Genomic DNA, 54978 nt, shown 5'->3' on the forward strand with positions numbered 1-54978 from the left:
CCGCCGGGGCGCGTACGGGAAGGCCGGGGCCCGCGCCGCCGGAGTCCGCCGTGCCGCCGGGCAGATGCAGGGGCACGTCAGCGGGCGTCGCCGCCCGGCGCGAGGGTTCGGGGTCTTCGGCGCGGGTGCCATCGGTCCCTTCGCGCACCGGGTCCCGGGTGTCGTCGGACCTCGGCGCGACGGCGGCCGACGGGACGGCGCCCGGCTCGCCCGGCCGGGAGGCGCGCGGTAACCACTGGGCGAGCCAGACGGCGTCGGCCACTTCCTCGGCGGTGGGGTCGAGGCCGCCGTCCCTGAGCCTGCCGATGAGCTCTCCCAGATGCGTCCGCGGCATCCGGCCATCACCTCGAACGGTCGAGGGGCCGCATGAGCAATGAGGCGATCCGCTCCCGGGTGAGGCGCTCGGCGTGCGGGGTGTGCTGGGTGAGGTAGAGGGCGTTGAGGAGCTGGTCGGCGGCGATGACCTCGCCGGGCTCGCGCTCCAGGAACCGGTCGATCAGATCACGGCCCTCGGTGGCACCCGCACCACCGAGGTGGGCCTCGACCATGGACTTGAGCTGTTCCTCGCCCGGCGGCTCGAGTTCGAGCTGGATGCAGCGCCTGAGCAGGGGGGCGGGGAAATCCCGCTCGCCGTTGGAGGTGAGCACGATGAACGGGAACGTGGTGCAGGCGATCCGGCCACCGGTGACGGTCACCTTGCGGCCGTCGTCGGTGAGCACCTGGACGGCGGGTTCGCGGTCCGCGATGCGTTCGAGCTCCGGAATGGCGAACTCGCCCTCCTCCAGGGCGTTAAGCAGGTCGTTGGGGAGGTCGAGATCGCTCTTGTCGAGCTCGTCGATGAGCAGCACGCGTGGCACGTCGGAGGGGAGCAGCGCGGTGCCGAGCGGCCCGAGACGGATGTACGAGCCGATGCCCGGCGCGGGTGTGCGGCTCTCCGACTCGCCCTGGGCGCGCTCCAGTTGGACGTCCTGGAGGCGGCCGATGGCGTCGTAGCGGTAGAGCCCGTCCCGGAGGGTGGAGCGGCTCACGATGGGCCAGCGCAGCACCCGGCCGAGGCCCAGCTCGTGGGCGACGGCGTAGGCGAGGGTGGACTTTCCGGTGCCGGGGTTGCCGGTGGCCAGGAGCGGGCGACGCAGGTACAGCGCGGCGTTGACGGCGTCGGTCTCGGCGGGCCTCGGTGCGTAGTTCTCGACGAGGGTGCGCTGGAAGCCGAGCCTGCGGGCCGTGCTCGGGTCGGTGTCCGGGGCCGCGTCCCGTTCCGAGGCCGCGAAGTCGCGCCAGGGGGGTGGGGAGGGTAACCGCTGCACTCCGTCGTGCGGCTCACCGACACCTCGGTAGATCCGCCAGTCATTCACCTTGGGCTCCTCCCGGCTCTGGTGAGGCCGCGCAGCGGGTACAGGCGACGAAGAGACTACCGCGCTTCAGCCCGCTCCGCCGACCCCGATTCCGGGCCAGTTCCGGAGTTTGACGGTTCATCAGGTCTCCATGGGCGGCGGGGAGACGGCTTCGGTGCCGTAGGGCGGGCGGTCGGGCGGGTCGAACAGGAAGGCGACTCCGTCGGCCCACCCGGAGTCGACGGCCAGCTCCGGCGCGCTGGCGTGGACGCGCAGTTCCTGGATGCGGTCGCGGAGTCCGGCGGCGCTGCCCGCCTTGGCCAGGAAGCCACCGGCCCGGCGGTGGAACTCCTGGCAGTCGCTGTGGTTCTGGCCGTTGCGACGCCACAGGACCAGCGGGTGTCCGGCGGCGAGCGCGGTGGCCATGGCGGCGAAGCCGTCGCCATGGCCGACGTGCCCGCAGTAGACGGGAACGGAACCGCGCTCGGCCCCCATGAGTCTGCCGAACGCCGCGGGCTTGCTCTCGCGGCGTACGGACGGGGCATGGCCCGACATCGCGGCCTCGTCGCGCAACGGCACGGCGGCCAGCGGGCCGTCGGCGGCGGCGCTCCACATCCGCCGCCACTCGGGAATGGCGTCTCTCACGTTGCGTCTGCGGTCGCGGATGACGACGACCCTGCGCCGGCCGAGGGGCATGTAGGGCGGGTCCCACTCGTCGTACACGTCCTCGTCGGCCCCGTCGGGTATCAGGCGCCAGGCGTCGAGCGGTTCGTCGAACAACTGCCGGGGCAGCAGGGCCTCCACGGCGGCGAGGTTCTCCCCGTTGTCGCCCTTGCGCAGCGCGTCGGCGAGAGGTTCGCGCAGGGTCTCGCGCAGCCGGGAGCGCGGCACGCCGCGGTCGTCGCCGTCCAGCGGGCTCACGTCGCGGCCGTCGAAAAGCAGCTTTACGCTCCACGGGTAGCGGTCGCCGTAGTCGGGGTCGCCGATCTCGACGAGGACGTCCGCACGGGCCTGGGGGCGGATCTCCCGCACGGAGGCGACAGGCGGGGCGTGGGTGGTGCCGGTGGTGCCGTTGATGTCGGTGGTGTCGGTGCCGTTCAGGACCGGGGCGAGGGCGAGGGCGATCTCCTCGGCGATCGGGCCGCGGGCCATCCCGGACCGGTACGCCAGCCAGTCGGCGAGGCCGCGCAGCGCGTCCGCGGGAGCCGTGTCACCGCGGGTGAGCGCGGTGTGCCGGGCGACCTTCGCCGCGTACAACAGCACGGCATCGAGGTCGAGTTCGCGTGATCTCGCCGCGCCCCGGATGTCGGGCAGGTCGTGCAGGAGCCCGGCACCCTCACGCCAGGTGCGCGGGTCGTACTCGATGGGTGAGCGGTAATCGTCCGCGAGCACACGGCACTTGACCTCATGGACGAGGTCCATGACCTCGCCGGGGCCACTGGGCGGCGGGAGTTCGGCGAGGAGGCCGTAGAGGTGCACGCGCAGGTCCGGGGTGAGTCCGGGTGCGCCGCGGGTGCGCAGCCTGAGCTGGGCGCGCGTCCAGTCGTCGGGGCCGCCCGCGCGGTAGCGCCGCAGGTGATGGCGGTCGTGTTCACGCAGGACCGTGTGCAGTACGTCGCCGCCCGGGAGGTCGTACAGCTCGTGCAGGGCGGTGACCGGGACGGCGGCGCCCTCGCTGCGGCCGACGCCTTTGACCAGAGCTACGACGGCTCCGGACTCCCGGTCGACGACGGGCCCGCCGGAGACTCCCGCGACGGGCAGGATGCCGGTCAGGAGCAGCGCCCTGGTGTCGAGCGCCTGGGCCGTGCCGAGCCCGTCGCGCACTCCGAGGTCACCGGTCTCCCTCGACCAGCCGTGCAGGCTGATCTCGGCGGGGATGGAGGGGGGCCGCTCGCTCAGCCAGACGCACGGGGCGTCGCGCGCGCCCGGGACGTGGACCAGGGCGATGTCGGGGAGCTCCCAGCGCGGCCGGTTCTCCTCGGGGACCGAGGGCCGGGGCTTGGCGAGGACGACTCTGCCCGTGGCGGTGCCGCCTTGCCAGACGACGCCGACGGCGTCTTCGTTCCGCCACACTGCCGCTCCCCCCTTCCCCACGACGTGGGCGCAGGTCAGCAACCAGCCCGGGGCGATGAAGAAGCCCGACCCCCAGTAGTGGTCACCGTGCTGCTCATACCCCCCGCCAGGCTCGACGATGCGCGCCAGCGAGGGGCGCACTATCCCCTGAAAGGCGCTCATTGCGCGCCAGTCGCCGTGGCCGCGGGTTCCGTCCAGGTCAGCGACACGGACACGGATGCCTTGCCGCTTCCGTCGGCGAGGACGCTGATGACCTTGCCGGCCTGTGCGGACAGTTCGATGCCGAAGTTCACGGCGACCTCGACGGAGCCGGTGGGTCCGAGCCCGGAACGCAGGGAGCCCACCACCCCGCTCACGATGTCGCCGAGTCCGCTCGCCATGTCGATGACGCGGTCACCGACCCCGGTGTCCCGAAAGCCGCCGCCGCTGTCGATTTCCTGTGCCTCGCTGATGCGTGCCCAGACGGTGGTGCCGTCGTCGAGCCGAATCTGTGCGATCCCGTCCGTCACAAAAGACCCCCGTTCCCCTCATGACAAGGAGAAGCAGGCTAACTCCATGCACGGGGCAAGGGACAGGGAATGCCCCGTATCCTGCTGGAGACAGAGCCTTTTCGAGTCCAGCGGAGCCCCCTTTGTACTTCACCGACCGTGGCATCGAGGAGCTGGCGAAGCGGCGCGGCGAGGAGGAAGTCACCTTCGAGTGGCTCGCCGAGCAACTCCGCACCTTCGTGGACCTCAACCCGGACTTCGAGGTCCCGGTCGAGCGCCTGGCGACCTGGCTGGCCCGTCTGGACGACGAGGACGAGGACGAGTAGGACGGCACGTCACTCGGTGAGCCCCGTACCGAGCACTTGTACGCGGACATGGTCGGCGCCCGCTGCGAAGTACCCGCCGCACGCGCGCGTGGAGGGCGTCGGTGTCTCCGTAGGCGACGCGGGAATCGCCCTCGTCCTGGATGCGATCCATGGGCGTGACGGGAGTACGTCCGGTAGTCGAGGGCCGGTCGAGGGCCTGGGGTCGAGAAGGACGCCCCCGCCTCAGCCCCGCCCAGGCCCGGCGCCAGCCGCCCGCACCCTGTCGTAGGCGAACCCCAGAGAGCCGTGCACCAGCAGCAGCGCGCCCGCCACGGCCCATCCCCCGCTGCGCCGCCGCACGGCCCACGCCGCCAGCGGCAGCCCGGCAGCCATCTGCGCCACGGCGACGGCGCGAGCCCGGGGGCCCCGCAGCCACGGCCCGAGGCGCCCCCGCTCGACCACGTCGAGCTCGGCCCGAACCGCGTCCCGCCATCCCGACCACTCGATCTCCCGCACCCCCTGCACCGTCCGCGCCACCGCACGAAGGCGGTCCGCGGGCTCCCCGGGCCCCAGGCCGGTCGGCAGCGCCACTCCCGCCCGCGCGAGGACGGCGAGCAGGGCCAGGAGCCGGGCGCGGGCGTCGGCCTCCGTGTCGGGGCGCCCCAGTGGCTCCAGGGACTGCAGGTCGAGTACGGGATCGAGGCCGAGCCGCGCGGCAAAGGTGCGCAGCGCCTCGTCCTCGCCGACGGGCGTTCCGTTCGCCAGCCATACGTATTCGACGGTGCGCCGGAAGCCCGCCGCGAGAGTGCAGCCGGAACGGTCGGAGTCCCACCACAGCGCGAGCACCGGCCACGTCGACCCGACGGCGAGCGCGGTGGCCCACCCGGCCAGCACCCGGTCCACCGGCTCGTCACCGTGCACCCAGGGCTTGCCCTCGGGCACGAGCACGCTCCACCCGCGCCCCGCGGGAACGAGCAGCATCCGTTCGCGCAACAGGCGGGCGGCGGGCTCGACCACATCGGGTGCGGCCCGGCAGAGCAGCAGCGCACCGGCGGCGGCGCGCTCGGAGGCGTAAGCACGCTCGGAAGCATCGGACGACATGACCCCACGCTAGATCAAATCACCATATTCAGCGCAGAGAGGTGACGGTGTCTTGACTTTCCATTTCCGCGATATATCGTGTATCTCAGAGACGCGATATGGCGCGTTGATCAGCTCACCCGAGGAGGTCGGCCCGATGTCAGAGTGGTCAGTCGCCGAGCCCACGAAGCTCACGTTCGACGCCCCCGTGACGACACTCCACGTGCGCGTCGTCAACGGAACAGTGAACGTCGTGGGCACGGACGAAGTTTCCGCCAGGCTCGAGGTCTCCGAGATCGAAGGGCCGCCACTGACGGTCACGCACACGGACGGCACCTTGTCGGTGGCGTACGACGACCTGCCCTGGCGCGGCTTCCTCAAGTGGCTCGACCGCAAGGGCTGGCGCCGCAGCGTGGTGGTCTCCCTGGCCGTCCCCGCGGGCACCCGCGTCGAGGTGGGCGTGGTCGGGGCGAACGCCGTGGTCTCGGGGATCGAGGGGCACACGGAGGTCAAGGGCGTCACCGGCGACACGACCCTCGTCGGCCTCGCGGGCCCGGTCCGCGCCGACACGGTCTCGGGCAGCCTGGAGGCCCAGGGCATCACGGGCGACCTGCGCTTCCACTCGGTCTCCGGTGACCTGACCGTCTTCGAGGGCGCGGGCTCCTCCGTTCGGGCCGAATCGGTGAGCGGCTCGATGATCGTGGACCTCGACCCGGCGGGCGCCCCGACCGATATCGGCCTGACGAACGTCTCGGGCGAGATCGCGATCCGGCTGCCCCATCCGACGGACGCGGACGTGGAGGCGAACACCGCCAGCGGCAACGTCTCCAACGCGTTCGAGGATCTGCGGGTCAGCGGCCAGTGGGGAGCGAAGAGGATCACCGGCCGCCTCGGCACGGGCAGCGGAAAGCTCAAGGCGACGACGGTCTCGGGGTCCATCGCGCTGCTGCGCAGGCCACCGACGGAGGAAGATCCGTTCGACGAGGCCCCACCGGCGTCGTCCCCCGAGGACACTGCCCCGGCCGACGACGCCGCCCCGACCGACAAGAAGGTGCTCTGACATGGCCCCCGTCTTCGCCCACGGCCGACTGCGCCTGTATCTGCTGAAGCTCCTCGACGAGGCCCCGCGCCACGGCTATGAGGTGATCCGTCTCCTGGAGGAGCGTTTCCAGGGGCTCTACGCCCCCTCGGCGGGCACGGTCTACCCGCGCCTGGCGAAGCTGGAGGCCGAGGGCCTGGTCACGCACACCACGGAGGGCGGCCGCAAGGTGTACGCCATCACGGACGCGGGCCGCGCCGAACTGGCCGACCGCAGCGGTGAGCTGGCCGACCTCGAGCTGGAGATCCGCGACTCCGTCGCCGAGCTCGCCGCCGAGATCCGGGACGGCGTGCGGGGCGCGGCCGGTGAGCTCCGCCGCGAGATGCGGGAGGCGGCCAAGGAGGCGCGCGCGTCCGGCGGTGCGTCCGGCACCTCCGAGGGCAGGAGCGGTGCCGGCTCCGGCAAGCCCTTCCCCGACCCCGCCGACTTCTTCGACGGCTCCTGGGGCGACAAGGAGGGCTGGCGCCAGGCCAAGGAGGAGTTCAAGCGCGCCAAGCAGGAGTGGAAGGAGCAGGCCCGACGCGCGAAGGACGAGACCCGCAGGGCCCGTGAGGAGACCCAGCGCGCCCGCCGCCAGGCCCAGGACGCGCAGGAGACCGCACGCGCCCAGGCGCAAGAAGAAGTGCAGCGCATCGCACGGCGCGTCCAGGACCAGGTGCAGGACCACTTCGCGCGGGGCGACTGGCCGACGGGGGTCCGCGAGGGGCTGACGGAACTGGCCAAGGAGTTCGGCGAGTTCGGCAAGGAGGCGGGCAAGGACTGGGGCCGCAAGGGGGCGCGATCCACCGCCGAGGAGCCCAAGTTCACGGGCGCCCGCGAGGACGAGGTTCCCACGGAGTACGTCCCGGACTGGGCCCAGGAGGACACCACCGGCAACCCGGCACGTGACCTGGACCGCCTCCTGGACCGCTTCCGGGACGACATCCGCGACGCGGCCCGCGACCACGGCGTGACGGAGGACCAACTCCGCGACACCCGCAGCCACTTGTCGGCGGCGGCGGCCCACATCGCCGCGACACTGCGCACACCGAAGGCGTGACCCGGGCGGCCGTCGGACCGCCCGGCCCCCTCGGGCTACGCGGCGCCCGCGCCGCCCATGCCGTCCGCCCCGTCCGCGCCGTCCGCCCCATCCACGCCGTAGAGCACCCTCTCCACCGACTCATGGGTCACCCCGTGGTCCGCGAGCACCTCACTGACGGACCCGGGGCGGACGGTCAGGGCGAACAGGATGTGTTCGTCGCCGATGTGCCGGTCACGGCGAGCGGTGGCGATGCGCAGGGACTTCTCCAGGGTGTCCTTGGCCTCACGGGTGAAAGGCCGGTGCCCGGTCCAGCCGCGACCGGGCCGCCCGGCCTTGCGCCCGCCGCCCGCCAACGCGCCCACGCCGTGCGCCTCCTCGACCCGGGAGACGATCTCGGACACGTCGATGCCGAGCCCGGCCAGCGCCTCTGTGTCGGCCTGCGAAAGGCCCCCGCGGCGCCGCGCCTCGCCCAGCGCCTCCTCGATCGAGTCCCGGCGGCGCGTGGCCCCGAGCGAGGCCAGGGCGAAGGACGCCCGGCTCGCCTCGCGGTCGAGCAGCGCGAGCAGCATGTGCCCGTCGTCGACGGAGCCCGCACCTTCACCCTCGGCGTGCTCGACCGCACCCTTGACCACGGCGCGGGCGTCCTTCGTGAACCGCTCGAACATCACTGCCTCCCGTACTTCTTGTGCACGGCCTGCCTGCTCACTCCGAGCTCCGCGGCGATCCCCTGCCACGACCAGCCCTGCTGACGCGCACTGCGCACCTGCACGGCCTCCAACTGCTCCACCAGCCTCCGCAGCGCGGAGACGGCCCGCAGCCCGACTCGTGGATCGCGATCACCCGCGCGCTCGGCGAGATCCGTAGCTTCGGTCATGCATGTCAACTTACATTGACAGCCGGGAGTGCGTCAACCACAGTTGACATCGCGTACTGGCTTCAGATCCGCAGACCTCAGACCTCAGGCCTCAGGCCTCAGACCTCAGACCTCAAGCACGATCTTTCCGAACTGCTCGCCGGACTCCATGCGTGCAAAGCCCTCTCGCGCCCGGTCCAGCGGGAGGACCTCGTCGATGACGGGACGTACGCCCGTGGCGGCGCAGAAGGACAGCAGGTCCTCCAGTTCGTCCTTGGACCCCATCGTCGAACCGACGATCTTCAGCTCCAGGAAGAAGACCCGGGTCAGCTCCGCGTGCGAGGGACGATCACCGCTGGTCGCGCCCGAGATCACCACCGTGCCGCCCGGCTTGAGGGACTTGATGGAGTGCGACCACGTCGCCGCCCCCACCGTCTCGATGACGGCGTCCACCCGCTGCGAAAGACGCGCACCGGACTCGACGGCCTCCACCGCGCCGAGCTCCAGGGCCCGCTTGCGCCTGGCCTCGTCGCGGCTCGTGGCGAAGACCCTGAGCCCCGCCGCCTTGCCGAGCACGATCGCGGCCGTCGCGACGCCGCCACCGGCGCCCTGGACGAGGACGGAATCCCCGGGGCGCACACCGGCATTGGTGAAGAGCATGCGGTAGGCGGTGAGCCACGCGGTCGGCAGACAGGCCGCCTCGGCGAAGGACAGCTCCTTGGGCTTCGGCAGCAGGTTCCAGGTGGGCACGGAGACCTGCTCGGCGAACGTCCCCTGGTACTTCTCGGTGAGGATCGAGCGGCTCTCGCCGGGGTCGACCCCGTACCCGGTCTGGCCGACGACGGAGTGCAGGACGACCTCGTTGCCGTCCTGGTCGATGCCCGCGGCATCGCAGCCGAGGATCATCGGCAGCCTCCCCTCGGGGAGACCGACCCCGCGCAGGGACCACAGGTCGTGATGGTTGAGGGAGGCGGCCCGGACGTTCACGGTCGACCAGCCTGGCCTGGCGTCGGGGGCGGGACGCTCCCCCAACTCAAGGCCACTGAGCGGCTGGTCACGGTCGATGCGGGCGGCGTAGGCGGCGAACATGTGGCGACGATAGGCCCCGGGCCTACCCGTACGTAACCACGCACGAATGTGACACGCGCCGCGCCCCCGCCCCGTACACAACGCGTGTGTACGAGACGGGGGCGCGGTCACCTGATCGAGCACACCACTCAGCGGCGAGCGACACCCTCCGCCCGAGCGGCCGCCGCAACCGCCGCGGTGACAGCCGGTGCGACCCGCTCGTCGAACGGCGAGGGAATCACGTAGTCGGCGGCCAGCTCCTCGCCCACCACACCGGCCAGCGCCTCAGCCGCGGCGATCTTCATCGTCTCGGTGATGCGCGAGGCCCGCACCTGCAGCGCGCCCGCGAAGATGCCGGGGAACGCGAGCACGTTGTTGATCTGGTTCGGGTAGTCCGAACGCCCGGTCGCGACGACAGCCGCGTACTTGTGGGCGATGTCCGGGTGCACCTCGGGGTTCGGGTTGGCCATGGCGAACACGAACGAGTTCGGCGCCATGGAGGCGACCGCGGGCTCGGGGACGGTGCCGCCCGAGACGCCGATGAACACGTCCGCACCCGCGAGCGCGCTCTCCAGCGAACCGCTGAGACCGGCCTTGTTGGTGATCTCCGCGAGCTCCCGCTTGACCGGGGTCAGGTCGTCCCGGTCCCGGCTCACGACGCCCTTGCGGTCCGCGACCGCCACATCGCCGAGGCCCGCCTCGAGCAGGAACTTGGCGATGGCGACACCGGCCGCGCCCGCGCCGGAGATCACGGCGCGCAGCTCGCCGAGCGTGCGCCCGGTCAGCCGCGCCGCGTTGCGCAGCGCGGCGAGCGTCACGACCGCCGTGCCGTGCTGGTCGTCGTGGAAGACGGGAATGTCGAGCCGCTCCTGGAGCTTGCGCTCGATCTCGAAGCAGCGCGGGGCCGAGATGTCCTCGAGGTTCACGCCGCCGAAGGACGGCGCGAGCCGCACCACGGTCTCGACGATCTCGTCCGCGTCCGTCGTCGCGAGCGCGATCGGAACCGCGTCCACGCCGCCGAACTGCTTGAACAGGATGGCCTTGCCCTCCATCACGGGGAGGGACGCCTCGGGACCGATGTCACCGAGACCCAGCACGGCCGTTCCGTCGGTGACCACGGCCACGACGTTCGACTTCCATGTGTAGTCGTTCACCAGCTCCGGCTGCTCGGCGATCGCGGTGCACACTTTCGCGACGCCGGGCGTGTACGCCAGGGACAGGTCGTCCTTGTCCCGCACCGGCACAGTGGCCTCGATGGCCATCTTGCCGCCACGGTGCAGCGCGAACGCCGGATCGAAGGGCTCTTCAGCGCCTTCGTGATCCGTATTGCTGTCGCTGCGAGGATTGACGATCTCCGCTGCCACTTGTCTTACCCCTTAAGTCTTAAATCATCAGTTGAGGGTGTCCACTCCTGGTTGAGAAGTGGGCGGGCACCGCGCCTGTGCCCCGCCTGTCGGCGGAGGGAGGTACAGACACGCGAGCGCGCCGCACACGCGCTCTGGGCCCCGGATGAGGGGTGTAACGCACCTTTCTACCTGACGGTGCCGGGCGCGGGCGAGTGGGATTGGTTACCTGAGGTGCCCCTGGTCCTTGTAGTGGTTCCACAAGAATGGAGCAGCGGTGCCACAAGAACGGACGAGTCCGCCTCGAGGACGAACGAAGGCTCCATGCCCGGAATTTTCGAAGGGCGCCCGCCTCCGGTCCGCATCGCGAGATTGACCCGAGATTCACGGAAGATCTCAAATAGCGGTACTTCGTTCCCCGCCGGTACGGCCCGGTTGTCCCGACCTGTCTGGGTTCCGTGATGACCCGTTATCCGATTTTGACATCTCCGGCACCCAGAATCGGACGGACCAAATGGCAAGATGCCGTCATCACACGAGGTCGCGACACCCGAAGGTGTGTGCACGACCGCTCGGCAACTCCCTCATCCGCCGGAGGACCCTCATGACCGCACGCTTCATCTGTCGTACCACCGCAGGTAAGTCCGCTAAGTCCCGGACGGCCACGGTCGGCGCGATCGCGGTCGCCGGCGCGCTGCTGCTGTCAGGTTGCGGTGACCAGACCAAGAGCAAGGACGAAGGCGGCGAGAAGGTGAGCAACGCGCCGCTCGCCGACAAGCTGCCCAAGGACATCCGGGAGGCGGGTGTGATCAAGGTCGGTTCCGACATCGCCTACCCGCCCGTCGAGTTCAAGGACAAGTCCGGCAAGACGGTCGGTATCGACCCCGACCTCGGCGAAGCGCTCGGCAAGCAGCTCGGCGTGGAGTTCCAGTTCGACAACGGCACCTTCGACACCCTCCTCGGCGGTCTGCGCTCCAAGCGCTACGACCTCGCGATGTCGGCCATGACCGACACCAAGAACCGCCAGGAAGGCGTCGACGAGGAGACCGGCAAGAAGATCGGCACCGGCGTCGACTTCGTCGACTACTTCACGGCGGGCGTCTCGATCTACACCAAGAAGGGCGAGGACCAGGGCATCAAGACCTGGGCCGACCTCTGCGGCAAGAAGATCGTCGTCCAGCGCGGCACCGTCTCGCACGACCTGGCCAAGGCCGAGTCGAAGAAGTGCAAGAGCGGCAAGAAGATCGCCATCGAGTCCTTCGACAACGACCAGCAGGCCCAGACCCGACTGCGCTCCGGCGGCGCGGACGCGGGCTCATCGGACTTCCCGGTCGCGGCGTACGCGGTGAAGACCTCGGGCGGCGGCAAGGACTTCGAGCTGGTCGGCGAGCAGGTCGAGGCCGCTCCGTACGGCATCGCGATCTCCAAGAAGAACGCCGAGCTGCGTGACGCGATCAAGGCGGCGCTCGACGCGATCATCAAGAACGGCGAGTACGACAAGATCATCGCAAAGTGGGGCGTCAAGGACGGCGCAGTCACGGAAGCCAAGGTCAACGGCGGCAAGTGACCGCGTCTCGTCGCTGAAAGGCCACTCCTGTGACTACCGACATCTCCAAGAAGGGACCGGAGGACACACCCCCGTCCTCCCGTCCTGAGGCCATCAAGGCCATCCCCGTCCGGCACTACGGCCGGTACGTCGCCGCGCTCGCCGCCATCGCGGCGCTCGCCGCGATCGTCTACGCGTTCTCCCAGGGCGACATCAACTGGAACGCGATTCCGGACAACTTCTTCGACGACCGCATCCTGCGGGGCGTCAGGGAGACCCTGATCCTGACCGCCCTTTCGATGCTCATCGGCGTGGTCGGCGGCGTCCTGCTCTCCGTGATGCGGATGTCGAAGAACCCGGTGACGTCGTCGATCGCCTGGTTCTACATCTGGTTCTTCCGGGGTACGCCGGTCCTGGTCCAGCTCTTCGTCTGGTTCAACCTCGGCTTCGTCTTCGACTACGTGAACCTCGGCCCCGTCTACAAGGACGAGTGGTCGGACTTCATGACGCCGTTCCTGACGGCGCTGCTCGGCCTGGGTCTCAACGAGGCCGCGTACATGGCGGAGATCTGCCGCGCCGGCCTGCTCTCGGTCGACGAGGGCCAGACCGAGGCCTCGCACGCGCTCGGCATGAGCCACGGCAAGACGCTGCGCCGGATCGTGCTTCCGCAGGCGATGCGCGTGGTCGTGCCGCCGACGGGCAACGAAGTCATCAACATGCTGAAGACGACCTCGCTGGTCGCGGCGGTCCAGTACTACGAACTCCTGCGGTACGCCCAGGACATCGGCACCTCGTCCGGCGCGACGGTGGAGACGCTGCTGCTCGCCGCGTGCTGGTACCTGATCATGACGTCGATCCTCAGCGTCGGCCAGTACTACCTGGAGCGCTACTACGCGCGCGGTTCGTCGCGCACCCTGCCCGACACTCCGTTCCAGAAGATCAAGGCCAACATGCTGTCCCTCGGCAACCGTGCGGGAGGTGTGCGCTGATGACCGCCATGGTGAAGTCCGAAGGCGTTCACAAGTCCTTCGGCAACGTCGAAGTCCTCAAGGGCATCGACCTGGAGGTCAAGTCGGGCGAGGTCTTCTGCCTCATCGGCCCGTCCGGCTCCGGCAAGTCGACGTTCCTGCGCTGCATCAACCACCTGGAGAAGATCAACGCCGGTCGGCTCTACGTCGACGGCGAGCTGGTGGGCTACCGGCAGAAGGGGGACAAGCTGTACGAGCTCAAGGACAGCGAAGTCGCCCTCAAGCGCCGGGACATCGGCATGGTCTTCCAGCGCTTCAACCTCTTCCCGCACCTGACGGCCCTCGAGAACGTCATGGAGGCGCCGGTCCAGGTCAAGGGCCAGTCCAAGGCGGCGGCACGGGAGCGGGCCGGGCAGCTTCTGGAGCGCGTCGGCCTGGCCGACAAGGCGAAGAGCTACCCCTCGCAGCTCTCGGGCGGCCAGCAGCAGCGTGTGGCCATCGCCCGCGCGCTCGCGATGGACCCGAAGCTGATGCTCTTCGACGAGCCGACGTCGGCGCTCGACCCGGAGCTGGTCGGCGACGTCCTCGACGTCATGCGCGACCTCGCGGAGTCCGGCATGACGATGATCGTCGTCACGCACGAGATGGGCTTCGCGCGCGAGGTGGGCGACAGCCTGGTCTTCATGGACGAGGGCGTGGTGGTCGAGTCCGGCCACCCGCGCGAGGTCCTGACGAACCCGCAGCACGAGCGGACGCAGTCGTTCTTGTCGAAGGTGCTGTAGCGCGGACACGACAGCGAGTACGTGAAAAGGGGCGGTACGGGTCCAGGACCCGTACCGCCCCTTCCGCGTACAGGTGCTACTTCAGCCCCAGCACCATCGCATCCGACGGCGACGACCACACCGTCCGTGCCTCGCTGAAGCCCGCGTCGCGCAGCGTCCGCGCGTGCCACTCGGGCGGCGGGGTGTCGCCGTCCGCGTGCTCGCCGTAGATCTCGAAGCGCTTGGCGGTGGGCCCGGCGAGTACCGGGTCCTTGGCGGCGAGCTGCCACCAGTCCTTCCAGTCCAGGGCGCCTTCGGCCTTGGCCTGGTCCATGCGGGCGTGCCGCTGGGCCCGGTCGGCCGCGTTCAGACGGGGCGTCGCGGGGTCGGGCATGTGGTCGGCGTTCAGGAAGACACCGCCGTCCCGTACGACTCCGGCGAGCTGACCGTAGAGCGTGGTGAGGGGGTCGCTGTGCAGCCAGTGCAGGGCGGTGGCGGTCAGAACGGCGTCGTACGAGTCGTACGGGAGCTGCGCCGTCCACTCGGGGTCCTTGAGGTCGGCGGTGACGAACGTGACCCGGTCGTCCCCGGCGAAGGTGCCCTCGGCGATGGCGAGGAGCGCGGGGTCGAGGTCGACGCCCGTGCTGACCGCGTTCGGGAACCTCTTGAGCAGCCGGTCCGTAATACTCCCCGTACCGCACGCGAGGTCGAGGACGCGCGGCTCGGGGCCGACGACGGCTTCGACCATGTCCAGCATGACGCGGAACCGCTCCTCGCGGTCGGGCAGATACCACTCCTGCTGCCGGTCCCAGCTGTCCTGCCAGGCCCGCCAGTCGGCCGTGGACACCGTTTCCGTCATCAGAAGCCCTCCAGTACGTAATACGCTCTCGTAATACCCTCGAAGTACGCGCAACCGTTACTCACGCACCTGACGAAGATAGCCCGCCCCGGTAAGGACTACAAGTGGAACTGGCCTATTACTCAGACTATGCGGTACGTCTGGTCAACAGCGAGGAGCCGGGTCGCAACAAGGACACGCTGACGTCGGTCGAGGCGGTCCGTGAGCTGTTCGGAGGCAGTTCGCAGGCGGCGCGTCGGGCCACGGACGCCGACGTCACCCGCTTCCGTTCGGTGCGGGCCCGGCTCAGGGCGGTCTTCGAGGCGGCCGACGGCGGCGACGAGACCCTGGCGGTCGATCTGCTGAACTCGCTGCTCATGGAGTTCCCTGTCAGCCCGCAGATCTCGGGGCACGGCGACCACGACGCGGAGGGGAAGCCGATGTGGCACATGCACTTGGCGGACCACCCGTCGAACGCGACGTCCGGGTACGCCGCGATCTCCGCGATGGGGCTCGCCTTCCACCTCACCGAGCACGGCGTCGACCGCCTCGGTCTGTGCGAGGCGGCGCCCTGCCGCAACGCCTATCTCGACACGTCGACAAACCGTTCCCGGCGCTACTGCTCGGACCGCTGCGCGACCCGCGCCAATGTCGCCGCCTACCGCGCCCGCAAGCGCTTGGAGACGGACCGGTCGGCCAGCACGGGCCGCGCGGCGGAGACGGCCCAGCGCAGCAGCGCGAACGGCGAGCGCTGACCGGACGTGAACCGGGGCGGGCGGTAGCGGAACCAGACCTTCCCCAGGACGAGTTCGCCGGGCACCGTGCCGTAGTCCGTGCTGTCCCCTCCCGCGAACGTGTTGTCCCCGAGCACCCACCAGCCGCCGTCGCGCCGCTCGGCGGCACGCTTGACGACCAACAGGTCCTGCTGGAACGGATGGCGGAGCACCACCACGTCACCCGCTCGGACCCGCGCGCCCCACTGCACCACCAGACGGTCCCCGTGGTACAGCGTGGGCACCATCGACGGGCCGGTCACCTCGGCCGCACCCAACGGCAAGATGGCCCTTCTCCGTTCGCTCTCCTGCGACAGCTCCGGCATCACCGGCACCTCCCCGGTCCTATCCTCCACGAGTCCCAGTCTGGCCCTGGACTTTTGACCTAAGCCCATGGGGGCACTCGCGAAAACACGTCTCTCACGGAGTAATGTCCCACCTGAGAAGACGATCACGAGGAAGGACCGCTGCATGCTTTCCCGCCTGTTTGCCCCCAAGGTAACGGTCAGCGCCCACTGTGACCTGCCCTGCGGCGTGTACGACCCGGCCCAGGCCCGCATCGAGGCGGAGTCGGTCAAGGCCGTCCAGGAGAAGATGGCCGCCAACGACGACGCGCAGTTCCAGACGCGCGCCATCGGCATCAAGGAGCAGCGCGCGGAGCTCGCCAAGCACCACGTCTCCGTGCTCTGGAGCGACTACTTCAAGCCCCCGCACTTCGAGAAGTACCCGGAGCTGCACCAGCTGGTCAACGACACCCTCAAGGCCCTCTCGGCCGCCAAGGGCTCGTCCGACCCGGCCACGGGCCAGAAGGCGCTGGACCTCATCGCCCGGATCGACGAGATCTTCTGGGAGACCAAGAAGGCCTGACTGCCAGTCATGGCATCCGACCTGTTCTTTTCTCCGAAGAACCAGGTCCAGAAGCAGGTCCAAAAGACCGCACCCGGCCCGCAGGGCGCCCCATACGGCGCCCATGACGGACCGGGTGCGGTCTTCGTTCAGCCGCTCGTCTTGGTGGCCCAGACGACGGTGCCCTGGTGGTAGAGGCAGACGTTGCAGTCGTCCTGGACGACGAGAACCGCGCCGCTCTTCCCGTTGGTGTTGGACGCCCAGACGGGCTTGTCGCCCTCGGCGTAGACGACCAGGTTGCCGTCGGACTGGATGACCGCGTACTGGCCGTACGGCTGAGCACCCTCGCCCTGCCACACCGGCTTGCCGTCCCGGTACAGAACGAAGCCGCCGTCCTCCTGCATACGAAGGGCGGCTCGGCCGTTCCCGGACGTCCACGCCATGTTCCGGTAGATCTTGGCCCCCGGCGAGCCGGGGCCGAACTCCGCGTTGCTCATCTCTTCCCCTCTTCCCCTGTCCGTGGCTGCCGTTCGCGGCGGAGCGCGCTTGCCGCACGGAACAGGTAAGTGCGTACCAGTCACCACGGATAGGGGCGAATGCGGACTTTCGAGGAAGTCATGGCGAGATGACGCAGCATGCGGAACGACCGCCCACAATCCCTGGATATCAGGGGTCACTTGAGATCAACGCCTGCGATCTGGCGGCCAAGTGAGCCAAACTCCTGCGATTTGAGCAAAACGTGAGCCGGAATTATGACGTCCGCCACAGCGTGCACCTTCTGATCATGATGATGTTGATCTTCACAGGTCCAGCAGGCTCACCCTCGCCACCCGAGACCGCCACCGCGCTTCCGGGGGATGCGCGGGAGGCGGCCGCCGTAGTGGAGAAGGCGACCGGCACCGGCGACATCGCTCCCTCCACGGCGTTCCCGGGAACGCCGGCCAAGGCCGTCACGGCCACCGAGGGCGGCCCCGTCACGATCACCGCACCGGACAGAGCGACCGGCACCATCAACGCCGCCACCGACACAGGCTCTTCCTTCGGCCTCATGCTCCCCGCCACCAAGGACGTGGAGGGCGTCAAGGCCGGCGCCGGCACCGTGGTCTACCGCGACGCCGCGACATCCACCGACATCGCCGTGCAGCCGACAACGGACGGTGGCGCTCGGACCCTGGTCACCCTCAAGGACGACCAGGCCCCCGAGACCCATCGCTTCCGCCTCGACCTCCCGCAGGGCACGGGTATCACCGAGGACGGTGAAGGCGGCTTCGAGCTCCACCACGAGAGCGCTGACGGCGTTCACCTCCCGGCGGGCACCATCGCCGCGCCGTGGGCCAAGGACGCCAACGGCAACGCCGTGCCGACCAGTTACAAGTTGGACGGCGACGACATCGTCCAGACTGTCGAGACCGACGAGAAGACGGTATTCCCCGTTGTCGCTGACCCCAAAATGTGTCGGGGGTCGTTTCGGGATTCCTTCCCCCAGGTCTGAACATCTACTGGGGTGCGCACGCCGCAGTCATCACCACCACCGCCCTCAAGGCGAAGAACGCGAAGAAGTGCATCAAGGTCAAGTTCGCCGCCGGTCTGTTCATTCCGGGTCAGTACTCCGGCGGATACTGCAAGTAGCAACATCATCTGTACGACTGGAGAACGGTCTTGAGTAGCACGTGGCCCATCTACAGCGGAGCCGTGATGGTGCTCCTGTCTGGGGTATTCATGATCCTCGCGGGCAGGCCGACGACGCCTGTGTGGCGTGACACGACGTCGATCGCCATAGGCGTCGTCGTCGGAGCCGCAGTGTGCGTCCTCGCCTTGGCGCTCGGCACATCCGCGCAGGTCGCCGTGTCGGGGGCCTGCTTCTGGCTGGCCGCGGCCATCACCGGCGCCTCCGCCGCACGCGGCCGTATCGGCTCGCGAAGCTGACTTGTCGGCGGCCCGCGCCCCGGACCACGAATGTCCGGAGCGCGGGCCGCCTTGTGTCCCCGTAAATCGGTTGCCGACCCGCACCACCCCCTGCTGCACTAGCCGTGCACCTCACCCCCTGATTCGACCGATCCGTCAAGGAGACGCAATGCGCCGTTTGTTCATGTCCAACCAGAAGGGAATTTCCATCAACCCAGAGGACATGACACTCAGTGCATACGTCGAGCACGTCCAACACCCTGAATTTGGGGATCCTGGCGCATGTTGACGCCGGTAAGACCAGCCTGACCGAGCGGCTTCTGCATGCTGCCGGGGTCATCGACGAGGTCGGTCGCGTCGATGCGGGAAACACCCAGACCGATTCGCTGGCCCTGGAACGGCAGCGCGGAATCACGATCAAATCCGCCGTCGTCTCCTTCGCCGTGGACGACGTCACCGTCAATCTCATCGACACCCCCGGCCACCCGGACTTCATCGCCGAGGTGGAACGGGTTCTGAGCGTGCTCGACGGCGCCGTGCTCGTCATTTCCGCGGTCGAAGGCGTCCAGGCGCAGACCCGCGTACTCATGCGGACCCTGCGACGGCTCCGCATTCCCACGATCGTCTTCGTGAACAAGATCGACCGACGCGGCGCCCGTTACGAGGATCTGCTGCGCAGTATCGCGGAGCGGCTCGTCCCCGGGAGCCCGGCCATCGTGCCCATGGGGACGGTCCGCGGCATCGGCGGACGCGACGGGGCCTTCGTGCCCTTCGCCGCCGGCGACCCCGCCTTCGCCGCCCGCCTCATCGACGTACTCGCCGCGCACGACGACGCCCTGCTCTCCTCGTACGTCGACGACGAGGCAGGCCTCTCCTACCGGCGGCTCCGCGCCGAACTCGGCACGCAGACCGAGCGGGCCCTGGTCCACCCGGTGTTCTTCGGTTCGGCCGCGACCGGCGCGGGCATCCGCGAACTCATGGCGGGAATCAGGGAGTTGCTGCCCTCCGAGGACGGTGGTCCGCGCGCCGACGATCCCGTGTCCGGCACCGTCTTCAAGGTCGAGCGCGGTGACGCCGGGGAGAAGATCGCGTACGTACGGATGTTCGCGGGAACCGTCCGCACGCGGGACCGGCTGCCGTTCGGCGGCGGGCGCGAGGGCAAGGTGACCGCGCTCAGCGTCTTCGACCGCGGGTCCGCCGCGTCGCGCGAGAGCGTGCGTGCGGGGCAGATCGGGAAGTTGTGGGGGCTCGGCGATGTCCGGATCGGCGATGTCCTCGGCGTACCGCGCACGCAGGGCGGAAAGGGCGCGGAAGGCGGAAAGGGCGGGGCGGGTCAGCACTTCTTCTCGCCGCCCACCCTGGAGACCGTCGTCGTCCCCACCCGCCCCGGCGACAGAGGCGCCCTGCATCTCGCGCTCGGCCAGCTCGCCGAGCAGGACCCGCTGATCGATCTGCGGCAGGACGACCTGCGCCAGGAGGTGTACGTATCGCTCTACGGCGAGGTACAGAAGGAGGTCATCCAGGCGACTCTCCTCGATGAGTACGGGATCGACGTCACGTTCCGCGAGACCACCACCATCTGCGTGGAGCGCGTGACGGGCAGCGGATCCGCGTACGAGATCATCGACAAGGACGACAACCCCTTCCTGGCCACGGTCGGGCTGCGCGTCGATCCCGGACCGCCGGATTCCGGCGTGGAGTTCCGCCTGGAGATCGAGCTCGGTTCGATGCCGTACGCGTTCTTCCGTGCCGTCGAGGAGACCGTGCGTCAGACGCTGCTCCAAGGGGTCCACGGCTGGGAGGTCAGCGACTGCGTCGTCACCATGACGCACTCCGGATACTGGCCGCGCCAGAGCCACGCGCACGGCACCTTCGACAAGAGCATGTCCAGCACGGCAGGGGATTTCCGGCAGCTGACCCCGCTGGTCCTGCTGAGCGCGCTGCGCCGGGCGGGCACCGAGGTGCACGAGCCGCTGCACCGCTTCTGGCTCAGCGTCCCCGACGACGTGTTCGGGCAGCTCCTGCCCGCGCTCTCACGGCTGCGGGCGGTGCCGCACACCCAGCGGGCGCGCGGCACCTCCTACGTCGTCGAGGGCGAGATCCCCGCCGCCCGCGTGCACGAGCTCGAGCAGCTGCTGCCCTCGCTGACACGCGGCGAGGGCGAGCTGGAGTCCGCCTTCGAGCGGTACAAGACGGTCCGGGGCGAGAAACCGGACCGGCCGCGCACCGACCGCAATCCGCTCTGCCGCAAGGATTACCTGCGGGAGGTGGCGGGGGTACGGCGATGAGGGCCTGCCGACCGATGCCGTGTCAGCCGCGGAACTCGGGGATGCCCAGGGCGCGCATGCGGGCGGGGTCCACGAGGAGGTTGAGCTCTACGATCCTGCCGTTCGAGATCGTGAACTCCATGACCGAGACGACCTGGCCGTCCGGCACTCCGACCCCGCCGATACGGCCGTTGATGAACGCGAGCTCGACGGCCGGCGCCCCCTTCGAGAACATCGCGGCCTGCCCGGCCACCACCGTCGCGCCGCGCACCAACTTCGAGAGCCCGGAGGACAGTTCACCGGTGTCGGCCCGCAGCACCACATCCGGGTCGAGCAGTTCGAGCAGCGCGTCGAAGTCGCCGCCCCGTGCGGCGGCGAAGAAGGCCCCGACGACCTCGCGCTGCCGTACGGGGTCGTTGTCGGGCGTGGGCGCAGAACCCTGCACCCGGCGGCGGGCCCGGCTCGCCAGCTGCCGGGTCGCGGCCGGGGTGCGCTCCACGATGGGGGCGATCTCGTCGAAGGGCACGGCGAACATGTCGTGCAGCACGAAAGCGAGGCGTTCGGCGGGCGCGAGGGTCTCGAGCACGACGAGGAGCGCGAGCCCGACCGAGTCGGCGAGCAGCACCTCCTGCTCGGGATCGACCACGTCTCCCCAGCTCACCACCGGGTCCGGCACATGCGTGTCCATCGAGAACGTCAGCGAGTCCTCGCGCCGCGACTGCCTCGTACGCAGCATGTCGAGGCAGATCCGGCCGACGACGGTCGTCAGCCAGCCCCCCAGGTTCGCCACCTGGGTGGTGTCGGAGCGGCTGAGCCTGATCCAGGACTCCTGGACCGCGTCGTCGGACTCGCTGAGCGAGCCGAGCATGCGATAGGCGACGGCCTTCAGATGCGGGCGGTGCTCCTCGAAGCGGTCCGCAAGCTCATCGTTCCGGTTCGCCGGTGGTCCGTTCCGGTTCGCCAGTGGCCCGTTTCGGTCCGCCGGTGCTCCGTTATCGTCCATCTGTCACGTTCCCCCGTCGCGATACGTCGTTGAAGTGACGCACATTTCAGCGCACTTGGAGGAGAACAGTAATGAACACGCGCTCCACACCGACCACCCGCATCCCGGAGGGGCACAGCGCATGAGCACGGAGACGACAGGACCCCGCGCACCCGAGCAGCGCAAGCAGGACGTCCTGCGCCGCCTCGCCGACGACATCGACGCGTGGGTGGCGACGGCCGACGCCACGAGCGGGACCCCGTACCTGATCCCGCTGTCCTTCCTCTGGGACGGCGGGAGCCTGCTGGTGGCCACTCCGGACGCCAGCGTGACCGGCCGCAACCTCCGGGCGTCCGGCAAGGCGCGGGTCGGCGTCGGGCCGACCCGTGACGTCGTCCTCATCGAAGGGGCCGTACGTGCCCTGGGCGAAGGCGAGTTGACCCCCGAGACCGGTGACGCCTTCGCCGAGAAGACGGGCTTCGACCCGCGCAAGCTCGACACCGTGTACACCTATTTCCGCATCACCCCGCAGCGGATCCAGGCCTGGCGCGAGGCCGACGAGTTGGAGGGGCGTGAGTTGATGCGGGGCGGGCTGTGGACGGTGCGATGACGCTGTCGTGGGGTCAGCCTCGGCCGAGCACCGGTGCCAGCGCCTCCCGCAGGTCGTCCGGCCCCGTATAGAGGAGCCCCTGCATGCCCAGCGCGACCGCCGCGTCCACGTTCTCCTCCCGGTCGTCCACGAACAGGCAGCGCTCGGCGGGGACGCCTGCCCGCTCCACGGCGATCTCGTAGATCCGGCGGTCCGGCTTGACGACGCCGACGCCCGCGCTGCTGACCACGGTGTGCGCGAGGTCGGCGATGCCGAGCCGGGCCAGGTCGTCGTCGAGCCAGGGGGTCGCGTTCGTCACGAGCGCCACGTGCAGATGCGCGCGTGCCTGCCGCAGCAGGCCGACCACGGTGGCGTCCGCCGAGAACTCCGCCTCGGCGAGTGCGGTGCCAAGTGCGTGCCCACGCTCGTACGGCACACGGTCCGCGAGGCCGCGCGCGATCGCCTCCACCCACTCCTCCTTGCCGGTACGCCCGAGCATCAGCGGCAGATCGGCCTCGGGCGCGAAGGCGATCTCGGCGGTACTGCCTTGCGGGAGACCGGCGGCTCGCTCCATCTCCTCCAGCTCCGACATGTCGTAGAAGCGGATCACGCCGTCGAGGTCGGAGAGGACGGCGTCGAACGGCAGGGGCGGGAGGGCCGGCAACTGCTCGGCGTCGACAGCCGACGGAAGTGCGTCAAGCTCGGTCATGTCCATGAGCCCATGATGCAGATGTCGGCTGGTTCTTGTGATGCGGGTGTGCACTACTCCTTGTGATGCGGGTGGTGCGAGTGATGGGGGTGATGCGGGTAGCGGGGGTGTGCCTTACTTCTCACTTCCCGCCGAGCACCCGCTTCACATTGGCCCGCACCCGGGCCTGGTCCGCGCGCACGCCGTCGTACGCGTCCTTGTGGCGGGCCACGTCGGCGCGCTGCTTCTCCTGGCGCACCGCCCACCACACACCGGCCGTGTTGTGCTCCCGCTTGCACGCGACGTCGGCGGTCGCCGTGGCCAGCTCCTTCTTGGTCCGGTCGGTGTTGCCGCCGTGGTCGTTCCCGCGGCCCCACGCCTTGTCCCCGAACGCGTCACTCGGGGTCTTGTAGCGCTTGACGCCCTTGCTCTCCAAGCACTCGGACCAGGTGTCGAGGGCCTCGCGCACCCGCCTGTCCTCGGCAACCGCCTTGTCCAGGCTCTGGCGCCGCTGTGGGACGTACGTATACATGCGCGTCTTGTCCTGTACGCCTTCGGTGACACGGTCGGCGCCCCTGCTCTCACAGCCGTCGCCGGGCTTGCCGCGCGATCCGTCCAGCGCCTCCTGCTCGTCCGCCGTCGGGGTGCGCCCCTCGCGCCGCGCGGGATCGGCCAGGGGACGCTCCGGGTCCCAGCCGTAGCCCCAGCGGCGGGCGCTGTCGGGGTCGAGCGGCCCGTACGGATACGACGACATCGCCACCGCGGTCATCTCAAACGAGTTCGCCATCTTCGGCCACGCCGGATGGAGCGGAAAGTCATCGAACCCGAGCTTTCGCATGCAGCGCTGCGTCACGCGCGCCTGCGCCTCCGTCTGACGCCGGTTGTCGCGCGTACTGGCCTCGTAGCGATCAAGGGGCAGCGCAGAGAGGTCTTTCTCCTCCTTCACGGAGGGCACACCGGGATCACCCGGGCCTCCCCCGGACGCCGCGGCCCCGCATCCCGCGAGCCCTGCCGCCACCAGCCCCGCAACAGCCCACCGGGTCATCCCCCGCAGCCTCATCAGTCCATCCCCTCCCCAGGCGACTCACGGACCGGAACCGTCGGACCATACATCCCGCCCGACTCCCGCTTGGCTCCCACCCGACTCCCACTCGGCTCTCACCGGGTCTCCGTACGCACCGCAGTCACGCCTTCAGCGCCGTGTCCACCAGGGAACGCACCTCGTCCTCCGAGAGCCCGAGCTCCAGCGCGTCGGCGACGAACACGCGTACCCGCTCTCCCAGTTGGGCTCGCGCCTGTGCCGCCGCGCCGTCCACGACCGTCGCACCGCGCCCCCGCCGGAGCTCGATCAGACCCTCCTCGCGCAGCCGCTGGTAACCACGCAGCACCGTATGGACGTTGACCCCGAGGGAGTCGGCCAGCATGCGCGCGGCGGGCAGTCGTTCGCCCGGCCGCGCCGAGCCGTCGGCGACGGCGCGGCGCGCGCAGGCGGCGATCTGGTCGGCGAGGGGCACCGACGACGTCGCGTCGATCCGGAACAGCATGCTGTCAGCGCCGCCCGTCCTGGGGAGAGGTCTCGCGCTCCACCAGCGCGTTGAGGAGCGCGGCGGCCGTCGCGGAGTCCTCTACGGTGACGGCGAAGTCGTTGCCGTTCGCCCGCCGCACGACCAGCGCCTCGCCCGACCGCATGATGACGCCGGAGCGTCCGGGACGGATGCGGTATCCCCAGCCCCCGTAGTCCCCGAGGGCGTTGATCTGCCGGCTGTCCGCGCGCTCTATGCGGTCAAGGCGCAACCGGACGCGCGGCCACGGCACAAGACCCGGTGACACCGTAAGCCCCCGCCGGTCCACGGTGACACAGGCCCGCGCGAAGGCTGCGATCAGGAGTCCGGGGACGAACAGGATCAGCGGCGCCAGCCAGCCGTCGTCCGTCAGCCACACGGTGACGATGCCCGCGACCGCCATCGCGATGCCCGTCCCGCTCAGCATCCAGGAGCCCGTCCGCCGCACCCACCCGGCGACCTCGTCACGCCCCAAGTCGATTGGCTCTGCGCCCACTTGGCCGTCCGCCCCGAGCGGCGAACGCTCGTCGGGCAGCGGCACGCACCGCGAGAGCGCCGCCCCGACGCCCGCCGCGAGGACGGCGATTCCGGCCGCGACGGCGAGGTGCCACATGGGGAACACGGCCGACTCGCCGTCGGCGGTGCCACGGTTGACCACGAGGCTCGCGCCCATCGGCCAGGCCAGGAACGCGGAGGTCGCGTACACACCGGCCAGCATCCCTCGCAGCCCGCGCCGATAGGTGGCGAAGTCGCTCCTCAGGGCGACGGAGACGCTGACCGCGCCGAGCCCGACGAACATCACGACGAGCGTCGCGAGGAACCCGCCGTGCCCGACATAGCCGTCCGCCTCGCCGTCACCGCCGAAGTGCCGGGCAAGTCGATCGGGCAGTTGATCACGAACGGTCACGTACACAGCCAGGTCGGCGATGAGTCCGAGTACGAAGGGGAGCGCGGTGAGCAGCGCGACGCGGGCGCCCCCGGGGGCACGAACGTCACGGGCGCCACGACGGGATGGGCGAGCAGCCATTGCCATGAAAACCTCCATTGTTCGCATCCTAGTAGAACAATGGAGGTGCGCGGAAGTGCACCGACTCGATCCTTGTCTCTCAGGGGTCGTCAGAGTGCGCCGACGCGGGCTCGACCTCGGCCTCTTCAGCTACCTCGACCTCGGTCGATTCAGGGTCCCCGCGTTCCTCGGGTTCATCGACACACGCATCGCACCGGGGGTTGTGGCACGGGCGGGGGACCCACACAGGGACGAACACCCCGAGCACCTTGCGCCGCTTGATGACCGTACCGACAGGCCGTCCACAGCTCGCGCACACCGGCTCGCTCTGCGGGCGGGGGCCGGACCGGCGCCCATCGCTGCCCATGCGGCGAGAATATGGCGGGCGGCGCGGGCCGGATAGCCCGAGCACCGGGCGAACCCGCCGCGCCCCGCCCCTCGGAGCCGGACCGGCACGCCGCGCCCCTCGGGGCCGGACCGATCCGCCGCGTCACACCCGGTGGATGCCCTCCGTGTCGAGCTCCCCCGCCACCACCTGCCGCGCGCACTCCGCGAGCCGCAGCCGGTTGGCCCGCGCATGCCGCCGCAGTGCCACGAAGGCGTCGTCGACCGTGCACTTCCACCGCTCGGCGAGCACCCCCTTCGCCTGCTCGATGGCGATCCGGCTGGTGAGGGCCTCCTGCAACTGGCCTCGCTCCACCTCGCTGCGCTCCAGGGAGCGCCGCTGGACTATCGCGATCGTGGCGACATCGGCGAGGGCCTGCGCGAGCGCGATGTCGTCGGGGCCGAGCACCTGCGGCTTCGCCTGGAACAGATTCAGGGTGCCGAGTATCTGATCGCCCTGTTGCAGGGGAAGCACCTGTGTCATCTCGTAGCCCGCCGCGAGGGCGCGCGACGCGAACTGCGGCCAGGCGGTGGTCGCTTCGAGGCCGCTGAGGGCGATGTTCGTGTGCGCCGTGCCGGAGTGGTAGCAGTCAAGGCACGGTCCCTGTTCCTGCTGCAGAGCGAAGAGATCGAGCACCCAGGCGTGCTCGCCGGACGCGGCGACGAGCCGCAACTCGCCCTGCGGGTCCGCCAACAGGACACCTGCCGCCGAGACGCCGAGCAGCTCTGCGCAACGTACGGCCAGGCTCTGCAGGAATTCGGCGACATCGAAATCGCCGTTCAAGGAGTCGGCCACCTCCACGAACGCCTCCGCAAGAAGTCGTTCGCGGGATGTCTCGCCGGGCATTTCACGGGTCAGTTCGTGGGACATGAGGTCGCCCCCTCATTGTGTCTGCTGACAACACAGCGGTGTTGAGACAACTTTATGCGATTCGGCGGGTGTCGATACAGTCCGTGACGAAAAGCCGGGGCTCTCTCCACATCGGCCACAGGGGCGGGCCGTCGGGCAGCTCTATGGCGTCCCCGGTGACCGCGAATCCGAGCCGTGTGTACAGCTCGCGGCTGCGGCTGTTGCTGGCCTCCAGGTAGGCGTGCGTTCCCTCACGGTCGCACCGTTCGAGCACGGCTTCGATCAGCGCAGAACCGAGCCCCTCGCCCTGCCGCTCGGGGCTCACGCCGATCAGGTGCAGATACTGGTGAGCCCGGTCGGTCGGGTGCGCCTCACCGGTGATCCGGCCGATCTCCTCGATCCGTACGTTGTCCGGGTCGACGGCCTCACGGAGCTGCGCGGGCCCTTCTTCCTCGTCCGCGTCCCCGCTCCCGTCCCCGTCCGCGTCCCCATCCGCGGGGACGGACCACCACAGTGCGACGGCCGCGCCGTCCTCCGTGATGTCGACGAAGCCCTCGCTCAGCGCGAGGTCGAGGAAGGCCTCCATCAGAGCGCCGTGCTTGCGGCGGCGATGCCCCTCGTCGGGGAAGACCCAGCTGCTCACCGGATCGTTCAGGAACGCCTCGTCGAGCAACCGGACCACGTCCGCTCTGTCGCTCTCCCCGGCCCTCCGGATCGCTACGCCCACTGCCCGCCCCTTTGCCCCTCGATCACGCTCAACTGCGTGCGCCGCCCAGCCGGTTACCTCGGGGGCAGCCTAGGCGATCGGGTGCGGACACACGGGCGAGCCCCGCACCCTGACCGGATCTCGGCGGAGTGCGGAGCTCGTCGGTCGTCTGCGACCGTCCTGTTTAGTGCGTACGCCGCGTCACGAACTCCGCGAGCGCCAGGAGACCGCCCGCCTCCTCCGGGACCGGCACCGCGCGGGAGAGCTGGTTGAGCGCGCGGGACATCCGGTCGGCCGCGTGCATCAGCGCCCAGTCCCTGCCGCCCGCCGCCTCGACGGCGTGCGCCATGCGTTCCAGGTCGCCGTCCTTCTCGGGCTCGGTCGGCGGCCTTCCGTACAACTCGGCCAGTTCGGCGGCGGCCGGGGTGCCGGAGGCCAGCGCCGCGACCACCGGCAGGGACTTCTTGCGGGCCGCGAGATCGGCGCGGGCGGGCTTGCCGGTGTGTCCCGGGTCGCCCCAGATGCCGATCACATCGTCTATGAGCTGGAAGGCGAGCCCCGCCTCACGGCCGAAGCCGTCGAGCGCCTCCACCACACTCCACTCGGCGCCCGCGTACAGCGCACCCAGTGCGCAGGCGCAGCCGAGCAGCGCCCCCGTCTTGGCCTCCGCCATGGCGAGGCACTCGTCGAGCGTGACCTCGTCGGGCTCACGCCGTTCGAGGGCGCAGTCCGCCTGCTGGCCCGCGCAGAGCTCCACGACGCAGGCGGCGAGCCGGGCGGCCGCCGCCGGGGCCCCGGGGTGCGGGTCCTCGGCGAGCAGCTGTTGCGCGAGCGCCTGGAGGGCGTCACCGGCCAGGATCGCCTCGGGTTCACCGAACACGGTCCATGCGGTGGGCCGGTGCCTGCGGGTGGTGTCGCGGTCGATGATGTCGTCGTGCAGCAGGGTGAAGTTGTGCGTCAACTCCACCGCCGCCGCGGCCCTGACGGCCATGGCAGGATCCCCGCCTAGCGCCCGCACAGCGGCGAGCACCAGCGCGGGCCTGATCGCCTTGCCCGCGTTCCCGGCCGCCGGTGCGCCGTCCGTGTGCTCCCAGCCGAAGTGGTAGCGCGCGATGCGGCGCATCGCTCCGGGCAGCGAGTCGATCGCCCGGCGCAGCTCGGGGTCGACGCACACCCGCACCGACGCGAGGATCTCCGCCGCTTCGGACGCTTCGTACCCTTCATGGCTCTCGTGCTCTTCGCGCTCTTCGCGGTCGTCGTGCTCGTCGTGCCCCTTGTGCTCTTCGGTGAGCCCCTGTTCGGCGGGGCCCCGCCCCCTCTGCGTCATCTCCGTCATGTCCGTCGTCGTGTCCGTCATGGACTCACCCCGGGGAGGATCCGGACGGTGGCGTTTCCTGGGCCTGCGGGCGCGTACGGAAGGTGTCTACCCGGCGGCGCGCCCACAGACACCGGCTCACTGCCAGCGGCCGATCTCGACGTTCTCCAGGACGCCAAGCGCGTCCGGCACCAACACCGCGGCGGAGTAGTAGGTCGACACGAGGTACGAGATGATCGCCTGCTCGCTGATCCCCATGAAGCGCACGGACAGGCTCGGCTCGATCTCGTCCGGGATGCCGGTCTGGTGCAGGCCGACGACGCCCTGCTCCTCCTCGCCCGTACGCATGCAGATGATCGAGGTCGTGCGGGCCTCGGTCACCGGGATCTTGTTGCACGGGAAGATCGGCACTCCGCGCCAGGTGGGGATGCGGTGGCCTCCCATGTCGATGGTCTCCGGCACGAGCCCGCGCTTGTTGAGCTCGCGGCCGAACGCGGAGATCGCGCGCGGGTGGGCCAGGAAGAGCTTCGATCCCCGCCTGCGGCTGAGCAGCTCGTCCATGTCGTCCGGGCTCGGCACGCCGTCGTGCGGCTGCAGCCGCTGGTCGTACTCGCAGTTGTTGAGCAGACCGAACTCGCGGTTGTTGATCAGCTCGTGCTCCTGGCGCTCCTTGAGCGCCTCGACCGTCAGCCGCAACTGCTGCTCGGTCTGGTTCATCGGCTGGTTGTAGAGGTCGGCCACGCGCGTGTGGACGCGCAGGACGGTCTGGGCGACGCTCAGTTCGTACTCGCGCGGCGCGGCGTCGTAGTCGACGTAGGTACCCGGCAGTACGGCTTCACCGACGTGTCCGGCGGAGAGGTCGATGGGTGCCTCGCCGAACTTGTTCATCCGCTGGGCCGGGATGGACCGCAGCCGCTGCAGATGCTCGCGCAGTGAACCCGTGCGCTCCGCGACCTGCTCCAGGTCCTGGCGGGGCAGTGTGAGCACGGTGCACGCGGTCACCGCGCGCGTCGTGTACTCCCAGATGGCCTCCGGGTCGAGCAGCGCCTGTTCGCCGAAGTACGAACCGTCGGCGAGCGTGCCGAGGATCGTGTCGTCCCCGTAGGGACCGGTGCCGATCTTCTCGACCCTGCCGTGCGCGAGCAGGAACACCTCGTCGGCCTGGCTGCCGAAGGAGGTGATGACCGAGCCGGCGGCGAACTCCCGCTGCTGGCAGCGCTGGGCCAGCTCCCCCAGAACCTCGGTGTCCCCGTAATCCCGAAGGACCGGCAGCTCGCCGAGCTCGGCGGGGATGACCTGCACGCGGTCTCCGGTCTTCACGAACGTCACCCGGCCGTCGCCGACCGAGTAACTCAACCTCCGGTTCACTCGATACGTACCGCCCTGCACCTGCACCCACGGCAGCGTCCGCAGGAGCCAGCGGGAGCTGATCTCCTGCATCTGCGGCGCGGACTTGGTGGTGGTGGCCAGATTCCGTGCGGCTGATGTGCCCAAGCTCTGTTGCGGCTCGGACTGCTCCGCACGGACCTCTTCGCCTACCGACATTGGCAATGCCCTCCCCATCAAGCGCTGATCTGCGCCGACAACACTTCCAGCACGGAGAGTGCGTGCGCCATTACACAAACGAGCGGGAATGGATCACGCGAGACGGGGAACTCACCCGCGTACCAGGAGCGGGGGTCCGCACGACGGGGAACTCCAAGATCCGTGCAGCCGTTGAACAGGACACAACGACCGGTAGCCTCTGTACCGATATGCACCAATCCGCACCAATCCGTAGGAGACGGCAATGGCAGGCTTCCTGGATCGCGCCAAGGAACAGGCGCAGCGCGGACTCACCCAGGGCAAGCAGAAGATCGACGAGGTCCAGGCGCAGCGCACGGGCGGCGATCTCCTGAAGAAGCTGGGCGCGGCGTATTACGCCCAGCAGCACGGCACGGGCACTCCCCAGGACACCCAGCAGGCCCTGCAGGCACTGGAGGCCCACATCGCCACGAACGGCGACGCGTTCCTGCACGGAGGCGACCAGCGCGGCTGACCCCACTTCGACTCGCACGGTGCCCGAACAGCCGTGGAATAGTTCCAAACAGCTGGTCCGGGCACCGTGGTTCGGGGTAAAAGCGGTCGTACGAGATGGTCCGCGACCGGCGGCCGTCGTGCTCCGCAAAGGAGTCGGCCATGGCCCCACCCATGTCCGCGGGCAGCTTCCTCAGCGCTCTCAAGGACGAAGGTGTGACGGTCGTCGAAGTCGGCGACTGGCGTAACCACAACCGCAACCACAAGGGGCCGTGGGGCCCCGTGCACGGCGTCATGATCCATCACACGGTCACATCGGGCAGCGAGCGGACGGTGGAGATCTGCCGCGACGGGCACCCCTCACTGCCCGGCCCGCTCTGTCACGGCGTCATCACCAAGGACGGCCGCGTCCACCTCGTCGGGTACGGCCGCGCCAACCACGCGGGCCTCGGCGACGACGACGTCCTGCGCGCGGTCATCGCCGAGAAGGCGCTCCCGCACGACAACGAGTCGAACACCGACGGAAACCGCTACTTCTACGGCTTCGAGTGCGAGAACCTCGGCGACGGCGAGGACCCCTGGCCCGATGCGCAGCTGGAGGCGATCGAGAGGGTCTCGGCGGCCATCTGCCGCCATCACGGCTGGAACCAGCGCTCCGTGATCGGCCACCTGGAATGGCAGCCGGGCAAGGTGGATCCCAAGGGGTTCACCATGAAGACCATGCGGGAGCGCATCGAGGAGCGCCTCAAGTAAGCACACCGCGGCCGTGCCCGTCGGCGCGGTGGCGGGCAGAATGGCGAGGTGAGCACCACCCCGCCGACAAGACCGCACCCGCGGCTCCCGTCCCCGCTCCAAGAGCTCCAGGACGACCGGTTCACGCGGCACGGCGTCACTCTCACCCTCAAGCGGGACGACCTGATCCACCCGGATCTGCCGGGCAACAAGTACCGCAAGCTCTTCCTGAACCTGGACGCCGCCGTCGCAGCGGGCCACGAAGCCCTGCTGACCTTCGGCGGCGCCTACTCCAACCACCTCAGGGCGACCGCCGCGGCGGGCCGCCTCCTCGGCATGGACACCATCGGCGTGGTCCGCGGCGACGAACTCTCGACGCGCCCCCTGAACCCGTCACTGGCGCAATGCGCCGCCGACGGAATGCGCCTGCACTTCATCGACCGGTCGACCTACCGCAGGAAGACCGACCCGGAGGTCCTGGCCGCCCTCGTGCGCGGGGCAGGCGCCAGGAACCCCTACGTCATCCCCGAAGGGGGCAGCAACTCCCTGGCGGTACAGGGCTGCACGGCCCTGGGTGAGGAGCTGCGCGGCCGCACCCACACGGCGGCCGTGGCCTGCGGCACCGGTGGCACCCTCGCCGGAATGGCCGCGGGCCTCGCCCCCGATCAGCGCGCGCTCGGCATACCCGTGCTCAAGGGCGGCTTCCTGGGCCGCGAGGTACGGGCGCTGCAACAGCGGACCCTCGGTGCCCCCACCGCCAACTGGCACCTGGACGAACGCTTCCACTTCGGCGGCTACGCCCGTACGACTCCCGAACTCACGGCGTTCGCGGACGACTTCGAGGACCGGCACGGCCTCCCCGTGGAGCGCGTCTACGTGGCCAAGCTCCTCTACGCGCTGACGGCCCTCTCCGAAGAGGGCGCGTTCGCCCCCGGCACCAAGGTCACGGCGGTGATCACCGCGACGGATCCCGCGCCCCCCGCGGCTCGGCCGTCTCAGTCCTCGACCTCCCGGTAGGCCGCCGCCTCCTCCAGGTCCAGCTTCCGCAGCAGGGTCCGCATCATCTCGTCGTCGATGCGCCGCTCGTCCCGCATCCTGACGAACACTTCCCGCTCCGCGGCGATCGCCTCCCTGGTGAGCCTGCGGTAGGTGTCGTCCGCGGACTCCCCCGTCACCGGGTTGGACTGACCGAGCCGCTCCCACACGGAGTTGCGACGTCGCTCCAGGACGGTCCGCAGACGGTCCTGGAGGGGCTGTGGGAGGCGATTGCGCTCGTCCTCCATGAGTTCGTCCACCCGCCGCTCCGCGGCCTGCGAGGCGGCGTTCTGGGCCTGCGCCTCCGCGAGCGTCTCCGCCTGCGTGTCCCTCCCCGGCAGCTTCAGGACCCGGATCAGCCACGGCAGCGAGAGCCCCTGCACGACCAGCGTGCCGATCACGGTGGTGAAGGTCAGGAACAGGACGAGGTTGCGCGCGGGAAACGGCTCCCCGTCGTCCATGACGAGCGGGATCGAGAAGGCGATCGCCAGCGACACCACACCGCGCATCCCGGCCCAGCTGACGACCAGCGGCCGCCGCCAGTCCATGTCGCTCTCCCGCTCCTTGATGCGCTTGGACAGGATCCGCGGCAGATAGGTGGCCGGATACGACCACACGAAGCGCGCGAGCACGACGAAGAAGAAGACCCCCAGGGCGTACCAGGCGGCCTGTATGCCGCTGTACTCGCCGAGCCCCTTGAGCACGAGCGGCAGTTGCAGGCCGATGAGCGCGAAGACCGCCGACTCCAGGATGAACGCGACCACCTTCCACACGGCGGCCTCCTGGAGCCGTGTCTCGAAGTCGACCTCCCAGGAGCGGTGTCCGAGGAACAGCGCGACGACGACCACGGCGAGCACTCCGGAGGCGCCGACCTGCTCGGCTGCCGCGTACGCGACGAAGGGGATCAGCAAGGAGAGGGTGTTCTGGAGCATCGCCTCCTTCATGTGCCGGCGCAGCCAGTGGATCGGCACCATGAGGATCAGCCCGACACCGACCCCGCCGACCGAGGCCACCAAGAACTCCCAGATCCCGCCCGCCCAGCTCGCGCCCTCGCCGACCGCCGCCGCCAGGGCGACCTTGTAGGCGGTGATCGCGGTCGCGTCGTTCACCAGGGACTCGCCCTGCAGGATCGTGGTGATCCGCGAAGGCAGCCCCACCTTCCGCGCGACGGCCGTGGCCGCGACCGCGTCCGGCGGCGCGATCACCGCGCCGAGGACCAGCGCGGCGGTCAGCGACAGATCGGGGATCAGCAGATACGCGAGCCAGCCGACGGCGACGGTCGCGAACAGCGTGTACCCCACCGAGAGCAGCGCCACGGGCCTGAGATTGGCGCGCAGGTCGAGGTACGAGCTCTCCAGGGCCGCGGTGTGCAGCAGGGGCGGCAGGATCAGCGGCAGCACGACGTGCGGGTCCAGGTGGTAGTCCGGGACTCCGGGCACGTACGCGGCGACCAGTCCCACCGCGACGAGCAGCAGCGGTGCGGGCACCGGCGTCCGGCGCGCGGCTCCGGCCACCGCCGCACTCGCCGCGATCAGCGCCACCAGGGGCAGTACGTCCATGGGTCAGACCCTCCGCGATGCGCGTTCCCGTCGTAACCTGGCAATCATGGATGAGTGCCCGCATGTGGCGACGCTGCCGCACCCCGAACCCGCCCCGCTGAGCGAGACCTGCCTGGAGTGCCTCGCGGTCGGCAGTCACCCGGTGCAACTGCGGCTCTGCCTGGACTGCGGGCATGTGGGCTGCTGCGACTCCTCGCCCTTCCGGCACGCGACGGCCCACTTCGAGACCACGGGACACGCGGTGATGAGGACCTTCGAACCGGGCGAGAGCTGGCGTTGGTGCTTCGTGGACGGTTCGATCGTCTGAGGCCTGGGTACGTCAACCCGACGCCCGTACTCTCCAATTGGGACCGCGCGACCCCTAGCCACTCTCCGTACCCTTAGGCTTACTATGAGTGACAGCAACGGAGCGGGGTCCCCGGGACACGGAACTGGGGAGCGCGATAGCGTCACCGCTGAACTACGTGGTGCGTTACCCGTGTGACGCAGTCCGGACCGCCGGTCGACGGCGGACCTGGAGCCCCGAAAGTGCTTGTACCACCTTGGAGGTGAGGGTGTCCCAGATCGCAGGCGAGCCCGGGAATCAGGACTTCGTCGAGGTCCGCCTTCCGGCTGCGGGTGCCTACCTGTCGGTGCTGCGTACGGCCACGGCCGGTCTCGCGGCGCGTTTGGACTTCACTCTCGACGAGATCGAGGACCTCCGCATCGCGGTCGACGAGGCCTGCGCGATCCTGCTCCAGCAGGCCGTGCCCGGTTCGGTGCTCAGCTGCGTCTTCCGACTCGTCGACGACTCCCTGGAGGTGACCGTCTCGGCTCCGACCACCGACGGCCGGGCCCCGGAGCGGGACACGTTCGCCTGGACCGTGCTGTCCGCTCTGGCGGGCCAGGTCGACTCCACCGTGGCCGAGGACAAGACCGTCTCGATCAGCCTCTACAAGAAGCGCGGCGCGGGACCCGGGCCGGCGTGAGGGACGGGGAGGGGCCGGTGCGGAACGAAGAGCGCGGCACACGAGGTCTGCCCGGCGAGCGGGGAGATACGCCGATAGAGCCGACGAGGGGGCGTGCGGCTCCGGCGGAGTCGCCGCTCACGGGCATCCCCGAGCAGCAGGCCAGGCCACACCCGGAGGATCCGGAGCAGCCGGGTCCGCCGACCGTGGCTGACGCGTCGGAGCAGGCAGAGCCGACCGCCGAGGAGGAGCGCGCGAAGCCCTCCTTCCGGGGCGGCGGGCAACGGGCGGGATACATGAGCGAACACGGTGAGCAGCGGCACACCCGGCATAATCCGCAGGACCGCAGCGGTGCACGCGCGATGTTCATCGAGCTGCGCGAGCTGGAGAGCGGCAGCCCTCAGTACGCGGAGCTGCGCAACAAGCTGGTCCGCATGCACCTGCCGCTCGTCGAGCACCTGGCCCGCCGCTTCCGCAACCGCGGCGAGCCCCTCGACGACCTGACGCAGGTCGCCACCATCGGCCTGATCAAGTCCGTGGACCGCTTCGACCCGGAGCGCGGCGTGGAGTTCTCCACGTACGCGACACCCACGGTCGTCGGCGAGATCAAGCGGCACTTCCGCGACAAGGGCTGGGCGGTCAGGGTGCCGCGGCGCCTCCAGGAGCTCAGGCTCGCCCTGACCACGGCGACCGCCGAGCTGTCCCAGCTGCACGGCCGCTCCCCCACGGTGCACGAGCTCGCCCAGAAGCTGGCGATCTCCGAGGAGGAGGTCCTTGAGGGCCTGGAGTCGGCCAACGCGTACTCCACGCTGTCCCTGGACGTCCCGGACACGGACGACGAGTCCCCGGCGGTCGCGGACACCCTGGGCTCGGAGGACGAGGCCCTGGAGGGCGTCGAGTACCGGGAATCCCTCAAACCGCTCCTGGAAGACCTTCCACCACGCGAGAAGCGCATCCTGCTGCTGCGGTTCTTCGGCAACATGACGCAGTCGCAGATCGCCCAGGAGGTCGGCATCTCCCAGATGCACGTCTCCCGGCTCCTCGCCCGCACACTCGCGCAGCTGCGCGAGAAGCTCCTCGTCGAGGAGTGACGAAGGAGCAGGCCACCCCTCCGGGCCTGCTCCTTCGGGACGTTCTCGTGCCGGACGGCTACTTCACGTCGGCTACTTCACGTCGTCCTGTGCGTTCCCCGGCCCCCGGATGCCGAGGGCCTCGGTCGTGGTGGGGTTGACCAGCAGGACGAGCGCGGCCACCGCGACCGCGGCGAGCACGATGCCGGCCGGGATGGCCATGCTGTCGGCCTGCAGCAGCTGCCAGGCCACCGGAAGCGCCATGATCTGCGTGATGACGGCGGGCCCCCGGCTCCAGCTGCGGCGGCGCAGGAGACCGCGGGCGGCGAGCAGGGGCAGGAGCGCGAGGACGATCAGCGTGACGCCGCCCGTCGTGGCCTGTTCCGGGTTGTCGGGGTCACCCGCGAGGCCCATCACGAGCATGTAGACACCCGCCGCGATGAGTGCGACGCCCTCCAGCGCGGCGAGCGCCGCGGCGGCCGTCAGACGTCCGGGACGCGGGCCGGATTCCGGGGCTTGTGGGGTGGGGTTCCGCTCAGTGCTCACCCTTGCAGGGTAGCTGTGCGTGTCCGTGCTCCGGGCCCCGGTCCGCCCCCTCGGTCTAGGCCAGGTAAAGACCGCTAGGTACTCTGCTTCGCATGCGTGCACTTCTTGTGGTCAACCCAGCGGCAACCACCACCAGCGCGCGCACGCGTGACGTACTGATCCACGCGCTGGCGAGCGAGATGAAACTCGAGGCGGTCACCACGGAGTACCGCGGCCATGCCCGGGACCTCGGAAGACAGGCCGCGGAGAGCAAGGACATCGAGCTGGTCGTCGCCCTCGGCGGGGACGGCACGGTCAACGAGGTCGTCAACGGCCTGCTGCACGGCGGACCCGCCCCGGACCGCCTGCCCCGCCTCGCCGTCGTCCCCGGCGGCTCCACCAATGTCTTCGCCCGGGCCCTCGGTCTGCCCAACGACGCCGTGGAGGCGACGGGCGCTCTGCTCGACGCCCTGCGTGAGGGAAGCGAACGGACAGTGAGCCTGGGCCAGGTGTCGGGCACCCCCGGCACGGAGGACGAAGCCGTCCCCTCGCGCTGGTTCACCTTCGCCGCCGGATTCGGTTTCGACGCGGGAGTGGTGGGCCGGGTCGAACAACAGAGGGAACGCGGGAAGCGGTCCACCCATGCGCTGTATTTGCGCCAGGTGCTCCGTCAGTTCATCGACGAGCCGCACCGCAGACACGGAATGATCACGCTGGAACGGCCCGGCGAGGACCCGGTGACCGACCTCGTGCTCTCCATAGTCTGCAACACCTCTCCCTACACCTACCTGGGCAATCGCCCGATGTACGCGTCCCCGCAGGCCTCCTTCGACTCGGGTCTGGACGTGCTCGGTCTGAGCAAGCTCTCCACCACCGCGGTGGCCCGGTACGGGACCCAGCTCCTGACGTCGACGCCCGATCGCGGACCACACGGCAAGCACGCGGTTACGCTCCATGACCTCACTGACTTCACCTTGCATTCGAAGGTGCCGCTCCCCCTTCAGATGGACGGTGACCACCTGGGGCTGCGCACGAGCGTGACGTTCACAGGCGTACGCCGTGCACTGCGTGTGATTGTGTGAGTAGAAGGGCCCAAAGTCCTTTCACTCGAACGTTTAGGCCAGGGTCCACCCCATAGAAGTACGGCTGTGACCCAGTCGACACTGAGGAATCAAAAAAAACTTGCCGGAAGGGGTTGTATCCGCCGCCGAGGTTTGCGAATCTCTACATGGCGATCGGGACGGCCCGCAACATCGGCCCCACAGAAAGCCAGAACCCCCTCCTCAACACATAGGACATCGTCGCGTCGTGTGACGAACGTCCCTTCCGTTGTCGAGGGATTCGTGAAAGCGTTCACATTCACAAGCAACTTGCATGTAATACCAAGGAGAGGTAGCAGCCATGGACTGGCGTCACAACGCCGTTTGCCGCGAGGAAGACCCCGAGCTCTTCTTCCCCATCGGCAACACCGGTCCTGCGCTGCTGCAGATCGAGGAAGCCAAGGCCGTCTGCCGCCGCTGCCCCGTCATGGAGCAGTGCCTGCAGTGGGCGCTCGAGTCCGGCCAGGACTCCGGCGTCTGGGGTGGCCTCAGCGAGGACGAGCGCCGCGCAATGAAGCGTCGCGCCGCTCGCAACCGTGCACGCCAGGCAAGCGCCTGACGCTCACGCCCCCCTACGAGCCTTAGCCCGGCGGCGCGTACAGCGAGTACGCATCTCCCGCCCCCGAGCCGCAGCCGCGCAGTACCCCCGATGCGCAACGCAACGTGAGCAGTGAGCCCCGGACCATTTCGGTCCGGGGCTCACTGCTTTGTCGTATGTGTACGTATGCGATCGGCCGTATCCCGACGCTACTTGTCGCCGCGCACCGGGATGTCGAGGACGACCTGCGTGCCACGCTCGGGTGCCCGCACCATGTCGAACGTGCCGCCCATCTCGCCCTCGACCAGGGTGCGGACGATCTGCAGGCCGAGGTTGCCCGAGCGGTGCGCGTCGAAGCCTTCGGGCAGGCCGACGCCGTCGTCCTGGACCGTGATCAGGAGGCGGCTGTCCTTGCTGGTGGCGCCGCCGCGTACGGCGGAGACCTCGACCGTGCCGGTGTCGCCTTCCTGGAAGCCGTGTTCCAGGGCGTTCTGCAGGACCTCCGTGAGGACCATCGACAGCGGGGTCGCGACCTCGGCGTCCAGGATGCCGAAGCGTCCGGTGCGCCGCCCTGTGACCTTGCCGGGCGAGATCTCCGCCACCATCGCGAGAACGCGGTCGGCGATCTCGTCGAACTCCACGCGCTCGTCCAGATTCTGGGACAGCGTCTCGTGCACGATGGCGATGGAGCCGACGCGGCGCACGGCCTCTTCCAGTGCCTCGCGGCCGGTGGCGGAGTCGATGCGGCGCGCTTGCAGGCGCAGAAGGGCGGCAACCGTCTGGAGGTTGTTCTTCACCCGGTGGTGGATCTCCCGGATGGTCGCGTCCTTGGTGATCAATTCCCGCTCGCGTCGGCGCAGTTCAGTGACGTCGCGCAGGAGTACGAGCGAACCGATGCGCGGGCCCTTGGGCTTGAGCGGGATCGCGCGGAGCTGGATCACGCCGTCGCCGCCCTCGATCTCGAACTCGCGGGGCGCCCAGCCACTGGCGACCTTGGCGAGCGCCTCGTCCACCGGGCCGCGGGACGGAGCGAGTTCGGCGGTCGCCGTGCCGAGGTGGTGACCGACCAGGTCGGCGGCGAGGCCGAGGCGGTGGTACGCGGAGAGCGCGTTCGGCGACGCGTACTGGACGATGCCGTCCGCGTCGAGCCGGAGCAGACCGTCGCCCACCCGAGGAGACGCGTCCATGTCGACCTGCTGGCCGGGGAAGGGAAAGGATCCTGCGGCGATCATCTGGGCGAGGTCGGATGCCGACTGAAGGTAGGTCAGCTCCAGGCGTGAGGGGGTGCGCACGGTGAGCAGGTTCGTGTTGCGGGCGATGACACCCAGGACGCGCCCTTCCCTGCGTACGGGAATGGACTCGACCCGCACCGGGACCTCTTCGCGCCACTCCGGGTCGCCCTCGCGCACGATGCGGCCCTCGTCCAGGGCGGCGTCGAGCAGCGGGCGGCGGCCACGCGGGACGAGGTGGCCGACCATGTCGTCCTGGTAGGAGGTGGGGCCGGTGTTGGGCCGCATCTGCGCCACGGAGACATAGCGGGTGCCGTCGCGGGTGGGTACCCACAGCACGAGGTCGGCGAAGGAGAGGTCGGAGAGCAGCTGCCACTCCGAGACCAGCAGGTGCAGCCACTCGAGATCGGAGTCATCGAGAGCGGTGTGCTGGCGTACGAGATCGTTCATGGAGGGCACGTGTGCGAGCGTACCTGGCAGGTCCGGCGGGTCCGCTCCGGGAGATTCCCGACGAGCCGCGGCGCCAGGGCGGGACCCTCAACCCACCCACGGCACCGCAGCCCTTCAGGAACACCGACCACCGGAATGTGCGGTACCAGGCGGTCGATCGGAGGATCCGACACGGTCAGGGCAGAGAGTGCCGGTTCCTCGGTCCGCCCTCCTGTGCGGGAAGGGCGGATGCTTTACCAACGCATTGTGGACTAGACCATTCGCCTGTGTCTACGCGTCGGCAGATGTTTGTTGTTGTCTCTTTCTCTCATTTGTCACCCGGCAGAGCCATACGTCGCACGGCGGACTTATTCATGCCGCCGGAGCGGACTCACGCATCCGGCCAGACCCGCATGGCCATCTCGGCGACCGTCTCGAGCTCGTGCCTGGTCGCGCCGTCGCGGGACTGCTGGGACATGCCCTGGAGCACGGCTCCGGTGTAGCGGGCCAGGGCGGGGGCGTCGGTCCGAGGGGGGAGCTCGCCCGTGGCGACGGCGGCCCTGATGCGGGACTCGATGGAGCTGATGTTGGCGTTGCGCCGCTCGCGCAGGCCGGCGTCGATCTCCGGTGTCGCGCAGTTCGTCGCGGCGCAGATCACGAGGCAGCCGTGCGGGTGCCCGTCTTCCGTGTACTTGTCCGCGGCCTCGTGCAGCATGCGCGCGACTCCGCCGCGGACGGTCGGCTCCTCAGCGAAGGCCAGCTCGCCGAAGGAGCCGTGTGTCTGCCCGTACAGCAGCACGACCTCCTCGAACAGTGACTGCTTGTCACCGAAGGCCGCGTACATGCTGGGGGCGCCGATACCCATGGCCCGGGTGAGGTCCGTGACCGATGTCGCCTCGTACCCCTGCTCCCAGAAGGTGCGCAGCGCCTGCTCGAGTGCGGTCTCGCGGTCGAAGGAGCGGGGGCGTCCACGTTGTTTCGTCGCCATGGAGGGAATTGTATAGCGAGCGCTAGAAAAACGACGCGGAGTGCGCTACGGTTTTTTCTGTAACGACCGCTAGAGAAATAGGGGGCGGCTCCCATGGGCGCGCTTGCAGGGAAGACGGCACTGGTCACGGGCGGCAGCCGAGGCATCGGACGGGGCATCGCCGAGCGGCTCGGACGGGACGGCGCGCGGGTCGCCGTGCACTACGGCAGCAATGCGGCAGCGGCGAAGGAGACGGTCACGGCGATCGAGGCGGCCGGGGGCTCCGCCTTCGCGATCAGGACCGAGCTCGGGGTGCCCGGAGACGCGGCAGCGCTGTGGGAGGCGTTCGACGCGCACGCGGACGGTGTGGACATCCTGGTGAACAACGCGGGGATCGGCACCTCGCGGCCGTTCGCCGATGCGGACGAGGCGGAGTTCGACCGGTTGTTCGCGGTCAACGCCAAGGCGCCGTTCTTCATCGCCCAGCTCGGCGAGCGGCGGCTGCGCGACGGCGGGCGGATCATCAACATCTCGTCGGGCGTCTCACAGGCCGCGGTCCTCCCGGGGATCCTGACATACGCCATGACCAAGGGCGCCCTGGACGTCTTCACCCGGAATCTGTCCAAGGTCCTCGGCCCCCGGGGCATCACGGTCAACTCGGTGGCACCGGGCATCGTGGACACGGACGTCAACGCCGAGTGGCTGCGGGGCGACGAGAACAAGGAGGCCTGGGCGGGTGCGGCGGCGATGTCGGCGCTGGGCCGGGTCGGCACTCCTGAGGACATAGCCGACGCCGTGGCGTTCCTCGCGTCGGACGACGGGCGCTGGGTGACCGGCCAGTGGATGGACGTGACGGGAGGCTCGTTGGCTTAGGGCACCGGATGTTGGGCTGTGGCACTCGACGGGCGGGGTGGGCGAAGGTGCTCGACGGGCGGGGGCGGGCCGGAGAGCCGAGCATGGAACGGGGGGAACTCGGGCCCGGGAACCTGGGGCTCAGAGGGGCCAGCTCTGCTAGATTGGTCTATACCACATTGTTCCCCGTGGGTCCTCTCCAGACCCGTGAGTCCCCTCTCCAGATCGGCAGGCCCAGCGTGGAAGTTGTCATCGTCCCGGACGCCAAGGCAGGCGGCGAGCTCATCGCGGAGGCCATGGCCGCCTTGGTGCGCCGTAAGCCTGACGCCCTGCTCGGTGTCGCCACCGGATCCACCCCTCTGCCCATCTACGAAGCCCTTGCCGCCAAGGTCGGCTCCGGTGCCGTGGACGCCTCGCAGGCGCGGATCTGCCAGCTCGACGAGTACGTGGGGCTGCCCGCCGGGCACCCCGAGTCCTATCGCTCCGTGGTGCTGCGCGAGGTCGTCGAGCCCCTTGGGCTCAGCGAGAAGTCCTTCATGGGGCCCGACGGCAGCGCCGAGGACGTGCAGGCGGCGTGCGAGGCCTACGACGAGGCGCTCGCGGCGGCCGGCGGCGTGGACCTCCAGCTGCTCGGCATCGGCACGGACGGGCACATCGGGTTCAACGAGCCCTGCTCCTCGCTCGCCTCGCGTACGCGGATCAAGACGCTGACGGAGCAGACGCGGGTGGACAACGCGCGCTTCTTCGACGGGGACATCGAGCAGGTGCCGCACCACGTGATCACCCAGGGCATCGGGACGATCCTCGAGGCCCGGCACCTGGTGCTGCTCGCCACGGGTGAGGGCAAGGCGGACGCGGTGGCCGCGACGGTGGAGGGGCCTGTCGCCGCGGTGGTTCCGGCCTCGGCTCTGCAGTTGCATCCGCATGCCACTGTCGTCGTGGACGAGGCCGCGGCCTCCAAGCTGAAGCTCGGGGAGTACTTCCGGGCCACGTTCGCGGCGAAGCCTGCCTGGCAGGGCCTGTAGGGGAGTTGGGCTGTACGAAAGGTGCCGGGCGCCCCCTGCTGGGGCTCCCGGCACCTTTCGTTCGTGGTCACACCGCGCGTGCGTTGGGGCTGGGCGCGCAGTTCCCCGCGCCCCTTGCGGGGTGCTGTCTACGCCCCTGTGATGATCTCTGCCGCCGCCAGGCCGCACACCCTGGCCGCGCCATGGGTAGCGACGTGGAGGGAGCCCCTCGGGGCTGAGCGGGGGACGCCCATCTCGACCACGATCGTGTCGGGGCGGGCCGTCAGGAGGGTGGTCAGGGCCTCTGCCATCCACCCGTGGCGGTGGGCGTCGCGGACGACGGCCACCACGCGCCGCTCCCCCGCCTCGGCAAGGGCGAGCGCACCCGCGTCCGCGCCGGTGAAGCTGCCCGTCTGCGTGCCGGGGAGCAGGCGTTCCAGCTCGGCGGCCACACCCCACGGAGTCTCGTCGCCCACCGCGATGTTGGCCATCGGGGTGAAGGCGGCGACGTACGGAGCCTCGGTGAGCGGGGCCGTGTAGGACTCGCCCCGGGTGACCGTCAGAGCGCGGCGGGCTGCGACCAGACCGATCTCGGTGCCGGGCGCGCCCCCCGAACGATCGGCCGCGCCCGACATCGAGGTCCAGTGGGCCAGCGCGCGTACGCGCGTGGCCGCGTCGGCGAGACGCTCCTCGGAGAGCTCGCCCGAGCGGACGGCACCGACTAGCGCGTCACGAAGGCGCAGGACCGTCTCGTCGTCCGCGAGGCCGCCGCCCACGCAGATCGCGTCGGCACCGGCGGCGATGGCGAGCACGCTGCCGCGCTCGATGCCGTAGGTGGCGGCGATGGCCTGCATCTCCATGCCGTCCGTGACGATCAGGCCGTCGTAGTTCAGTTCCTCGCGCAGGATGCCCGTCAGAATGCGGCGCGACAGTGTCGCCGGGTACTCGGCGTCCAGGGACGGGACGAGGATGTGCGCGCTCATCACCGCGCGCGAGCCCGCGGCGATCGCGGCACGGAACGGCGCGAGGTCACGTGCCCGCAGCACCTCGGGGTCGACCCCGATGCGCGGCAGGTCGTGGTGCGAGTCGACCGCGGTGTCGCCGTGCCCGGGGAAGTGCTTGGTGCAGGCGGCGACGCCCGCGGACTGCAGCCCCTCGACGTAGGCGGCGGTGTGCCGGGCCACCAGGAGAGGATCCGCGCCGAAGGAACGTACGCCGATGACGGGATTGTCCGGGTTGGAGTTGACGTCGGCGGACGGCGCCCAGTTGAGGTTGACGCCGCAGGCGGCGAGCCGGCGGCCCATCTCGGCGGCCACGTCACGGGTGAGCCCGGTGTCGTCGACCGCGCCGAGCGCGAGGTTGCCGGGGAAGGAGGAGCCGGAGCGGACCTCGAGGCGGGTCACGTCACCGCCCTCCTCGTCGATGGCGACCAGGACGTCGTCACGCTCGGCGCGCAACTGGGCCGTCAGTGCGGCCAGTTGTTCGGGCGAGGCGATGTTGCGGCCGAAGAGGCCGACCGAGGCGAGGCCTTCACCGATCCTGCGCAGCAGCCAGTCGGGCGCGCTTGTCCCGACGAAGCCGGGCTGCAGGACGGTCAGGGCGTCGCGGGTCAGGGTGTCGGTGGGGCGGGCGAGAGTCGTCATATGGCGTGTTATCCCTTCACGGCACCGTCGGTCAGACCGCTGACGGCCCTGCGCTGCAGGAAGACGAAGAGGACGAGGATCGGGACGGCGAAGAGCGAGGCGGCGGCCATGGTGGCACCCCAGTCGTCGCCGAAGGCGGTCTGGAAGCCGGAGAGCCACACCGGCAGGGTCTTGGCTTCCGCCTCCTTGTTGAGGACAAGGACGAGCGGGAATTCGTTCCAGGCCGTGATGAATCCGAAGAGCGAGGTTGACATCAGGCCCGGCGCGAGCAGCGGCAGGATGACCCGGCGGAACGCCTGCATCCGCGAACAGCCGTCGACCATCGCCGACTCCTCCAGCTCGCGCGGCACCGCGGCGACGAAGCCGCGCAGTGTCAGGAGCGTGAAGGGAAGGATCATCACCATGTAGAAGAGGGTGAGTGGAACCAGGCTGTTCAGCATGTCGGCGTCGCGCACGATGATGTAGATCGCGATGACCATGACTTCCCAGGGCGCCATCTGCGCCAGCATGAAGCCGATGATGAAGCCCTTGCGGCCCTTGAACCGCATCCGGGCGAGCGCGAACGCCGACGCCAGGCCGATGATCAGCGAGAAGACCACGGCGAGCAGCGTGACGGTGAGGGAGTTGCCGACCATCGTCCAGAAGTGGTCGGCGTTCACGGCCGTCTTGAAGTGCTCGAACGTCACGTCGGTCGGGATCCACACCGGGTCCTCGCTGATGATGTCGCCGGTCGGCTTGAAGGCCGTGGCGAACATCCAGTAGACCGGGAAGACGAAGCCGATGAAGAGTACGACGGCCACCGCGTTGGGCCAGATGCGACGACCCACCGACAAACGCGACGAACGCGATGAACGCGACGACTTCGACGAAGCGGTGCGGTTCACAGCTCGTCCTCCTCTTGCTTGAGCACGATCCGCAGGTAGAAGGCGGTCAGGGCGAGCAGGATGACGATGGTGAGCAGCGCGATCGCCGCACCCATGCCGAAGTGCTGGTTGCCCATGCCCTCGATGTAGGCGTAGACGGGCAGGATCTCGGTGAGCCGGTCAGGGCCGCCCTCGTTGAGCGCCATGACCTGCGCGAACGCCTTGAAGACCCAGATGATCTCCAGGAACGTCGTCGCGTAGAGGAAGGGCCGCAGGTAGGGCATCGTGACGTTCGTGAAGCGCTTCCAGGCGCCGGCGCCGTCGAGGGACGCGGCCTCGTAGAGCTCCTTGGGGATCACCGTCGTCGCGGCGTACAGGTTGATCGCCACGAAGGGGATCGACATCCAGACGATCAGGAAGATGACCACGAAGAACGTGGAGAGCTGGGTGCCCATCCAGTCGTAGTCGGCCATCGAGTGCCAGCCGGCCTTGTCAAGGACCCAGTTGACGACGCCGAAGCGCTGGGCGAACAGCCACTGGTAGACGGTCGTCGCCGCGATGACCGGCATCGCCCAGGCGAGCACGAGCCCGATCAGGAGGAGCGTGCGCATCCGCTTGCCGAGGCGTGCGAGCAGCAGGCCCACCAGGGTGCCGATCACCATGATCAGTACGACGTTGATCGCGGTGAACGCGATCGAGCGCCCTGTGACCCGCCAGAAGTCCTCGCTGCTGAGGACCTCCTTGAAGTTGTCGATCCCGTTCCACTCGGTGAGGTGGAGGATGAACTGCCTCATGTTGAGGTTCTGGAACGACAGCATCCCGTTGTTGATCAACGGCCAGCCGAGGAACACGAGCGTGGCCGCGATCGCGGGAAGCAGGAGCAGGTAGGGGGCGAGCGACCGGGCACGCTCGCGGGGCTTGCCCGGATCTCCTGGCCGTCCGTCCGTTTTCACGACGTCCGGCGGGCCGGTGGGCGGCCGTTCGGTCTGCACGGTCATGCTCGCCATCTCTTTCGTGGGCATCGCGGAACGCAGCGCTGAGCCGGGGCAGCGGGCCCGGGGGGTGGATGACACCCCGGGCCCGAAGTCCCCGGCGAAAGCGCGTCCTTACTGCTTCTGCGACAGGCGCTTGTTGAACTCGCCCTCGACCTGCTTGGCGGCGGCGTCGTTCGACTTACCGTTCAGCACCGCGGTCATGTAGCTCTTGATCGGGTTCGGCGGGTTCTCCACCGCGGCCCACTCCGGGATCAGCGGCGTGGTGCCGCCGCCGGCGGTGGCGGGGGCCATGGCCTCGGCTGCCGGGTTGCCCTTGAGCTGGGCCTCCAGGGCCTGCTTGTTCGGGATGACGCCGCCTTCCTTGGCGAGCGAGCCCTCGAACTTGTCGTTCAGCGCGATCTTCAGGAACTCCTTGGCGAGCTCCTGCTTCTTGCTGGTCGCGGCGACGGCGAGGTTCGAGCCGCCGAGGAAGACGCCCTCGGGCTTGGCGGCGGTGGCGCCGGGGATCGTGAAGTAGCCGATGTCCTTCTCGATCTTCGGGTTGGCCTTGATCGCGGTCGCGGCCTCCCAGCTCATGCCGATGAAGGCGCCGGTCTTGCCCTTGGCGAAGACCTCGGCCTGCTGCGGGGTGGCCTCGTCCTTGTTCTTGGGAGCCTTGGAGAGGTCCGCGAACTGCTTGTACGTCTTCATGGCCGCGGCGACCTTGGGGTCGGTCAGGTTGGAGACGTACTTGTCGCCGTCCTTCTTGACCAGCTCGGCGCCCTCACCGAGGGTCAGGCCGACGAAGTGGTACCAGTTCTGGCCCGGCAGGTAGATCGGCTCGGCCTCGGTCTTGGAGCCGATCGTCTTGAGGTCCTTGAGGAACTCGGCGCGGGTCTTGGGGGTCTCCTTGATGCCGGCGTCGGCCCAGACCTTCTTGTTGTAGATCACGACGCGGTTCAGGACGAACCACGGGGCGGCGTACTGCTTGCCGTCCACGACCGAGGACTTGTTGATCGACTCGGTCCAGTCGGCGCCGAGCCCCTCCTTGAGGTCGCTCAGGTCGGCGAGGCCGCCGGTCTTGGCGTACGCGGCGGTCTGGGTGTTGCCGATCTCGAAGACGTCCGGCGGGTTCTCCTCGGAGAGCGCGGTCGTCAGCTTCTGCTGGATGCCGTTCCACTGCTGGACCTCAAGGTTCAGCTTGGCGCCGGTCTTCTTCTCGAAGGCCGCCTTGACGTCCTTGGTCCAGCTGTCGGGCGTGGAGCCGTCCATCGCCCAGAGCGTCAGGGTCTCCCCCTTGAAGCCGTCCGCCCCGGCCTTCTTGTCGTCACTGTCGTCGCTGCCGCACGCTGCGATCGAGACCAACATGCCCGCGACACCGATGGCCGCTATGAGCTTGCGCTTCACGTCACCCTCCTCAAGGGATGCCAGTCAACCCCCCACCCGCAGCGACCAAATGGACCGAGATCTGCCCGTGGGACTGGAACCTGGTCTTTAATGGTGTAGACCAGTACGGGGAGCTTGGCCTAGACCTTTAGGGGTGTCAAGGGTGTATAAGAAGGGCTGTCGGGTCCGTTATCGGACCGACACCTGAGCGGGCACATCCTGCTCAGCCCGGTACGTGCCACGATGTGAGCCGCGACAGACGGAGGAGCCGGTGACGGCAGCAGCACAGGAGCCGGGAAGGCAGCGGATGGGCACTGACGCAGGCAGTACAGACACCGACGCGGGCGGAGCCCCGACCGTCGGACGCACCGCGCGCGTACCCAAGTACTACCGCCTGAAGCGGCACTTGCTCGACATGACGGAGACACTGCCGCCCGGCACCCCGGTCCCGCCGGAGCGCACACTGGCCGCCGAGTTCGACACCTCGCGCACGACGGTGCGCCAGGCGCTGCAGGAACTGGTCGTCGAGGGCCGCCTGGAGCGGATCCAGGGCAAGGGCACCTTCGTGGCCAAGCCCAAGGTGTCCCAGGCGCTGCAACTCACCTCCTACACCGAGGACATGCGGGCCCAGGGCCTCGAACCCACATCGCAGCTCCTGGACATCGGCTACATCACCGCCGACGACACCCTCGCCGGGCTGCTCGACATCAGTACGGGCGGCCGGGTGCTCAGGATCGAGCGGCTCAGGCTCGCCAACGGCGAGGCCATGGCCATCGAGACGACGCACCTCTCGGCCAAACGCTTCCCGGCCCTGCGCCGCTCCCTGGTCAAGTACACCTCGCTCTACACGGCACTCGCCGAGGTGTACGACGTCCACCTCGCGGAGGCCGAGGAGACCATCGAGACCTCCCTCGCAACCCCGCGCGAGGCGGGCCTGCTCGGCACGGACGTGGGCCTGCCCATGCTGCTCCTGTCGCGGCACTCCCTGGACGGCGGCGGACAGCCGGTGGAGTGGGTCCGTTCGGTCTACCGGGGCGACCGCTACAAGTTCGTGGCACGCCTCAAACGCCCCACGGACTGACCCACTGCTCCTGACCGACTGACGTCTTCCCGCCCACTGACCCTCGTCCGGGGTCTGGCGCCAGATCGCCGTGCTGCTCTACGGTCCTCCCGTCATCGCATGATGAGCGTGATGAACGGGAGGACGACCCGGTGCGCACAGCGAATCCCCGATCCATCGTCATCTGGACCCTCGTCGCGCTGGTGGGCGCCGCGGGCTGGGCCGTGCTCGCGCTCTCGCGCGACGAGGAGGTGTCGGCCGCCTGGATGGTGGCAGCGGCCCTCGGCTCGTACGCCATCGCCTATCGCTTCTACTCCAAGTTCATCGTCAACCGTGTCCTGAAGGTCGACAAGAACCGGGCCACTCCGGCGGAGCGCCTGGACAACGGCATCGACTTCCACCCGACCGACCGCCGTGTCCTGCTCGGCCACCACTTCGCGGCGATCGCGGGCGCGGGTCCCCTGGTCGGGCCCGTACTGGCCGCGCAGATGGGGTATTTGCCGGGCACGATCTGGATCATCGTCGGCGTGATCTTCGCGGGCGCCGTGCAGGACATGGTCGTCCTCTTCTTCTCCACGCGGCGCGACGGCAAGTCGCTCGGCCAGATGGCGCGCGAGGAGATCGGCCCCTTCGGCGGGGCCGCCGCGCTGCTCGCCGCGTTCGCCATCATGATCATCCTGCTCGGGGTGCTCGCGCTCGTCGTCGTCAACGCGCTCGCCGACTCGCCGTGGGGCACCTTCTCCATCGCGATGACCATTCCGATCGCGCTGTTCATGGGCTTCTACCTGCGGATCCTGCGCCCGGGACGGGTCAGTGAGGTCTCCCTCATCGGGATCACGCTGCTCCTGATCGCGCTCGTCGCCGGGCGCTGGGTCGCCGAGTCGTCCCTCGCGGACACCTTCACGCTCGCGCCGTCGACGCTTGTCATCTGGCTGGTGGCGTACGGATTCATCGCCTCGATCCTGCCGGTGTGGATGCTGCTCGCACCGCGCGACTACCTCTCCACCTTCATGAAGATCGGCACGATCCTGCTGCTCGCGCTCGGTGTCGTCTTCACGCTGCCGACGCTGAAGATGGACCCGGTGACCGATTTCGCCTCACGCGGCGACGGGCCCGTCTTCGCCGGATCGCTCTTCCCGTTCGTCTTCATCACCATCGCCTGCGGGGCCCTGTCCGGTTTCCACGCGCTGATCTCCTCGGGCACGACGCCGAAGATGGTCCAGAAGGAGACGCAGATCCGGATGATCGGCTACGGCTCCATGCTGATGGAGTCGGCCGTCGCGGTCATGGCGCTCGTCGCGGCGAGCATCATCGACCCGGGGCTCTACTTCGCGATGAACGCGCCCGCCGGGGTCATCGGGGACAACGTCCAGGCCGCGTCGCAAGCCGTCGCGAACTTCGGGTACTCCATCTCCCCCGAGGACCTTGCGCAGGCAGCCAAGAACGTCGAGGAGTCCTCGCTGCTCTCGCGCACCGGCGGCGCTCCCACGCTCGCGGTCGGTGTCTCCGAGATCTTCTCGAAGGTCACCGGCGGCTCCATGAAGGCGTTCTGGTACCACTTCGCGATCATGTTTGAGGCGCTGTTCATCCTGACCGCGCTCGACGCGGGCACCCGCGTGGGCCGCTTCATGCTCCAGGACATGCTCGGGAACGTCTACAAGCCCTTCAGGAAGGTCAGCTGGAAGCCAGGACTCATCATCACCAGCGCGGTCGTCACCGGCCTGTGGGGCTACTTCCTGTGGGTGGGCGTGCACGAGCCGCTCGGCGGGATCAACCAGCTTTTCCCGATCTTCGGCATCTCCAACCAGCTTCTCGCGGCGGTCGCGCTCGCCGTCTGCACGACGCTCCTGGTGAAGTCGGGGCGCCTCAAGTGGGCCTGGATCACCGGGATTCCGCTGGCCTGGGACGCGACGGTGACCCTCACCGCGAGCTGGCAGAAGGTGTTCTCCAGCGATCCGCGCGTCGGCTTCTTCAAGCAGCGCTCGATCTACCAGGACGCGATCGACGACGGAAAGGTCCTGCCGCCCGCCAAGTCCATGGACGACATGCACACCGTCGTCACCAACTCCACGGTGGACGGCGTCCTCTCGGCCGCGCTCGCCCTGCTCATCGTCATCGTGATCGCCGACGCGGCCCGGATCTGCGTGAAGCACGTCCGCAACCCGCAGTCGTCGAGACTGAGCGAGGCCGAGTACGTGGAGTCGAAGCTGACCGCACCGGCCGGGCTCGTGCCGACCCAGGAGGAGAAGGCGGAGCTGGCGGCGGCGAAGGCGAAGACGGACGCGCAGGTCCCGTCATGACGTGGGTGCTTCGCGGGCTGCGGTGGGTGCGGTGGTACGCACGGGAGTTGACGGACGAGTCCGCGTACGACCGTTATGTCGCGCACACGCGAAAGACGCATCCCGGGGCATCCGTCCCCTCCCGGAGGGAGTTCGAGCGAATGCGCACGGATCAGCAGGAGTCGGATCCGCGTCAGGGGTTCCGCTGCTGCTGAGCCGACACTGAACAGGCACTTCGACACGTCCGTTATCCGGACAGGGGTTCCATAGATCAATACTCTCGCTTAGATTTCCCGCACGTTAAAGGTGAGATAAGCGAGGGAGCGGAACCGCAAGTGTCAGATGCGCCTGAAGTGAGCAGACCGGTGATCACGCCGGTCCGCGTGGTCATTGCCCTCTGCCTCGTAGCGCCGTTCGTGGCGATGCTCTGGGTGAGCTCCTACGCGAAGGTCGAACCGACCTTCATCGGCATCCCGTTCTTCTACTGGTACCAGATGCTGTGGGTACTCATCTCCACCGCTCTCACCATGATCGCGTACAAGCTGTGGCAGCGTGACCAGCGCGCCCGCAAGGCCGAGCAGGCCCAGGGGGGTGCGACCCGATGAACGAGCTCGCAGCGGACACGGGCGGCGTCAACGGCATCGCCCTCGCCGTCTTCATCTTCTTCTTCGTCGCCGTCACGGCGATGGGCTTCCTGGCCGCGCGCTGGCGCAAGGCCGAGACCGAGAGCCTGGACGAATGGGGCCTCGGCGGCCGGTCGTTCGGCACCTGGGTCACGTGGTTCCTGCTCGGCGGCGACCTCTACACGGCCTATACGTTCGTGGCCGTCCCGGCGGCGATCTACGCCGCGGGCGCGGCCGGCTTCTTCGCCGTGCCGTACACGATCCTCGTCTACCCGCTGATCTTCACCTTCCTGCCGCGCCTGTGGTCCGTCTCCCACAAGCACGGATACGTGACCACGTCCGACTTCGTGCGCGGACGCTTCGGGTCCAAGGGGCTCTCCCTCGCCGTCGCGGTCACCGGCATCCTCGCCACGATGCCGTACATCGCGCTCCAGCTCGTCGGCATCCAGGCCGTGCTCGACGTGATGGGCGTCGGCGGCGGTCCGGACACGAACTGGTTCATCAAGGACCTGCCGCTCCTGATCGCGTTCGCGGTGCTCGCCGCGTACACGTACTCGTCGGGTCTGCGCGCGCCCGCGCTGATCGCGTTCGTGAAGGACGGCCTGATCTACCTCGTCATCGTCGTCGCGATCATCTACATCCCGATCAAGCTCGGCGGCTTCGACGAGATCTTCCGGGCGGCGAACGACAAGTTCGCGGCGACGAACGAGGCGGCGGGCAAGCCCGTCGCGGGCCTCGCACCAGGCGCCGGCGGGCAGTGGACCTATGCCACGCTCGCGCTCGGCTCCGCGCTCGCGCTCTTCATGTACCCGCACTCGATCACGGCGACGCTCTCCTCCAAGAGCCGCAACGTGATCCGCCGCAACACCACGATCCTGCCGCTCTACTCGCTGATGCTGGGCCTGCTCGCACTGCTCGGCTTCATGGCGATCGCGGCCGGGGTCAAGGTGGAGAACGGGCAGCTGGCGATTCCGCAGCTGTTCGAGAACATGTTCCCCGACTGGTTCACCGGCGTGGCCTTCGCCGCCATCGGCATCGGCGCCCTCGTGCCCGCGGCCATCATGTCGATCGCAGCAGCGAATCTCTTCACCAGGAACATCTACAAGGACTTCCTCAGGCCGGACGCGACGCCCGCACAGGAGATGAAGGTCTCCAAGCTGGTCTCGCTCCTGGTGAAGGTGGGCGCGCTCGTCTTCGTCCTCACCATGGACAAGACGGTCGCGATCAACTTCCAGCTCCTGGGCGGCATCTGGATCCTGCAGACCATGCCCGCGCTGGTCGGCGGCCTGTTCACCCGCTGGTTCCACCGCTGGGCGCTGCTCGCGGGCTGGGCTGTCGGAATGGTCTACGGGACGGTCGCCGCGTACGGTGTCGCCTCACCGACGCAGAAGCACTTCGGCGGCTCGTCCGACGAGATCCCCGGCATCGGCGAGATCGGCTACATCGGCCTCACGGCGTTCGTCCTGAACCTGGTGGTCACCGTGGTCATGACGTTCGTCCTGCGCGCCGCCAAGGCGCCTGACGGCATCGACGAGACCTCTCCCGGCGACTACACGGCGGACGCGGGCGACCCCGGCGTCGTCAAGGACCTTCCGCCGGCCACGGCGGGGGCGCCGGGCGGGCACTGAGCCTCTCCCCTACGTACGTCATGCGGGCCGCCGGAAGAATCCGGCGGCCCGCTGTCGTGCACTCCGACACAAGATATGGGGTTGCCGCCCAGAGCCAGCACAAGATGTATGCTCGTGCTCGTTGTCGCCGCAGGGGAATCCGGTGGAAGTCCGGAACTGTCCCGCAACGGTGTATGAGTGCGCATTTGTCGTACTCATGAGTCCGAAGACCTGTCGACAGCGCACCCGTTCCGACCGGTCCGGGTGCCAACGACGTCCGGGCCTCGTGGAATGGGCTGGTGGACGCGGAGCGCAGCCCTGCCCCGGCGCGCCCGTGTGTCACTCCTCCCCTCCGCAAGGTTCCGAGCCGAGCGAGGGAGTGCTCCGTGACCATCGCGCCAGCCGAACCTGCGTCAGCGCAGACCACCGACGGTCAGCAGACCACCGTTGGTCAGCAGACCGGCGACGGCCCAGGAACCGCGCTGCTGCGCACCCTGACCGACCTCACCACCGACCTCCCCGACGCCGACCCCGGCCGGGTCGCCGCCGCCGCACTGCGCGGCCGTTCGGCCAGGGCGGATCTGGCGGAGCTGCGGGAGCTGGCGACCGAGGCGGCCGCCGGGCTCATCTCCGAGGACCCGACGTACTCGCAGCTCGCTGCCAGGCTCCTGAGCCTCAGCATCCGGGACGAGGCCGCGTCGCAGGGCGTGCGCTCCTTCTCCGACTCGGTCGCCGTGGGACACCGCGAGGGTCTGATCGCGGACCGCACCGCCGCGTTCGTCGTCGACCACACGGACCGTCTGGACGGTCTCGTGGAGGCCGCACTGGAAGACGGCGCCGACTTCCGCTTCGGCTACTTCGGCCTGCGCACCCTGCACAGCCGCTACCTCCTTCGCCACCCGATCACCCGGCACGTCATCGAGACCCCGCAGCACTTCATGCTGCGCGTCGCGAGCGGCCTGGCGGAGGACGGCAGCACGCGCTCGGTGGACGAAGTCGCCTCCCTGTACCGCCTGATGAGCCGCCTGGACTACCTGCCGTCGTCGCCGACGCTCTTCAACTCCGGCACCCGGCACCCGCAGATGTCCTCCTGCTACCTCCTCGACTCCCCGCTGGACGAGCTGGACTCCATCTACGACCGCTACCACCAGGTCGCGCGCCTCTCCAAGCACGCGGGCGGCATCGGGCTCTCGTACTCCCGCATCCGCGCCCGCGGTTCGCTGATCCGCGGCACGAACGGCCACTCCAACGGCATCGTGCCGTTCCTGAAGACCCTGGACGCCTCCGTCGCCGCCGTGAACCAGGGCGGCCGTCGCAAGGGCGCCGCCGCGGTCTACCTGGAGACCTGGCACTCCGACATCGAGGAGTTCCTGGAGCTGCGCGACAACACGGGTGAGGACCAGCGGCGTACGCACAACCTGAACCTCGCGCACTGGATCCCGGACGAGTTCATGCGCCGGGTCGCCGCCGACAAGGACTGGTCGCTGTTCTCTCCGGCCGACGTGCCGGAGTTCGTCGACCTGTGGGGCGACGAGTTCGACGCCGCCTACCGCAAGGCAGAGGCCGCCGGGCTCGCCCGCAAGACCATCCCCGCCCGCGATCTGTACGGCCGCATGATGCGCACCCTCGCGCAGACCGGCAACGGCTGGATGACCTTCAAGGACGCCGCCAACCGCACCGCCAACCAGACGGCGGAGCCCGGCCACACGGTTCACTCCTCCAACCTCTGCACGGAGATCCTGGAGGTGACGGACGACGGGGAGACGGCCGTCTGCAACCTGGGCTCGGTGAACCTCGGCGCCTTCGTGGACACGGCCGCCGGTGACATCGACTGGGAGCGGCTCGACGAGACCGTCCGCACCGCCGTCACCTTCCTCGACCGCGTGGTCG

The 54978-nt window shown here is 69.3% G+C and carries 57 protein-coding genes and 1 riboswitch (2 of these 58 only partly in view); of the genes, 28 read left to right on the plus strand and 29 right to left on the minus strand.

Annotated features, from left to right (window positions below):
• The 4 genes from ACWFRJ_RS18960 to ACWFRJ_RS18975 all read right to left on the minus strand — a co-directional run.
• Positions 1-334: the 5' end (the start) of an SAV_2336 N-terminal domain-related protein gene (locus ACWFRJ_RS18960; RefSeq protein WP_453531629.1), read on the minus strand. It extends 2816 nt beyond the left edge of the window; only the first 334 of its 3150 coding nucleotides appear in the window; it begins with the start codon at positions 332-334; its stop codon lies beyond the left edge, outside the window.
• 7 nt (positions 335-341) lie between these two features.
• Positions 342-1355: an AAA family ATPase gene (locus tag ACWFRJ_RS18965; RefSeq protein WP_453531631.1), complete on the minus strand. Its 1014-nt coding sequence runs from the start codon at positions 1353-1355 to the stop codon at positions 342-344.
• A 120-nt stretch (positions 1356-1475) separates the two neighbouring features.
• Positions 1476-3569, minus strand: a complete 2094-nt coding sequence (locus tag ACWFRJ_RS18970; protein ID WP_453531634.1) for a VMAP-C domain-containing protein — start codon at positions 3567-3569, stop codon at positions 1476-1478.
• Positions 3566-3916 (minus strand): CU044_2847 family protein, encoded by a 351-nt coding sequence (locus ACWFRJ_RS18975; protein ID WP_453531636.1) that lies wholly within the window; start codon positions 3914-3916, stop codon positions 3566-3568. The genes ACWFRJ_RS18970 and ACWFRJ_RS18975 overlap by 4 nt, the downstream gene beginning before the upstream one ends.
• A gap of 122 nt (positions 3917-4038) precedes the next feature.
• On the opposite strand from ACWFRJ_RS18975, the gene ACWFRJ_RS18980 reads away from it, so the two are divergent.
• Entirely contained in the window at positions 4039-4221 is a 183-nt protein-coding gene (locus ACWFRJ_RS18980) for a DUF6104 family protein (protein ID WP_161252429.1), read from the plus strand.
• A gap of 222 nt (positions 4222-4443) precedes the next feature.
• Here ACWFRJ_RS18980 and ACWFRJ_RS18985 read toward each other — a convergent pair whose 3' ends face one another.
• Complete coding sequence (locus ACWFRJ_RS18985) at positions 4444-5301, minus strand: hypothetical protein (RefSeq protein WP_453531639.1); 858 nt, start codon at positions 5299-5301, stop codon at positions 4444-4446.
• Positions 5302-5437: 136 nt separating this feature from the next.
• On the opposite strand from ACWFRJ_RS18985, the gene ACWFRJ_RS18990 reads away from it, so the two are divergent.
• Positions 5438-6340 (plus strand): DUF4097 family beta strand repeat-containing protein, encoded by a 903-nt coding sequence (locus ACWFRJ_RS18990; RefSeq protein ID WP_453531642.1) that lies wholly within the window; start codon positions 5438-5440, stop codon positions 6338-6340.
• A 1-nt stretch (position 6341) separates the two neighbouring features.
• Positions 6342-7418, plus strand: coding sequence for a helix-turn-helix transcriptional regulator (locus ACWFRJ_RS18995; protein ID WP_453531645.1), 1077 nt, complete (start codon positions 6342-6344; stop codon positions 7416-7418).
• A gap of 35 nt (positions 7419-7453) precedes the next feature.
• On the opposite strand, the gene ACWFRJ_RS19000 is transcribed toward ACWFRJ_RS18995, so the two are convergent.
• From ACWFRJ_RS19000 to ACWFRJ_RS19015, 4 genes are all read right to left on the minus strand, one after another.
• Positions 7454-8065, minus strand: coding sequence for a Clp protease N-terminal domain-containing protein (locus ACWFRJ_RS19000; RefSeq protein WP_453531648.1), 612 nt, complete (start codon positions 8063-8065; stop codon positions 7454-7456).
• A complete protein-coding gene (locus tag ACWFRJ_RS19005; protein ID WP_160507185.1) occupies positions 8065-8274 on the minus strand; it encodes a helix-turn-helix domain-containing protein in 210 nt (69 codons plus the stop codon). The genes ACWFRJ_RS19000 and ACWFRJ_RS19005 overlap by 1 nt, the downstream gene beginning before the upstream one ends.
• Before the next feature lie 105 nt (positions 8275-8379).
• Complete coding sequence (locus tag ACWFRJ_RS19010; protein WP_453531651.1) at positions 8380-9342, minus strand: zinc-binding dehydrogenase; 963 nt, start codon at positions 9340-9342, stop codon at positions 8380-8382.
• A 128-nt stretch (positions 9343-9470) separates the two neighbouring features.
• Positions 9471-10685 (minus strand): NAD(P)-dependent malic enzyme, encoded by a 1215-nt coding sequence (locus ACWFRJ_RS19015; RefSeq protein WP_453531654.1) that lies wholly within the window; start codon positions 10683-10685, stop codon positions 9471-9473.
• A gap of 583 nt (positions 10686-11268) precedes the next feature.
• Here ACWFRJ_RS19015 and ACWFRJ_RS19020 point away from each other — a divergent pair.
• The 3 genes from ACWFRJ_RS19020 to ACWFRJ_RS19030 are packed head-to-tail and all read left to right on the plus strand — an operon-like array spanning position 11269 to position 13960.
• Complete coding sequence (locus tag ACWFRJ_RS19020) at positions 11269-12231, plus strand: ABC transporter substrate-binding protein (protein WP_453531657.1); 963 nt, start codon at positions 11269-11271, stop codon at positions 12229-12231.
• 29 nt (positions 12232-12260) lie between these two features.
• On the plus strand, positions 12261-13199 hold the full coding sequence (locus ACWFRJ_RS19025) for an amino acid ABC transporter permease (protein ID WP_453531660.1): 939 nt from the start codon (positions 12261-12263) through the stop codon (positions 13197-13199).
• The gene (locus ACWFRJ_RS19030; protein ID WP_453531663.1) at positions 13199-13960 is read left to right on the plus strand and encodes an amino acid ABC transporter ATP-binding protein; all 762 of its coding nucleotides are present in this window, start codon (positions 13199-13201) and stop codon (positions 13958-13960) included. Before ACWFRJ_RS19025 ends, ACWFRJ_RS19030 begins: the two co-directional genes overlap by 1 nt.
• Before the next feature lie 76 nt (positions 13961-14036).
• Here ACWFRJ_RS19030 and ACWFRJ_RS19035 read toward each other — a convergent pair whose 3' ends face one another.
• Positions 14037-14798 carry a class I SAM-dependent methyltransferase gene (locus ACWFRJ_RS19035; protein ID WP_453531666.1) on the minus strand — a complete coding sequence of 254 codons (762 nt, stop codon included), beginning with the start codon at positions 14796-14798 and terminating at the stop codon, positions 14037-14039.
• A gap of 104 nt (positions 14799-14902) precedes the next feature.
• On the opposite strand from ACWFRJ_RS19035, the gene ACWFRJ_RS19040 reads away from it, so the two are divergent.
• Positions 14903-15532 carry a CGNR zinc finger domain-containing protein gene (locus ACWFRJ_RS19040; RefSeq protein WP_453531669.1) on the plus strand — a complete coding sequence of 210 codons (630 nt, stop codon included), beginning with the start codon at positions 14903-14905 and terminating at the stop codon, positions 15530-15532.
• Here ACWFRJ_RS19040 and sodX read toward each other — a convergent pair.
• Positions 15436-15876: a nickel-type superoxide dismutase maturation protease gene (gene sodX / locus ACWFRJ_RS19045; protein WP_453532371.1), complete on the minus strand. Its 441-nt coding sequence runs from the start codon at positions 15874-15876 to the stop codon at positions 15436-15438. The two genes, ACWFRJ_RS19040 and sodX, sit on opposite strands and share 97 nt — an antisense overlap.
• A gap of 145 nt (positions 15877-16021) precedes the next feature.
• Here sodX and sodN point away from each other — a divergent pair, with 145 nt between their 5' ends.
• Positions 16022-16417 carry a superoxide dismutase, Ni gene (sodN, locus tag ACWFRJ_RS19050; RefSeq protein WP_383284241.1) on the plus strand — a complete coding sequence of 132 codons (396 nt, stop codon included), beginning with the start codon at positions 16022-16024 and terminating at the stop codon, positions 16415-16417.
• Positions 16418-16545: 128 nt separating this feature from the next.
• On the opposite strand, the gene ACWFRJ_RS19055 is transcribed toward sodN, so the two are convergent.
• Positions 16546-16893, minus strand: coding sequence for a hypothetical protein (locus ACWFRJ_RS19055; protein ID WP_453531673.1), 348 nt, complete (start codon positions 16891-16893; stop codon positions 16546-16548).
• Positions 16894-17180: 287 nt separating this feature from the next.
• Here ACWFRJ_RS19055 and ACWFRJ_RS19060 point away from each other — a divergent pair, with 287 nt between their 5' ends.
• From ACWFRJ_RS19060 to ACWFRJ_RS19070, 3 genes are all read left to right on the plus strand, one after another.
• Positions 17181-17888: a hypothetical protein gene (locus tag ACWFRJ_RS19060; RefSeq protein ID WP_453531675.1), complete on the plus strand. Its 708-nt coding sequence runs from the start codon at positions 17181-17183 to the stop codon at positions 17886-17888.
• 167 nt (positions 17889-18055) lie between these two features.
• Complete coding sequence (locus ACWFRJ_RS19065) at positions 18056-18322, plus strand: hypothetical protein (RefSeq protein ID WP_453531678.1); 267 nt, start codon at positions 18056-18058, stop codon at positions 18320-18322.
• A 239-nt stretch (positions 18323-18561) separates the two neighbouring features.
• Complete coding sequence (locus tag ACWFRJ_RS19070; RefSeq protein WP_453532376.1) at positions 18562-20589, plus strand: GTP-binding protein; 2028 nt, start codon at positions 18562-18564, stop codon at positions 20587-20589.
• A gap of 22 nt (positions 20590-20611) precedes the next feature.
• Here ACWFRJ_RS19070 and ACWFRJ_RS19075 read toward each other — a convergent pair whose 3' ends face one another.
• Positions 20612-21571, minus strand: a complete 960-nt coding sequence (locus ACWFRJ_RS19075) for a sigma-70 family RNA polymerase sigma factor (protein ID WP_453531681.1) — start codon at positions 21569-21571, stop codon at positions 20612-20614.
• 121 nt (positions 21572-21692) lie between these two features.
• Here ACWFRJ_RS19075 and ACWFRJ_RS19080 point away from each other — a divergent pair, with 121 nt between their 5' ends.
• Positions 21693-22160, plus strand: a complete 468-nt coding sequence (locus ACWFRJ_RS19080; protein WP_453531684.1) for a pyridoxamine 5'-phosphate oxidase family protein — start codon at positions 21693-21695, stop codon at positions 22158-22160.
• 13 nt (positions 22161-22173) lie between these two features.
• On the opposite strand, the gene ACWFRJ_RS19085 is transcribed toward ACWFRJ_RS19080, so the two are convergent.
• The 8 genes from ACWFRJ_RS19085 to ACWFRJ_RS19120 form a co-directional block, all read right to left on the minus strand.
• Positions 22174-22848 (minus strand): HAD-IA family hydrolase, encoded by a 675-nt coding sequence (locus tag ACWFRJ_RS19085; protein ID WP_453532379.1) that lies wholly within the window; start codon positions 22846-22848, stop codon positions 22174-22176.
• A 121-nt stretch (positions 22849-22969) separates the two neighbouring features.
• The gene (locus ACWFRJ_RS19090) at positions 22970-23773 is read right to left on the minus strand and encodes a hypothetical protein (RefSeq protein WP_453531687.1); all 804 of its coding nucleotides are present in this window, start codon (positions 23771-23773) and stop codon (positions 22970-22972) included.
• 238 nt (positions 23774-24011) lie between these two features.
• Entirely contained in the window at positions 24012-24371 is a 360-nt protein-coding gene (locus ACWFRJ_RS19095; protein ID WP_453531690.1) for a GntR family transcriptional regulator, read from the minus strand.
• Positions 24372-24375: 4 nt separating this feature from the next.
• The gene (locus tag ACWFRJ_RS19100) at positions 24376-25422 is read right to left on the minus strand and encodes a DUF1648 domain-containing protein (protein WP_453531693.1); all 1047 of its coding nucleotides are present in this window, start codon (positions 25420-25422) and stop codon (positions 24376-24378) included.
• Positions 25423-25885: 463 nt separating this feature from the next.
• Complete coding sequence (locus ACWFRJ_RS19105) at positions 25886-26650, minus strand: ANTAR domain-containing protein (RefSeq protein WP_453531696.1); 765 nt, start codon at positions 26648-26650, stop codon at positions 25886-25888.
• A 52-nt stretch (positions 26651-26702) separates the two neighbouring features.
• Positions 26703-27356 (minus strand): GNAT family N-acetyltransferase, encoded by a 654-nt coding sequence (locus ACWFRJ_RS19110; protein ID WP_453531699.1) that lies wholly within the window; start codon positions 27354-27356, stop codon positions 26703-26705.
• A gap of 163 nt (positions 27357-27519) precedes the next feature.
• Complete coding sequence (locus ACWFRJ_RS19115; RefSeq protein WP_453531702.1) at positions 27520-28692, minus strand: family 2 encapsulin nanocompartment cargo protein polyprenyl transferase; 1173 nt, start codon at positions 28690-28692, stop codon at positions 27520-27522.
• A gap of 96 nt (positions 28693-28788) precedes the next feature.
• Positions 28789-30195 carry a family 2B encapsulin nanocompartment shell protein gene (locus ACWFRJ_RS19120; RefSeq protein WP_453531705.1) on the minus strand — a complete coding sequence of 469 codons (1407 nt, stop codon included), beginning with the start codon at positions 30193-30195 and terminating at the stop codon, positions 28789-28791.
• Between the two features lie 244 nt (positions 30196-30439).
• Here ACWFRJ_RS19120 and ACWFRJ_RS19125 point away from each other — a divergent pair, with 244 nt between their 5' ends.
• The 3 genes from ACWFRJ_RS19125 (at position 30440) to ACWFRJ_RS19135 (ending at position 32415) form a co-directional block, all read left to right on the plus strand.
• A complete protein-coding gene (locus ACWFRJ_RS19125) occupies positions 30440-30688 on the plus strand; it encodes a hypothetical protein (RefSeq protein WP_389903340.1) in 249 nt (82 codons plus the stop codon).
• Between the two features lie 140 nt (positions 30689-30828).
• Positions 30829-31419 carry an N-acetylmuramoyl-L-alanine amidase gene (locus ACWFRJ_RS19130; RefSeq protein ID WP_453531709.1) on the plus strand — a complete coding sequence of 197 codons (591 nt, stop codon included), beginning with the start codon at positions 30829-30831 and terminating at the stop codon, positions 31417-31419.
• 48 nt (positions 31420-31467) lie between these two features.
• Entirely contained in the window at positions 31468-32415 is a 948-nt protein-coding gene (locus ACWFRJ_RS19135) for a 1-aminocyclopropane-1-carboxylate deaminase/D-cysteine desulfhydrase (protein ID WP_453531711.1), read from the plus strand.
• Here the strand turns inward: ACWFRJ_RS19135 and ACWFRJ_RS19140 are convergent.
• Positions 32394-33992 carry a Na+/H+ antiporter gene (locus tag ACWFRJ_RS19140; RefSeq protein WP_453531714.1) on the minus strand — a complete coding sequence of 533 codons (1599 nt, stop codon included), beginning with the start codon at positions 33990-33992 and terminating at the stop codon, positions 32394-32396. The genes ACWFRJ_RS19135 and ACWFRJ_RS19140 overlap by 22 nt on opposite strands.
• 46 nt (positions 33993-34038) lie before the next feature.
• Here ACWFRJ_RS19140 and ACWFRJ_RS19145 point away from each other — a divergent pair, with 46 nt between their 5' ends.
• From ACWFRJ_RS19145 to ACWFRJ_RS19155, 3 genes are all read left to right on the plus strand, one after another.
• Positions 34039-34299, plus strand: a complete 261-nt coding sequence (locus ACWFRJ_RS19145) for a UBP-type zinc finger domain-containing protein (protein ID WP_453531717.1) — start codon at positions 34039-34041, stop codon at positions 34297-34299.
• 247 nt (positions 34300-34546) lie between these two features.
• Entirely contained in the window at positions 34547-34960 is a 414-nt protein-coding gene (locus tag ACWFRJ_RS19150; RefSeq protein ID WP_356256223.1) for an ATP-binding protein, read from the plus strand.
• Positions 34957-36030 (plus strand): RNA polymerase sigma factor SigF, encoded by a 1074-nt coding sequence (locus ACWFRJ_RS19155; protein ID WP_453531720.1) that lies wholly within the window; start codon positions 34957-34959, stop codon positions 36028-36030. Before ACWFRJ_RS19150 ends, ACWFRJ_RS19155 begins: the two co-directional genes overlap by 4 nt.
• 72 nt (positions 36031-36102) lie before the next feature.
• Here the strand turns inward: ACWFRJ_RS19155 and ACWFRJ_RS19160 are convergent, their stop codons facing one another.
• Positions 36103-36555: a hypothetical protein gene (locus tag ACWFRJ_RS19160; RefSeq protein ID WP_453531723.1), complete on the minus strand. Its 453-nt coding sequence runs from the start codon at positions 36553-36555 to the stop codon at positions 36103-36105.
• Between the two features lie 92 nt (positions 36556-36647).
• Between ACWFRJ_RS19160 and ACWFRJ_RS19165 the strand changes: the two genes are divergently transcribed.
• Both ACWFRJ_RS19165 and ACWFRJ_RS19170 read left to right on the plus strand, forming a co-directional pair.
• On the plus strand, positions 36648-37616 hold the full coding sequence (locus tag ACWFRJ_RS19165; RefSeq protein WP_453531726.1) for a diacylglycerol/lipid kinase family protein: 969 nt from the start codon (positions 36648-36650) through the stop codon (positions 37614-37616).
• A 319-nt stretch (positions 37617-37935) separates the two neighbouring features.
• Positions 37936-38193: a WhiB family transcriptional regulator gene (locus ACWFRJ_RS19170; protein WP_016639615.1), complete on the plus strand. Its 258-nt coding sequence runs from the start codon at positions 37936-37938 to the stop codon at positions 38191-38193.
• A 188-nt stretch (positions 38194-38381) separates the two neighbouring features.
• Here ACWFRJ_RS19170 and ACWFRJ_RS19175 read toward each other — a convergent pair whose 3' ends face one another.
• A complete protein-coding gene (locus tag ACWFRJ_RS19175) occupies positions 38382-39851 on the minus strand; it encodes a PAS domain-containing sensor histidine kinase (RefSeq protein WP_453532382.1) in 1470 nt (489 codons plus the stop codon).
• Positions 39852-40221: 370 nt separating this feature from the next.
• Positions 40222-40818, minus strand: a complete 597-nt coding sequence (locus ACWFRJ_RS19180; RefSeq protein ID WP_453531728.1) for a TetR/AcrR family transcriptional regulator — start codon at positions 40816-40818, stop codon at positions 40222-40224.
• A gap of 93 nt (positions 40819-40911) precedes the next feature.
• On the opposite strand from ACWFRJ_RS19180, the gene ACWFRJ_RS19185 reads away from it, so the two are divergent.
• Together ACWFRJ_RS19185 and nagB are read left to right on the plus strand one after the other, a co-directional pair.
• Positions 40912-41670: an SDR family oxidoreductase gene (locus ACWFRJ_RS19185; RefSeq protein ID WP_453531731.1), complete on the plus strand. Its 759-nt coding sequence runs from the start codon at positions 40912-40914 to the stop codon at positions 41668-41670.
• A gap of 218 nt (positions 41671-41888) precedes the next feature.
• Positions 41889-42674: a glucosamine-6-phosphate deaminase gene (gene nagB / locus ACWFRJ_RS19190; protein ID WP_389903358.1), complete on the plus strand. Its 786-nt coding sequence runs from the start codon at positions 41889-41891 to the stop codon at positions 42672-42674.
• A 128-nt stretch (positions 42675-42802) separates the two neighbouring features.
• Here the strand turns inward: nagB and ACWFRJ_RS19195 are convergent, their stop codons facing one another.
• The 4 genes from ACWFRJ_RS19195 to ACWFRJ_RS19210 form a co-directional block, all read right to left on the minus strand.
• Positions 42803-44296, minus strand: a complete 1494-nt coding sequence (locus ACWFRJ_RS19195; protein ID WP_453531734.1) for a glycoside hydrolase family 3 protein — start codon at positions 44294-44296, stop codon at positions 42803-42805.
• A gap of 8 nt (positions 44297-44304) precedes the next feature.
• Positions 44305-45111 (minus strand): carbohydrate ABC transporter permease, encoded by an 807-nt coding sequence (locus tag ACWFRJ_RS19200; protein ID WP_453532386.1) that lies wholly within the window; start codon positions 45109-45111, stop codon positions 44305-44307.
• A 65-nt stretch (positions 45112-45176) separates the two neighbouring features.
• On the minus strand, positions 45177-46157 hold the full coding sequence (locus ACWFRJ_RS19205) for a carbohydrate ABC transporter permease (protein WP_453531737.1): 981 nt from the start codon (positions 46155-46157) through the stop codon (positions 45177-45179).
• A gap of 108 nt (positions 46158-46265) precedes the next feature.
• A complete protein-coding gene (locus ACWFRJ_RS19210; RefSeq protein WP_453531740.1) occupies positions 46266-47540 on the minus strand; it encodes an extracellular solute-binding protein in 1275 nt (424 codons plus the stop codon).
• Positions 47541-47826: 286 nt separating this feature from the next.
• Between ACWFRJ_RS19210 and ACWFRJ_RS19215 the strand changes: the two genes are divergently transcribed.
• The 6 genes from ACWFRJ_RS19215 to ACWFRJ_RS19240 all read left to right on the plus strand — a co-directional run.
• Positions 47827-48600 (plus strand): GntR family transcriptional regulator, encoded by a 774-nt coding sequence (locus tag ACWFRJ_RS19215; RefSeq protein ID WP_453531743.1) that lies wholly within the window; start codon positions 47827-47829, stop codon positions 48598-48600.
• Between the two features lie 131 nt (positions 48601-48731).
• Positions 48732-50879 carry a carbon starvation CstA family protein gene (locus tag ACWFRJ_RS19220; protein ID WP_453531746.1) on the plus strand — a complete coding sequence of 716 codons (2148 nt, stop codon included), beginning with the start codon at positions 48732-48734 and terminating at the stop codon, positions 50877-50879.
• Entirely contained in the window at positions 50876-51073 is a 198-nt protein-coding gene (locus ACWFRJ_RS19225) for a YbdD/YjiX family protein (protein ID WP_160507150.1), read from the plus strand. The genes ACWFRJ_RS19220 and ACWFRJ_RS19225 overlap by 4 nt, the downstream gene beginning before the upstream one ends.
• A gap of 120 nt (positions 51074-51193) precedes the next feature.
• The gene (locus ACWFRJ_RS19230) at positions 51194-51463 is read left to right on the plus strand and encodes a DUF3311 domain-containing protein (RefSeq protein ID WP_249587841.1); all 270 of its coding nucleotides are present in this window, start codon (positions 51194-51196) and stop codon (positions 51461-51463) included.
• On the plus strand, positions 51460-53109 hold the full coding sequence (gene mctP, locus ACWFRJ_RS19235) for a monocarboxylate uptake permease MctP (RefSeq protein ID WP_453531750.1): 1650 nt from the start codon (positions 51460-51462) through the stop codon (positions 53107-53109). The genes ACWFRJ_RS19230 and mctP overlap by 4 nt, the downstream gene beginning before the upstream one ends.
• A gap of 108 nt (positions 53110-53217) precedes the next feature.
• Positions 53218-53341, plus strand: a riboswitch (cobalamin riboswitch).
• 133 nt (positions 53342-53474) lie between these two features.
• Positions 53475-54978, plus strand: partial view of a ribonucleoside-diphosphate reductase subunit alpha gene (locus ACWFRJ_RS19240; RefSeq protein WP_453531753.1) — the 5' portion only. It continues 929 nt past the right edge of the window; the window shows 1504 of its 2433 coding nt (coding positions 1-1504); it begins with the start codon at positions 53475-53477; the stop codon falls past the right edge of the window.

Source organism: Streptomyces sp. NPDC055239 (genome assembly GCF_053606205.1).

Excerpts from the sequence above, each read along its gene's own strand:
- ACWFRJ_RS18970 (WP_453531634.1), bottom strand. The coding sequence starts at position 3,569 with ATGAGCGCCTTTCAGGGGATAGTGCGCCCCTCGCTGGCGCGCATCGTC.
- ACWFRJ_RS18985 (WP_453531639.1), bottom strand. The coding sequence starts at position 5,301 with ATGTCGTCCGATGCTTCCGAGCGTGCTTACGCCTCCGAGCGCGCCGCC.
- ACWFRJ_RS18990 (WP_453531642.1), top strand. The coding sequence starts at position 5,438 with ATGTCAGAGTGGTCAGTCGCCGAGCCCACGAAGCTCACGTTCGACGCC.
- ACWFRJ_RS18995 (WP_453531645.1), top strand. The coding sequence starts at position 6,342 with ATGGCCCCCGTCTTCGCCCACGGCCGACTGCGCCTGTATCTGCTGAAG.
- ACWFRJ_RS19000 (WP_453531648.1), bottom strand. The coding sequence starts at position 8,065 with ATGTTCGAGCGGTTCACGAAGGACGCCCGCGCCGTGGTCAAGGGTGCG.
- ACWFRJ_RS19005 (WP_160507185.1), bottom strand. The coding sequence starts at position 8,274 with ATGACCGAAGCTACGGATCTCGCCGAGCGCGCGGGTGATCGCGATCCA.
- ACWFRJ_RS19010 (WP_453531651.1), bottom strand. The coding sequence starts at position 9,342 with ATGTTCGCCGCCTACGCCGCCCGCATCGACCGTGACCAGCCGCTCAGT.
- ACWFRJ_RS19020 (WP_453531657.1), top strand. The coding sequence starts at position 11,269 with ATGACCGCACGCTTCATCTGTCGTACCACCGCAGGTAAGTCCGCTAAG.
- ACWFRJ_RS19030 (WP_453531663.1), top strand. The coding sequence starts at position 13,199 with ATGACCGCCATGGTGAAGTCCGAAGGCGTTCACAAGTCCTTCGGCAAC.
- ACWFRJ_RS19035 (WP_453531666.1), bottom strand. The coding sequence starts at position 14,798 with ATGACGGAAACGGTGTCCACGGCCGACTGGCGGGCCTGGCAGGACAGC.
- sodX (WP_453532371.1), bottom strand. The coding sequence starts at position 15,876 with ATGCCGGAGCTGTCGCAGGAGAGCGAACGGAGAAGGGCCATCTTGCCG.
- sodN (WP_383284241.1), top strand. The coding sequence starts at position 16,022 with ATGCTTTCCCGCCTGTTTGCCCCCAAGGTAACGGTCAGCGCCCACTGT.
- ACWFRJ_RS19055 (WP_453531673.1), bottom strand. The coding sequence starts at position 16,893 with ATGAGCAACGCGGAGTTCGGCCCCGGCTCGCCGGGGGCCAAGATCTAC.
- ACWFRJ_RS19060 (WP_453531675.1), top strand. The coding sequence starts at position 17,181 with ATGATGATGTTGATCTTCACAGGTCCAGCAGGCTCACCCTCGCCACCC.
- ACWFRJ_RS19075 (WP_453531681.1), bottom strand. The coding sequence starts at position 21,571 with ATGGACGATAACGGAGCACCGGCGGACCGAAACGGGCCACTGGCGAAC.
- ACWFRJ_RS19080 (WP_453531684.1), top strand. The coding sequence starts at position 21,693 with ATGAGCACGGAGACGACAGGACCCCGCGCACCCGAGCAGCGCAAGCAG.
- ACWFRJ_RS19085 (WP_453532379.1), bottom strand. The coding sequence starts at position 22,848 with ATGACCGAGCTTGACGCACTTCCGTCGGCTGTCGACGCCGAGCAGTTG.
- ACWFRJ_RS19095 (WP_453531690.1), bottom strand. The coding sequence starts at position 24,371 with ATGCTGTTCCGGATCGACGCGACGTCGTCGGTGCCCCTCGCCGACCAG.
- ACWFRJ_RS19100 (WP_453531693.1), bottom strand. The coding sequence starts at position 25,422 with ATGGCAATGGCTGCTCGCCCATCCCGTCGTGGCGCCCGTGACGTTCGT.
- ACWFRJ_RS19105 (WP_453531696.1), bottom strand. The coding sequence starts at position 26,650 with ATGTCCCACGAACTGACCCGTGAAATGCCCGGCGAGACATCCCGCGAA.
- ACWFRJ_RS19115 (WP_453531702.1), bottom strand. The coding sequence starts at position 28,692 with ATGACGGACACGACGACGGACATGACGGAGATGACGCAGAGGGGGCGG.
- ACWFRJ_RS19120 (WP_453531705.1), bottom strand. The coding sequence starts at position 30,195 with ATGTCGGTAGGCGAAGAGGTCCGTGCGGAGCAGTCCGAGCCGCAACAG.
- ACWFRJ_RS19125 (WP_389903340.1), top strand. The coding sequence starts at position 30,440 with ATGGCAGGCTTCCTGGATCGCGCCAAGGAACAGGCGCAGCGCGGACTC.
- ACWFRJ_RS19130 (WP_453531709.1), top strand. The coding sequence starts at position 30,829 with ATGGCCCCACCCATGTCCGCGGGCAGCTTCCTCAGCGCTCTCAAGGAC.
- ACWFRJ_RS19140 (WP_453531714.1), bottom strand. The coding sequence starts at position 33,992 with ATGGACGTACTGCCCCTGGTGGCGCTGATCGCGGCGAGTGCGGCGGTG.
- ACWFRJ_RS19145 (WP_453531717.1), top strand. The coding sequence starts at position 34,039 with ATGGATGAGTGCCCGCATGTGGCGACGCTGCCGCACCCCGAACCCGCC.
- ACWFRJ_RS19165 (WP_453531726.1), top strand. The coding sequence starts at position 36,648 with ATGCGTGCACTTCTTGTGGTCAACCCAGCGGCAACCACCACCAGCGCG.
- ACWFRJ_RS19170 (WP_016639615.1), top strand. The coding sequence starts at position 37,936 with ATGGACTGGCGTCACAACGCCGTTTGCCGCGAGGAAGACCCCGAGCTC.
- ACWFRJ_RS19175 (WP_453532382.1), bottom strand. The coding sequence starts at position 39,851 with ATGAACGATCTCGTACGCCAGCACACCGCTCTCGATGACTCCGATCTC.
- ACWFRJ_RS19180 (WP_453531728.1), bottom strand. The coding sequence starts at position 40,818 with ATGGCGACGAAACAACGTGGACGCCCCCGCTCCTTCGACCGCGAGACC.
- ACWFRJ_RS19185 (WP_453531731.1), top strand. The coding sequence starts at position 40,912 with ATGGGCGCGCTTGCAGGGAAGACGGCACTGGTCACGGGCGGCAGCCGA.
- ACWFRJ_RS19195 (WP_453531734.1), bottom strand. The coding sequence starts at position 44,296 with ATGACGACTCTCGCCCGCCCCACCGACACCCTGACCCGCGACGCCCTG.
- ACWFRJ_RS19205 (WP_453531737.1), bottom strand. The coding sequence starts at position 46,157 with ATGACCGTGCAGACCGAACGGCCGCCCACCGGCCCGCCGGACGTCGTG.
- ACWFRJ_RS19215 (WP_453531743.1), top strand. The coding sequence starts at position 47,827 with ATGGGCACTGACGCAGGCAGTACAGACACCGACGCGGGCGGAGCCCCG.
- ACWFRJ_RS19225 (WP_160507150.1), top strand. The coding sequence starts at position 50,876 with ATGACGTGGGTGCTTCGCGGGCTGCGGTGGGTGCGGTGGTACGCACGG.
- mctP (WP_453531750.1), top strand. The coding sequence starts at position 51,460 with ATGAACGAGCTCGCAGCGGACACGGGCGGCGTCAACGGCATCGCCCTC.